This window comes from Pseudomonas sp. YNh, assembly GCF_037993085.1.
In the GTDB taxonomy this organism is placed as follows: Bacteria; Pseudomonadota; Gammaproteobacteria; order Pseudomonadales; family Pseudomonadaceae; genus Aquipseudomonas; species Aquipseudomonas putida.
Genome location: NZ_JBBMRJ010000040.1, coordinates 1 through 41,187 on the forward strand (window position 1 = coordinate 1; position 41,187 = coordinate 41,187).

Annotated in this window: 39 protein-coding genes and 2 pseudogenes; 31 read left to right on the forward strand and 10 right to left on the reverse strand. The window is 58.9% G+C overall.

What is annotated here, in order from left to right; genetic code table 11:
• The first annotated feature begins 620 nt into the window (after positions 1 to 620).
• A complete protein-coding gene (locus tag WF331_RS26730; protein ID WP_028699718.1) occupies positions 621 to 896 on the forward strand; it encodes a hypothetical protein in 276 nt (91 codons plus the stop codon).
• A 222-nt stretch (positions 897 to 1,118) separates the two neighbouring features.
• The gene (locus WF331_RS26735) at positions 1,119 to 1,436 is read left to right on the forward strand and encodes a hypothetical protein (RefSeq protein WP_028699719.1); all 318 of its coding nucleotides are present in this window, start codon (positions 1,119 to 1,121) and stop codon (positions 1,434 to 1,436) included.
• A gap of 824 nt (positions 1,437 to 2,260) precedes the next feature.
• On the opposite strand, the gene WF331_RS26740 is transcribed toward WF331_RS26735, so the two are convergent.
• The 3 genes and pseudogenes from WF331_RS26740 to tnpB form a co-directional block, all read right to left on the reverse strand.
• On the reverse strand, positions 2,261 to 2,737 hold the full coding sequence (locus tag WF331_RS26740) for a hypothetical protein (protein ID WP_102690081.1): 477 nt from the start codon (positions 2,735 to 2,737) through the stop codon (positions 2,261 to 2,263).
• Between the two features lie 97 nt (positions 2,738 to 2,834).
• Positions 2,835 to 4,362, reverse strand: a pseudogene (gene tnpC, locus WF331_RS26745) (IS66 family transposase).
• Positions 4,363 to 4,380: 18 nt separating this feature from the next.
• Positions 4,381 to 4,740, reverse strand: coding sequence for an IS66 family insertion sequence element accessory protein TnpB (gene tnpB / locus WF331_RS26750; protein WP_028699721.1), 360 nt, complete (start codon positions 4,738 to 4,740; stop codon positions 4,381 to 4,383).
• A gap of 297 nt (positions 4,741 to 5,037) precedes the next feature.
• Here tnpB and WF331_RS26755 point away from each other — a divergent pair, with 297 nt between their 5' ends.
• The gene (locus WF331_RS26755) at positions 5,038 to 6,588 is read left to right on the forward strand and encodes an EAL domain-containing protein (RefSeq protein WP_340623484.1); all 1,551 of its coding nucleotides are present in this window, start codon (positions 5,038 to 5,040) and stop codon (positions 6,586 to 6,588) included.
• Positions 6,581 to 6,787, forward strand: coding sequence for a hypothetical protein (locus tag WF331_RS26760; RefSeq protein ID WP_102690083.1), 207 nt, complete (start codon positions 6,581 to 6,583; stop codon positions 6,785 to 6,787). Before WF331_RS26755 ends, WF331_RS26760 begins: the two co-directional genes overlap by 8 nt.
• Before the next feature lie 395 nt (positions 6,788 to 7,182).
• Here the strand turns inward: WF331_RS26760 and WF331_RS26765 are convergent, their stop codons facing one another.
• The gene (locus tag WF331_RS26765) at positions 7,183 to 7,695 is read right to left on the reverse strand and encodes a recombinase family protein (RefSeq protein ID WP_075045752.1); all 513 of its coding nucleotides are present in this window, start codon (positions 7,693 to 7,695) and stop codon (positions 7,183 to 7,185) included.
• Here WF331_RS26765 and WF331_RS26770 point away from each other — a divergent pair.
• Positions 7,676 to 7,801 (forward strand): annotated as a pseudogene (locus WF331_RS26770) (IS30 family transposase); the annotation flags it as partial. The gene WF331_RS26765 and the pseudogene WF331_RS26770 sit on opposite strands and share 20 nt — an antisense overlap.
• Before the next feature lie 87 nt (positions 7,802 to 7,888).
• Here the strand turns inward: WF331_RS26770 and WF331_RS26775 are convergent.
• From WF331_RS26775 to WF331_RS26785, 3 genes are read right to left on the reverse strand one after another with little or no spacing between them, the layout of a single operon-like run.
• Positions 7,889 to 9,478, reverse strand: a complete 1,590-nt coding sequence (locus tag WF331_RS26775) for an aldehyde dehydrogenase (NADP(+)) (protein ID WP_102689535.1) — start codon at positions 9,476 to 9,478, stop codon at positions 7,889 to 7,891.
• 20 nt (positions 9,479 to 9,498) lie between these two features.
• Positions 9,499 to 10,842, reverse strand: coding sequence for an MFS transporter (locus WF331_RS26780; RefSeq protein WP_070087314.1), 1,344 nt, complete (start codon positions 10,840 to 10,842; stop codon positions 9,499 to 9,501).
• A gap of 45 nt (positions 10,843 to 10,887) precedes the next feature.
• Positions 10,888 to 12,030, reverse strand: coding sequence for an iron-containing alcohol dehydrogenase (locus tag WF331_RS26785; RefSeq protein ID WP_047595526.1), 1,143 nt, complete (start codon positions 12,028 to 12,030; stop codon positions 10,888 to 10,890).
• Positions 12,031 to 12,185: 155 nt separating this feature from the next.
• Here WF331_RS26785 and WF331_RS26790 point away from each other — a divergent pair, with 155 nt between their 5' ends.
• The 10 genes from WF331_RS26790 (at position 12,186) to WF331_RS26835 (ending at position 20,735) form a co-directional block, all read left to right on the forward strand.
• Complete coding sequence (locus tag WF331_RS26790) at positions 12,186 to 13,184, forward strand: LysR family transcriptional regulator (RefSeq protein ID WP_063423925.1); 999 nt, start codon at positions 12,186 to 12,188, stop codon at positions 13,182 to 13,184.
• 168 nt (positions 13,185 to 13,352) lie between these two features.
• Positions 13,353 to 14,090, forward strand: a complete 738-nt coding sequence (locus WF331_RS26795; RefSeq protein ID WP_063423924.1) for a hypothetical protein — start codon at positions 13,353 to 13,355, stop codon at positions 14,088 to 14,090.
• A gap of 113 nt (positions 14,091 to 14,203) precedes the next feature.
• Positions 14,204 to 14,419: an AlpA family transcriptional regulator gene (locus tag WF331_RS26800; RefSeq protein WP_179052395.1), complete on the forward strand. Its 216-nt coding sequence runs from the start codon at positions 14,204 to 14,206 to the stop codon at positions 14,417 to 14,419.
• Positions 14,420 to 14,423: 4 nt separating this feature from the next.
• Positions 14,424 to 15,311, forward strand: coding sequence for a ParA family protein (locus WF331_RS26805; RefSeq protein ID WP_340623485.1), 888 nt, complete (start codon positions 14,424 to 14,426; stop codon positions 15,309 to 15,311).
• A gap of 91 nt (positions 15,312 to 15,402) precedes the next feature.
• Positions 15,403 to 16,974, forward strand: a complete 1,572-nt coding sequence (locus tag WF331_RS26810) for a ParB family protein (RefSeq protein WP_047595523.1) — start codon at positions 15,403 to 15,405, stop codon at positions 16,972 to 16,974.
• Positions 16,975 to 16,990: 16 nt separating this feature from the next.
• A complete protein-coding gene (locus tag WF331_RS26815; protein WP_013972314.1) occupies positions 16,991 to 17,542 on the forward strand; it encodes a DUF2857 domain-containing protein in 552 nt (183 codons plus the stop codon).
• Complete coding sequence (locus WF331_RS26820; RefSeq protein ID WP_013972313.1) at positions 17,536 to 18,729, forward strand: STY4528 family pathogenicity island replication protein; 1,194 nt, start codon at positions 17,536 to 17,538, stop codon at positions 18,727 to 18,729. Before WF331_RS26815 ends, WF331_RS26820 begins: the two co-directional genes overlap by 7 nt.
• A gap of 325 nt (positions 18,730 to 19,054) precedes the next feature.
• Positions 19,055 to 19,810, forward strand: coding sequence for a PFL_4669 family integrating conjugative element protein (locus tag WF331_RS26825; RefSeq protein ID WP_102689537.1), 756 nt, complete (start codon positions 19,055 to 19,057; stop codon positions 19,808 to 19,810).
• A complete protein-coding gene (locus WF331_RS26830; protein ID WP_102689538.1) occupies positions 19,807 to 20,310 on the forward strand; it encodes a DUF3158 family protein in 504 nt (167 codons plus the stop codon). The genes WF331_RS26825 and WF331_RS26830 overlap by 4 nt, the downstream gene beginning before the upstream one ends.
• Positions 20,307 to 20,735 (forward strand): single-stranded DNA-binding protein, encoded by a 429-nt coding sequence (locus WF331_RS26835; protein WP_102689539.1) that lies wholly within the window; start codon positions 20,307 to 20,309, stop codon positions 20,733 to 20,735. Before WF331_RS26830 ends, WF331_RS26835 begins: the two co-directional genes overlap by 4 nt.
• Positions 20,736 to 20,779: 44 nt before the next feature.
• Here WF331_RS26835 and WF331_RS26840 read toward each other — a convergent pair whose 3' ends face one another.
• Positions 20,780 to 21,022, reverse strand: coding sequence for a hypothetical protein (locus WF331_RS26840; RefSeq protein WP_232862532.1), 243 nt, complete (start codon positions 21,020 to 21,022; stop codon positions 20,780 to 20,782).
• A gap of 140 nt (positions 21,023 to 21,162) precedes the next feature.
• Here WF331_RS26840 and WF331_RS26845 point away from each other — a divergent pair, with 140 nt between their 5' ends.
• From WF331_RS26845 to WF331_RS26905, 13 genes are all read left to right on the forward strand, one after another.
• Positions 21,163 to 21,504 carry a helix-turn-helix domain-containing protein gene (locus tag WF331_RS26845; RefSeq protein ID WP_102689540.1) on the forward strand — a complete coding sequence of 114 codons (342 nt, stop codon included), beginning with the start codon at positions 21,163 to 21,165 and terminating at the stop codon, positions 21,502 to 21,504.
• 111 nt (positions 21,505 to 21,615) lie between these two features.
• Positions 21,616 to 23,595, forward strand: coding sequence for a DNA topoisomerase III (locus tag WF331_RS26850; RefSeq protein ID WP_102689541.1), 1,980 nt, complete (start codon positions 21,616 to 21,618; stop codon positions 23,593 to 23,595).
• 741 nt (positions 23,596 to 24,336) lie between these two features.
• Positions 24,337 to 24,849 carry an STY4534 family ICE replication protein gene (locus WF331_RS26855; RefSeq protein ID WP_070087317.1) on the forward strand — a complete coding sequence of 171 codons (513 nt, stop codon included), beginning with the start codon at positions 24,337 to 24,339 and terminating at the stop codon, positions 24,847 to 24,849.
• Positions 24,850 to 24,910: 61 nt separating this feature from the next.
• The gene (locus WF331_RS26860; RefSeq protein WP_070087318.1) at positions 24,911 to 25,168 is read left to right on the forward strand and encodes a hypothetical protein; all 258 of its coding nucleotides are present in this window, start codon (positions 24,911 to 24,913) and stop codon (positions 25,166 to 25,168) included.
• Between the two features lie 61 nt (positions 25,169 to 25,229).
• A complete protein-coding gene (locus WF331_RS26865; RefSeq protein ID WP_340623486.1) occupies positions 25,230 to 25,724 on the forward strand; it encodes a JAB domain-containing protein in 495 nt (164 codons plus the stop codon).
• Positions 25,725 to 25,782: 58 nt separating this feature from the next.
• The gene (locus WF331_RS26870) at positions 25,783 to 26,499 is read left to right on the forward strand and encodes a DUF5983 family protein (protein WP_070087320.1); all 717 of its coding nucleotides are present in this window, start codon (positions 25,783 to 25,785) and stop codon (positions 26,497 to 26,499) included.
• 211 nt (positions 26,500 to 26,710) lie between these two features.
• Positions 26,711 to 27,148, forward strand: a complete 438-nt coding sequence (gene pilL2 / locus WF331_RS26875; RefSeq protein WP_232862535.1) for a PFGI-1 class ICE element type IV pilus protein PilL2 — start codon at positions 26,711 to 26,713, stop codon at positions 27,146 to 27,148.
• The gene (locus WF331_RS26880; protein WP_102689543.1) at positions 27,145 to 27,813 is read left to right on the forward strand and encodes a hypothetical protein; all 669 of its coding nucleotides are present in this window, start codon (positions 27,145 to 27,147) and stop codon (positions 27,811 to 27,813) included. The genes pilL2 and WF331_RS26880 overlap by 4 nt, the downstream gene beginning before the upstream one ends.
• Positions 27,814 to 27,823: 10 nt before the next feature.
• A complete protein-coding gene (locus WF331_RS26885) occupies positions 27,824 to 28,540 on the forward strand; it encodes a TIGR03759 family integrating conjugative element protein (RefSeq protein ID WP_102689544.1) in 717 nt (238 codons plus the stop codon).
• Positions 28,522 to 29,076 carry a transglycosylase gene (locus tag WF331_RS26890; protein ID WP_102689545.1) on the forward strand — a complete coding sequence of 185 codons (555 nt, stop codon included), beginning with the start codon at positions 28,522 to 28,524 and terminating at the stop codon, positions 29,074 to 29,076. Before WF331_RS26885 ends, WF331_RS26890 begins: the two co-directional genes overlap by 19 nt.
• A complete protein-coding gene (locus WF331_RS26895; protein WP_196996655.1) occupies positions 29,073 to 29,534 on the forward strand; it encodes an integrating conjugative element protein in 462 nt (153 codons plus the stop codon). The genes WF331_RS26890 and WF331_RS26895 overlap by 4 nt, the downstream gene beginning before the upstream one ends.
• Positions 29,535 to 29,543: 9 nt before the next feature.
• On the forward strand, positions 29,544 to 31,670 hold the full coding sequence (traD, locus tag WF331_RS26900; RefSeq protein WP_177010236.1) for a type IV conjugative transfer system coupling protein TraD: 2,127 nt from the start codon (positions 29,544 to 29,546) through the stop codon (positions 31,668 to 31,670).
• 35 nt (positions 31,671 to 31,705) lie between these two features.
• Positions 31,706 to 32,434 (forward strand): TIGR03747 family integrating conjugative element membrane protein, encoded by a 729-nt coding sequence (locus WF331_RS26905; RefSeq protein ID WP_102689547.1) that lies wholly within the window; start codon positions 31,706 to 31,708, stop codon positions 32,432 to 32,434.
• Between the two features lie 245 nt (positions 32,435 to 32,679).
• Here WF331_RS26905 and WF331_RS26910 read toward each other — a convergent pair whose 3' ends face one another.
• Complete coding sequence (locus WF331_RS26910; RefSeq protein WP_102689548.1) at positions 32,680 to 33,342, reverse strand: response regulator; 663 nt, start codon at positions 33,340 to 33,342, stop codon at positions 32,680 to 32,682.
• A complete protein-coding gene (locus WF331_RS26915; protein ID WP_102689549.1) occupies positions 33,339 to 34,733 on the reverse strand; it encodes an ATP-binding protein in 1,395 nt (464 codons plus the stop codon). Before WF331_RS26915 ends, WF331_RS26910 begins: the two co-directional genes overlap by 4 nt.
• A 151-nt stretch (positions 34,734 to 34,884) precedes the next feature.
• Here WF331_RS26915 and WF331_RS26920 point away from each other — a divergent pair, with 151 nt between their 5' ends.
• The 3 genes from WF331_RS26920 to WF331_RS26930 are packed head-to-tail and all read left to right on the forward strand — an operon-like array spanning position 34,885 to position 40,587.
• Entirely contained in the window at positions 34,885 to 36,069 is a 1,185-nt protein-coding gene (locus tag WF331_RS26920; RefSeq protein WP_102689550.1) for an efflux RND transporter periplasmic adaptor subunit, read from the forward strand.
• Between the two features lie 10 nt (positions 36,070 to 36,079).
• Complete coding sequence (locus tag WF331_RS26925) at positions 36,080 to 39,211, forward strand: efflux RND transporter permease subunit (RefSeq protein ID WP_340623487.1); 3,132 nt, start codon at positions 36,080 to 36,082, stop codon at positions 39,209 to 39,211.
• A complete protein-coding gene (locus WF331_RS26930; RefSeq protein WP_196171620.1) occupies positions 39,211 to 40,587 on the forward strand; it encodes an efflux transporter outer membrane subunit in 1,377 nt (458 codons plus the stop codon). Before WF331_RS26925 ends, WF331_RS26930 begins: the two co-directional genes overlap by 1 nt.
• Positions 40,588 to 41,187 lie beyond the last annotated feature (600 nt).

Genomic DNA, 41,187 nt, shown 5'->3' on the forward strand with positions numbered 1-41,187 from the left:
CGGTCTTTTCGGCGTCCCCAAGCCGCCCATTTCCGGCTGATGGGCAACTTGTTCGGAGTTTCCCTAACGCCACGCTTGCGGGTGTTTATCGACTGGCTGGATGCGCAGTGCAGAAACCCAAACATTTGAATACAACCTCAGGCGTGGTGATCAGTCAGTACGGTGCGATCTACTGAAAGCCTGCTGCTTTCGGTGCGAATGATCCTGTGTGACTGGATAGGAAGTCGAATCAAGGCTTGCCACCTGAAATCACATCCAGCGAGCCCGCAATCTTAATCTGCTGGTGCGAGTATCGGTGCTCGCTAGTCGTTTCACATCTGAAGCAGGTAGAGGTTTGTGCGAACATCGTGAAATCTCAAAAAGCAGTAGGATGGGATAGCGTAGGAACTGTGAAATACAATGACTGTTATAAAATATCAGACGTATCAACTTATTGCGGGACGAACGGAAGCGGAGTTATTGCGCTGAAATTCAGTAGAGATAACGCAAATGGCAGCACAACACCTTAAAGCTCTTGACCAAACCGCCTAGCAAGGCGGTTTTTATTAGACCAAAGTATTATTGCCTTGGGAAAAGAATTATTTCTAGTGTCGTGAAACACCAAAAGCAGGAAGCAAAGGATGCGACAGAAAATTATCGAAATCCATAGCATTTCATCGGTTCAGGACTGGTATTTCGACTTGGACAGTGGAAATGACCCGAACGATTATGAGGGAATTGTCTGCTTGGCGTTAGTCACCACTATGGATCTCGACGATGAAGACCATAGGATAGAAAAGAAAATTGTCCCGGTAGAATCACAAGACTTTTATGCTTTTCGAGTCGGAGAGATTTACCAACTAAAATGTGAGGCTCTGGTCAGAGGAAATCACATTCGAATGCGCAATCCAAAATGATACGCGCTTTGCGCCGTGTTGGTTTGAATACCAATGGCGCATTCCAGAGCAAAATTTTAAGTGCATATGTGAACAGCCTTTGCCAAGATGTTCCCTCACGGGCTATTATCCCTGATATAGTTAAATTCCAACTTTTGTCTCACCAAGACTTTCGTGCGATGGCAAATAAATTGACAGCCTTGTAGGTTGTGTATATGCTTGGGAAAAGAGGAGTGCGTGGCAATGGATAAAGCAAAGGATTATGAAGGCGCAGTCATTCAGATCAACAATTCAATTCGTGAATTAGAAAAGATAATTCTATCCGACCGAATCGAAGGGGTTAAAGTCTTAGAGTTTTTCCTTTCTTTCAATCCTGCAATATTTAATCAAGACGATTTGAGCATTAAAATGGATGCATGGCGATTTCTTGATGGGCATTGCAAAGCTCATGCACGCCTGATTGTTGAACAAAGCATATCCTTTGATATACCCATCTGGAAAACCTATCGGGAGAAAATCCAAAAGGTGATTGACCTTAGAAGAGAAGTTTTCTCGGTCTAAGCAAAATTATTGGATTAGGAGGGAGAAGGATTCGCCAAGATGCTCCCCTTACGGGGTTGTTTAACCAAAGGCAAAAGCATCATCCTCTCCAGTGTAGAACATCCCTCGGGCCATTTCTGGTGGGATTTCTATTTGCTGTTCAGTTCGTAGCAGGGACTGCTGAAAATCAGCCAGTAGTTTAGGCGTAACCAAAACCTTACCTATTGTTATATTCGACCTCCTATGATTATCCCAATGCCATTCTACCAATTTATTCAACGAAAACTCATGCTTTTTGAAACTGAGAGTAGATTCTTCGTTTTCACCACCGAACTACATACGCTGAAGAGTATTTAGGTTTTTACTAAACTGACGACCATGAACAAATTTATCAAATACTACGGCAAGGGCAGGAAGACATCAACCTGATAGTAAAAGAGGCATGCACTTACACGGTCCAATTTGAGATCACCAAGATAGTGCTGATTGGTTATACCACTATAAGAGAGACTTTTACGCTCCCATTCACCAGCGTAACACTCCCAAAAACTATCATTTTCAATACGATAAAAATCAAAGCCCTGCTTTATAGTCAGCCTGGTCTGCATTTCGCTTTTTAGTCCATTGTTAAGGGTGAGATTGTAGATTTTAAATGTCATGTAATGCCTAATATTGTTGTTTTTATATCGTAAAACTTAAACTTAAAAAATCAAGAGCAAGACAATGATTTAATGGTCTTTCGGCGCTGGAAATTGCAAGAGCAAAACCATGTCTAAAAGGCAGATTCAAATAATACTTAAAACCCCCTCACCGCAGCATCCCCTTAGATAACAGAACGAAGTAGTTCACCCTACTTGTAACCCCCAAGTTTGCTGCCTTTGTAAGTTCTTACACTTGCAATAAGTCGCTTTGCCTATTCCTAACTTTTCCCATGACTTAGTTCGGGCATCACTATTCTTCTGTTCACTCGCTCCACGCTGCCTGCGCTCCCATATTTTCCTTTCTTTTCCTCGGCGTGCTCTTTCCACTGGATCAATGATAGTAATCATGTGTTGTTGTTCCTCCGGCGTGATATTGAAAGCACGTATCAGCGTTGAATTACGGGGAGTGTAGAGTGGCTTATAGCTTTCCCCATTAAACTCGACCTTCTCACCTCTGCAATGCTGACAGACCTTCTCAAACACGGTTCCAAGCGCCGCTTCTTCCCAATCACCATTGGGGAAGAACCTCTCTGCTACGGCTTTGGCCTCAACCCAAAAGTTCATACTGTTGACCTGGAAGCTCATACCCATGAAATTGAGTGACCAGAACAGGAACAGCATGCGCTGTCCTTCCTGAACGCCACCACGGAGGCTCGCCAAGGTGCGAAGGTCTGTAACCGATCCATGAACCCCACCTACCGCAAGGTGGAAGCCAAGGTTACCGTGGCATCTCTGGCGAACAGTTCCATGGCAGCAGCGCTTCGTAGTCTGCTACTGACGACGCATGCGGCAGTCGCTCAAGTACGTGGCGCAGCCACGTATAGGACTCTTGGCCGTTGATCTTGGCGGTTTCGACCAAGCTGTAGATCTGCGCGCTGGCCGTGGCTCCCTTGGGCGTGTCACTGAACAGCCAAGCCTTGCGCCCGATCACAAACGGCTTTATGGCCCGCTCTGCCAGGTTGTTGTCGATCGGCAGGTGGCCCGCCTCGACGTAGCGTTCCAGGCGGTTCCAATTGTTTGCCAGATAATGCAACGCCTTGCCCAGTACGCTTTGCGGTGTCACTTGCGAGTGCGTCTTGTCGAGCCAACTTTTCAACTGCTCAAGGATCGGCAGGCTTCGTTCCTGACGACCGATAAATCGATGTTCATCGCTGGCATCCTTGAGGTCGCGTTCGATGCCATACAGTTTGTTGATCATCGTCAGCTCAACATCGGCGCGACCGGTCTTGCCCTTGGGCTGCACCTTCTGCGCTTCGACGAATTTACGCCGGGCATGCGCCATGCACGCCAGTCGTTCAACACCCGGCTGTAGCGCCAACGCGTTGTAGCCAGCGTAATCATCGGTCATCACGTAGCCGCGATAGCCCTCCAGCAGGCGCAGCGACACCTCCTGCGCGCGACTGGTGGTGTAATCGAACAGCACGACTTGTCGATCAGGCGGGCCACTGGCCTGCACCCACATCCAGGATTGACTGGTCGGATCACGATCCGGCTCTTTGAGCACCTGCACTCTAGTTTCGTCGCAATGGATCACCGGGCTTTCCAGCAAGCGGTCACGCATCAGGTTCAGCAATGGCTGAACGTGTTCGCTGCACTGACCCAGCGGGCCAGGGTTTGCCGGGGAATCTCGATACCATGTCGGCTCAGCACCGTCTCGAAGCGGTGCAACGGTAGGCCATCGACGTACTTGGTGGTCAGCAACATGGCCAGCACGCTGGGACTGGCCATGCTCTTTTCGATCAATTGCGCCGGCTTGCCAGCGGTGACCGGCGCAGTTTCGCAACCACGGCAGCCATAGACTTTGCGTACGTGTTTGAGCACACGGATCTGCATCGGCACGATGTCGAGCTGTTCGCTGGTTTGCTCGCCAATCACGTGTTTGCGGCAACCACAGGCGCAAGTCAGTTCGTGATCGGGCAAGTCATGAATGACTTCAATACGTGGTAGGTCAGCCGACAGGGGTTTGCGTTTGCCACGCGGCTCGGTCGGGGCAACAACGTCTTCGTCAGCATCATCAGCGGCAGGTACCCACTGGCTTTCAGGTTCGTTAAACAACGCCAGTTGGGGTGTGTTGGACTCGACGGTTTGCTCGACTTGCGATTGAACAGTCGGTCGCGCAGCAGCTTGACCTGTTCTTTAAGATCGACGATCTGGCCTTTATCGACCGTGCGCTCGGCCAACAACTGCGCAAGCAGTTGTTTGAGCGCGGCAGGGTCGTCAGGAAGGTCATCGGGCACTGAAATCATGGCCCGGATTATACCGGCTCAAGCGACGAAACGGGGTGTCAAAACCTGATGCGGACGGTTGCGCCAGAGATCGAAACCGTCGAGTAGCCAATTCAGTTCCTGGACGGTCAGAATGATAGCTTCGTCGGTGGCGTCGGGGGAGGTTTTGAAACGCTCGGCTTCGAGGCGCTTGAGCCAAAGGCAGAAGCCGTTGCGCTCCCAGTACAACACCTTAATGCGGTTGCGGGCTTTATTGAGGAAGACGAAAAGTACCGGGTCGAACACGGCGACTTTGATATCCAGTTCGACCAGGGCAGTGAGCCCGTCGATGGACTTTCGAAAGTCCACGGACTTGGGATAGAGGTAGACTTTTTCGACTTTGCTGTCGGGACGCATCATGGTGGGCTGGCTCCAGAAAGAAATCGGGAGCGCAGCATCGTGAATCAGGTGGACGCTTGGAATGTGGGGATGATGGATCCCTTACATTTGTCCAGCGCCTCGGACTTGTCCGAGGCTTTGGTTTTTAGCCGGATTTGTCCGGCTGGCCCTGACTTGTTAGGGCCAGCATTTGGCGCTGGATTTGTCCAGCGCCGTCACGCATAGCGTGATGGTTGAAAATGCTCATATAGCCCCTATGCAACCCCACAGAGATATGGCATAAGGCGGAAATAGGGAATCATGGGTGGTGCGGTGCGCATGAAAAAGCTCGAAAAAAGCACTCTGTGCTATTTAGCTGGATGCCTGACAGTTGGAGTGCTGTTCTCATTTGGAGTGACACAGCTTTTATGGTTGGCTAGTGCAGATAACAGGATAGAGTCCCACGCTAAGGTTATTCTCAATCATGCCGAAATGGTCGCAGGAAACCTTACAGCTGCACTTGATGAGCTAAACAATACCTCTGACGAGTCTTGCGGGCTAACTGACCTAGACACGTTAAAACGAGTTTTATATGAATATCGCTTTGTAAAAGATGCAGGGCGAATAAAAAACAACACTATTACTTGCTCCGCTATGTGGGGCGTAATCCCTGCTTTCAGGTTGGCTGGTGAGGGTAGACTTACGAAAAACAATGTTAGGCTGTGGAGTGCAGCTTCAAGCTATTTTCCCGGCGCAATAAAAATTGATGTTTCAGCAAAAGAAAACTCATTTGTGGTTACGTCACCCACCGCATTTGCACCTTTTGAATCACCGCCAGCAGAATTAAATGCATTTATTGTCTCTCGTGACGGCAAAACCATCATGCGCACGTTCGGCGATTTTCAGCAAGGAAATATCCTAAGCAGCGCATCTGCAAGAGTGTGCTCTGAAAAATACGACATTTGTGTTAGCTCGAACATTCAAGCAAATATTTTCAAGGCCAGCAAACCTACTCTTTTCCTGTTTGTCGCATTAACTGGCTGTTCTTTGGGCTTGTTGGCTTTCTATGCTGCCCACCAATATCGTAGAGTTAGAAACTCACTTTCATATCGTTTAAAATACGCTATTAGAAATGGGCTAATATCAACTACATATCAGCCAATTGTTCATGGCAAGACCGGCAAGGTTTCCGGGTTCGAAGTTTTGGCGCGCTGGCACGATAAGAAATTCGGATCAGTCCCTCCAAATGTCTTCATCCAAAAAGCGGAAACTCTTGGTTTGCAAGAGAAGCTGAACAAGCTGATTGTTAATAGGGCTTTGGAAGAGTGTTCGAGAGGCCTGGCTTGCCATCCGGGAGTATATTTGAGTTTTAACATGGAAACCAAGGACCTGCTGGATGGCGGTCTAATTCGACACATATCAGATACAGCAAGAAGTCACGGCGTATCAGCTAGCCAGATTGCAATTGAAATTCTTGAAGGGGCAACGGCTGAAATTAGCCAGGTCGAACAAAAAATTGAGTCCATTCGAGCTTCTGGTTATAAAGTATTAATTGACGATTTCGGCTCAGGATATTCAAGTCTATCCTATCTGGCCGGGCTCAATGTTGATATTATAAAAATTGACAAGTCGTTCTCAAAAGCTGCTGGAACAGACTCTCCGGCAGCAGTAGTGCTGCAAAAGATTCATGAAATAGCAAAAGCTTTAAACGCAAAAATAATTTTTGAGGGCGTGGAGACGGAAGCTCAGAAAAAAGCAATTCTTGATTTCTGTCCTGATGCACTTGTTCAAGGATGGCTATTCAGCAAGGCATTGCCAATTAGCGAACTTACTGAAAAAGTCAGATCGCAAAGAGCTAGGGGTGAAGCGATGAATTTTGCACATGAATAAATTTTATATTAGCCCTAAAAGGTGCCCAATCTTTGATTGGGTGCGTTTTAGGGCTGGTAGCGATTTAGAGATGGGGCTTCTTTTCGGCAGTGTATCCATTCGGGGTGAAACTGATGCGGTCAATGTGCTCATCAGCCAAGTGAACATCCATGATGAAATGTTTTTCTTAATAGGCGTTATAGTAATTCTTACGTTTTGACCGATTAGGAAATTATTTACTCGCATTCGCCCATGCTCGTTCAAAAGGAGCTTGTAAATTCCCATAACGTTAAGCATGGATTTACTGGCCAGATGCAGCGAACTAATTCTTAGGCTAATCTCATTATGCTTTGCTTTAAGCTGATCCAAGTCGTGAGCTACTTCCTCAATTTTGCTTAGAATGTATTTTTTGGCCGTTTCCGAGGCATTAGTAAGAATGTCGAAATTGCTTGCTAACGATTTTTCCTGTTGAAGAATTTTTCCAGCTAGCTCTTGCTTTTCATTTTCCAGCGACTTAATACCCTTAGGCTTTGGTATTATTCTGTGAAATGGGATAAGGGATTGGTAGGCAAGGAATATTTCCTCTATTCGTGCATATCTATATCTGACGCCTTTTCATGGTGATGCATACGTGCAGCGCCCAGCCAATGAGGCCGAGCACACCAAGTCAACATACTCTCTTTTTTGTGCGTGGTAACGGAAGCCCGAGCCACAGGCACAAAAAACAATCCCTCGTAAGATGTTTTTGAATTCTGCGACCTTTCGCCCTGCAAGTTTTGGGTCTTGTCGCTCACTCAATTTTGCGCCGACTCTATAAAACTCTGACTCTGAAATTACTGCCGGATAATAGCCTTTAATCTCTTTTTTGACCTGAATCGGCTTACCTGATTCGTCCCACTCCATAGCGATAAAAGACCCGTAAATTGCGGGCTGTCGAAGAACCTTCCCAACAATGCTTTCAGTATATTTCTTGGGGAAGTTCATCTTGTTTAATTCTTGGGCAGTTGCTCTTGCACCCATTTCAAAACAGAGTTCTGCGGCACGTTTCACGGCTTCTGCATGTTCGTTAAGGATGAATCCCTCATCAACATAGCTGATCCAGAAAGGGGTCGCACTGCAACTGAACATGCGTCCGCGTAAGCGCTTCGACTTCAAATGCCCAATCGAAGTTATGGGCGAGGTGATGCACAAGGCCATGGTTATGCGGCATGATGCTCCAGCTTCAATTCAATGACCGTGTTGCACTCAGCTTCTGCAACCGCCATTTGATCAATTGGATGCCAGCAGCCACGGCTGCGTGTGGCTGCTGGCATTTGTTGCTCTAGCCTTTCGGAGCAGTGGTTTTTCCGTCTACCAGGCGCCAGATATTCAAAGGGTTGTTTTGCTTCAATGCCTCAGGGAGGAGGACATTTGGCAAATTTTGATAGCAAACAGGACGAAGGAAGCGGTCGATTGCAGTCGAACCAACCGACGTTGTGCGGCTGTCAGAGGTAGCAGGGAAAGCACCGCCGTGTACCATGGAGTCACATACCTCCACGCCAGTTGGGAAGCCGTTGACCAATACGCGGCCAGCCTTCTTCTCCATGGCTTGCACCAAACCTTGAGCAATCGCCAAGTCCTCATCTTCAAGATGAAGTGTCGCCGTCAGCTGACCCTCGATGGATTTGGCGAACGCGAGCATTTCGTTGACGTTCTGGCAACGGATGACGATAGCTGCCGGGCCAAACACCTCCTCCAAGAGCTGTGCATTGGCTGCCACGCTTTCGAAGGTCGTTTGATAGAGATGCCCCTGTGCCTGTGTGGCTCCAAGATCAGGCTGGCCTGAAGCAACGGCCTGAACGCAGGACTGACTGGTGATGCGATCAATCCCTTGCGAATAGGCAGAATGAATGCCAGGAGTCAGCATGGTTTGCGCAGCCTTGTCGCCCAGATGAGCTCCGGCCTTGTCCAGGAAGGCTTCCAGGTCAGGGCCATCGACTGCAAGCACGATGCCTGGGTTGGTGCAGAACTGGCCTGCGCCCATTACCAGAGCGTCGATGAAGCCGGTGGCGATGGACTCTGCCCGAGCAGACAGTGCACCTGGCAGGAGGAATACCGGGTTGATGCTGCTCATTTCGGCGTAGACGGGGATGGGTTCAGGCCGCGCTGCCGCTGCCCGCATCAATGCCAGGCCACCGCTACGTGATCCGGTGAAACCTACGGCTTTGATAGCCGGGTGCGATACCAACTGCTGTCCTACATCGTTGCCATCACCGACAATCAGCGAGAACGTTCCCTCAGGCAATTCAAGGCGCTTCGAAGCTTCCTGGATCACTCGCCCTACGAGCTCGGAGGTTCCCAGGTGAGCGCGGTGTGCTTTCACGACAACAGGGCAACCTGCGGCCAGTGCGGAAGCGGTATCGCCACCTGCGACAGAGAAAGCGAGCGGGAAATTACTTGCACCGAGGACGGTGACAGGCCCCAGCGCAATTTTGCACATGCGCAGGTCGGGGCGTGGAAGCGGCTGACGATCTGGCAGAGCCGAGTCGAGTGTCGCATCCTGCCAACGGCCTTGGCGAAGAACAGATGCGAAAAGCCGCAGCTGACCGACGGTGCGTCCCCGCTCGCCTTCAAGTCGAGCCATGGGCAGCCCGGTTTCGAGGTGAGCACGCTCAGTCAATGTAGAGCCCAGGCCTACGATCCCTTCCGCAATCTCTTCGAGAAAACGGGCACGCAATTCAGGTGCAGCGGAGCGGAACGAGTCGAACGCCTGTTCGGCCAGCTCGCAGGCCTCGTTAACCAGAGCTGCGCTTGCGCAGTTGAACACAGGGCTTGGAATAGACTGTTGGTTATTAGGATTGATCGCAAGGAGTTCACGGCCTTCGCCGCGCACCGCTCGATAACCGATTAGTTGTTCACCTGTGAGTTGCATATATCTACTCCGAAAACTTGTTACTTGTCAGTGGAAATGGGCTGCTTCAGAAGAAGCACGTAAGCCATTGCTGCCACCGATGCCACGGCAGCACTGATCAAAAATGCGGAAGCGAATGAGCCGGATTGCTGGATGCTGAAGCCAGTGACAATGGGTGCCACCGATCCCGCCAGGTAACCGCCGAAGTTCTGGATAGAGCCGAAGGAAGCAACCCGTCGACTATCCACGACTGTGTTAGCGATCATCCAAGCAGTTGAGCTGGCCATGTTGACGCTGAACAATGCACCGCACAGCAACACCACGCTGAGGATGAAGCCACTGCCGAACGACAGAGGGATGGTGAATGCAGCAGCTGAGAACAGTGCGCAGACAACTACGAACTTCCGGCTACCCAGTACGGTGGCCCCATTCTTCACCAGTCGGTCACAGAAACGGCCAGCGACGATGGTGCCCAAGGCGCCAAATACATAGGCCAAGGAAACGATCCAGGCAGTTTGATACAGGCTGAGACCGTGCTCACGCTCGAAATAACCTGGCAACCAGGTGAGGTGCAGCCATAGCATGTAGATCACGCCCATGAACCCCAGGACTGCACCCCAAGTGCTTTTGTGCTGGAACAGCTCAGCCCACGCGCTCAACTGAGCTTTCACGCTGGGCCTTGCTGTAATTGCTGCCTGCCTCTGTGCTTGCGTAGCCAGTAGACGTTCGCGTTCCTCTGCAGGAAGCTCAGCCAAAAAACGCTCTTTGCTCTTGTAGAAGGCGAACCAGCAGGCAGCGATCAAGATTCCAAAAACGCCGGTGGCAATGAACATGCCACGCCATCCCCAATTGACCATCAGTAGGGTCAAGAGTGGTGGCGCGATGCAAGGCCCTATGCATGTCGACGACAACACGATCCCAGTGGGCGTCCCACGCTTCTCAGCTTCGAACCACTCTGAAAGTGCCTTAGCAGCTGAAGGAAACATTGGTGCTTCACCGATACCCAGCACGATCCGCAAACCGATGAACGCAGAGAATGTGTTGATCAAGCCAGAAGCAGTTTGAGCAACAGACCAGCCAAGAAGCGCTGCGCCCAGTGAAATCTTGCTGCCCAGGCGATCAATGATCACACCCAGTGGAAGCTGAGCCAGGGCATATGCCAACGAGAACGCTGACAGGAGGATGCCCATCTGGGAAGGCGTAATCCCCATATCCCGCTGGATAGAGGTGTTTGCAATCGACAGAGCGCTCCGATCCACATAGTTGATGATGCCGATCACCAGCAGCAGGCTGACGGTGATGACCTGGTACTTCTTGAAGGGGTTTGAGCTCGCCACCGTTTCAGGCTTACGGTTGAGCTCCGCTTCCGCATATTTGGTGTTCATAGGCGTTCACTTTCTTGTTATTGGATGAGGGCAGGATTTCGAGGCTTACATGGAGGCCTCGAGAATCCACTGGTAATCCTCTGCAGAAGCTTCACGCGGGTTTGTGCGATGGCTGTGATCTGCGAGAGCGCCTTTGATGATTTTGGGGAACATGTCTTCAGTGACTTCCAGCTCCCGCAGGCCGGTTGGCAGGCCGAGTGCTCGGGTCATGTCCCGGATCGCATCTTCGATTTGGCTTTCGTCAGCCAACCCCATCGCTTGAGCAATACGCGCTGTCTTGTGCTCGTTGACCATGGTCGCTGCCTTGCGGTTGAACTGGATCACAGCCGGCAGGAAGATTGCGTTGAGAGTGCCGTGGTGCAGGCGAGGATTGATGCCGCCCAGCGAGTGGCTCAGGCTATGAACGCAACCCAGACCTTTCTGGAACGCGAGAGCGCCTTGCAGGGAAGCACTCATCATGTTGGTGCGACCTTCCAGATTTTTCGGATCTTGGGTAGCGGTTTCGATGAAGCGCCAGGCACGCCACAGGCCGTCCAATGCAATACCGTCCGCAGGTGGGTTGAACGACGGAGCCATGAAGGTTTCGAGGCAGTGGGCAATCGCATCCATCCCGGTAGCAGCAGTCAAAACTGCAGGCAGGCCAAGAGTCAGTTCCGGGTCACAGATTGCAGATTTTGGAACAACGTGGGGGGAAATCACGCCAACCTTACGGCCATCGTCCAAGATGAGAATGGCGCCACGACCAACTTCGCTGCCGGTGCCGGCAGTGGTCGGCACTGCGATCACAGGGGCCGTTGCTGGAGTGATGCGAGCCAGGCCACCTTCGATGACAGCGAAGCTTTTCAGCGGGCCTTCGTGCTTGGCGCATACGGCTACACCTTTGGCAAGGTCAATAGCGGAACCGCCGCCGATGGCGATGATGCCGTCGCAACCGCATTCCTTGAACATGGCCACTGCTTCACGAACAGCATTTTCGTTTGGGTTGGGTGGCGTGCCGTCATAGATCGGCAGCTGAACAGTGGAGTCGGTGAATTTGCTCAGAGCTACATCGACGATACCTGCCGCACGGACACCACGGTCAGTGACGATCAAAGGGCGGGTAATACCAATGCGCTGACACTCTGCAGGCAGGAGCGAAATAGCTCCGACTTCAAACTGGATCTGGGTGATGTAATTGATCAGGGACATGGGGTCTCCTCGAGCCTACTGGCTTTGTTATTTTGGGCCGATCTCAGGCCAATCCGCCGCACCGAGTGCGACATCGTGCCGCGCCAGTATAGAAATCTGAATTCAGCCGTGGTATTGAGAACAATCCATACAGGTATAACTAGGATTCATACCAAATGACCCCGTCCCTCAACTCGATCATGTCCAGGCTCCACGCTAGACACCTGCGATTGCTCATCGAGCTGGACGAGCACCGCTCTCTTCTCGGAGCCGCAAATAGCGTGGGGCTGACACAACCTGGGGCAAGCAAGGCCCTTCAGGAGATCGAGACGACTTTTGGTACGACGCTTTTTAATCGCAACAACCGTGGGCTTGAACCAACGGCTGCCGGCTATTGCGCCATCAGGTACGCCAGGGTGGTGCAGACTGATATCTCGAACCTGCGGCACGATTTGGATGCGATCCTGAGAGGGGTCGGGGGACGCCTTGCGGTGGGGGCGATCATGGGGGCAGTGCCGCTGTTGATGAAGGCGGTCTCCCAGCTGACTGCTATACAGCCGGAAATGTCATTCGAGATCATTGAGGACACCAGCCAATCGCTCTTAACCCAGATCGAGAGCGGGCGTCTGGACATGGCCCTGTGCCGGACGAGTGTGAGCAGTTCGCCGCATCTTTTCTCGAGTGCGTTTGTTCAGGACGAGACTCTGGCGGTCATCGCCAACATCGACCACCCCCTCCAGGCCGCTGGAGCACTTCGCTTGGAGGAGTTGGCTGAAAGTCGGTGGATCGTCTACCGGGCCAACATGCCTATGCGGGTGCAGCTTGAGCGAGAGTTCCATGATGCGGGCATCCGCTTCCCTCTGCACCTGGTGGAGACCACGTCGATTCTGGCAACGCTGTCACTGCTGCAGAACCAGCCCGAATTCGTTGCGCTTGTGTCAATCGATGTGGCCAAGCAGTGCGTCCAGCACAACCGCGTATGCATCTTGCCCTTGGCCATCAAGTCCGTAAGCGACCCCTACGAGTTGGTAACACGCAGAGGTAGCCAGGCCACACCGGCTATGGAGCAACTAAGGGGGTTGCTGATACAAGTCGAGCTCGACGATGCAGGCCGCCCTAAAGCGCTTCAATCAGAAGGTGGTCGGGCACTGCGACCGAACCACAATCCCCACTGATCTACGTCAAAACTCGTCGCAGCCTGAAGAGTTACGGCGAACTATAATGAAAATACTTTGTCACGTTATTGGATCCGAAACTGCTTTCGGAGTCTAGCTCGCTCGAATGAGATTCAAAATAATGATCCCATCGGCGATTAGGACGACTTCAGCTGGAGGCTGTTCTCCATGGACGCGATCAAAAGCTGCTATCACCCCATCGATGCGGCAATTCTTTGGTGCGATCTGGCCGATCACACCGCAGAAATCTTACAGGTCGAAATAGCCCACTCAGGTGAGCTACTCAAGCATTTTCCGCAGTGGCCCTGTCTCCACTTCTATGTGGAGCGCATCTACGACGCCATTGCCGCGGGTGAGCTACCGGCAACTTTCCTCGGCGGGCCCATTACGCTCAACGACCACGCCGAGCGAGTGTATTGGTCCATACGCCGTCCGGATCTGCGGGCCTGGTTTGCGCTAAACCATCCGGAGGAAAAACCCGAATTCCTGTTCCCCAAAAATATCGACCACCTCGAATGCGTGAGTTTGAACGCCTTTTTGGCTGTGCAAGCTGAACGGGACTTCTACGCGCGTGAGTTTGAGAAAATGCATCAGGCCTACGATTCTGTTGTCGAAGAGATGACGGTCTACAAGCGCCATGAAAACGAGCTAACGGCGCAGCTTGATGCAGCGGAGCCAGCCCCTGAAGCCTCCGCCAGCGTCCACTACACGATCATCGGCGCCCTACTGGCAATCACCGTAGGCAAGTCGAAATCCGGCCAAGTGCAGTCGATCTATAAAAATCAGACTGCGGTAGTCCAGGCTATTTTGTCTCAATTTCCCGGCCTACATGGTTTGAGCAAACACACCCTTGATCGGAAATTTGCGTTGGCTCGCCGCCATTTGGCCCAAGCGGAGCAGGCCTAACTCCGAATAGCCAGGCAATGACGGCCATTGCCTGGCAATGATTTTTCACCCCCACGGACCTTCAATGACTGTCACATCCCACTGCGCGCCACATGGCGCTAAGGAGTGACACCATGCAACCGGCCAGCCCTGCTCCTGTCTCTGTTGATCGCCACATCATGCGCCGCGATGAGGTGGAACAAAAAACCGGCTTCAAACGCTCACATATCTACAACCTGATGAAGGCCGGACTATTCCCGCAATGCCGGCGCATCGGCACGCGCGCGGTCGGTTGGGACTCGCTGGAGATTGAGCAGTGGGTTCAGGATCGCCTGTCTGTTCGGGAGTAGTGCCATGAAAGTCCTTTCGCTGATCTCGACCAAGGGCGGCGCCGGCAAGACCACGGTTGCCGCCAACCTCGGTGGCTTGCTTGCCGACGCCGGCTTGAAGGTGCTGCTGCTCGACCTGGACAGTCAACCGACGTTGTCCAGCTACTATGCCCTGTGCGAGTCACGTGAAGCGGGCAGCTACGAACTGATCTCGCAGCGGCTCACGGTTGCCGAACAGATCATTTCCGTCACCGCTATCCCGCGGCTTGAACTGATCGTTTCCAACGACCGCGCCGGCCACCTGGGCACCGTATTGCTGCACGCGCCCGATGGCCGACTGCGCCTGCGCAACCTGCTGCCATCGTTTGCCGATCAGTACGATGTGCTGATCGTCGACACCCAGGGCGCGCGCAGCGTGGTGGTGGAAATGGCCATCCTCGCCTCCGATTGCGCCTTGTGCCCATTGCCACCGGAAATGCTCGCGGCACGCGAACTGCGCCGCGGCACGCTCGGCCTGTTCGAGGAGCTGGAACCCTACCGTTACCTCGGCGTGGACTTGCCCCCGGTGAAACTGCTGCTCAATCAGGTGAACGCCAATCGGCGCGACACCCGCCTGATCATGCAGAGCCTGCGCAACACCTTTGCCGCCGACCCGCATGTCAGCGTCTGCAACACGGTGATTCCCGATCGCGTCGCGTACCTCAATGCCGCGTCATTGAGATTGCCGGTGCATCGGATCGAGTCGAAAGCCGCCCCTCGATCGCGCAGTCGCTGCGCGGCCGATGTCATGCGGGCACTGGCCAATGAACTGTTCCCGGAGTGGGAGCAGCGACTGGCCCAGCCCAGGGGCCGTGCGCGCTCTTATCCCGACAGCATTGCCTCAGAGGAATGCGTCACCGGCCGACCCGCCTAGTGCCCTGCCCTTCCCCCCGCTGCCCCACCCACGCAGACAACTGGGAAGGCCAGGGCGGGGCCGCCTGCACTGACAGATCAGGGGCAAACCCATGAAACCACCAACCTCCGAAGACATTACACGCCAGCTCCAGCACGGGCACTTCCCACAGCGGGCAACACAGGTATCGCCCACCGATCCCGACTGCGACACGCCGATGGTGGTGACCCTCGAGCAGCTGCGGCCCTACGAGCACAATCCACGCTTCATCCGTAATCCGCTGTACGAGGAACTGAAGGCCTCCATCCGCGACCGCGGCCTGGACCAGCCCCCCTCTATCACGCGCCGGCCCGGCGAGCCGCAGTTCATCATCCGAAATGGCGGCAATACACGGCTGAGTATCCTCGGCGAACTGTGGCAAGAAACCCGTGACGACCGTTTTTTCCGCATCCATTGCCTGTTTCGCCCCTGGCAGTCGGAGCTCCATACGCTGCTGGGCCATCTGGCCGAAAGTGACCTGCACGGCCAACTGACTTTCATCGAGCGGGCCCTGGCCGTGGCCAAGTTCCGCGACATGCTTCTGGTAGACGGTGGTAGCCTGAGTCAACGTGAACTGGCGGCGCAACTATCGGCCGGCGGCTACCCAATCTCGCAATCGCACATCAGCCGGATGCTGGACACCCTGGAGCACCTGCTGCCGGCGATCCCGCAAACCTTGTACGCCGGCTTGGGCAGACCTTCGATCGAGCGGACCCTTAACCTGCGTCGACGTGCCGAATCGGTGTGGAATCGGTACGTTGCGACACGGTTGGATTTCACCGCATTGTGGTTGGAGGTGCTGTCTACGTTCGACTGCACAGCCGCCGAGCTGGACACCGCCGAGCTGCAGGACGAACTGCTCGCGCACATGGCGAAATCCTTGGACCAGTCACCACGCCTGCTGGCGTTGGAGCTGTTCCAGGATAGCGGCCAGGCATCACGTCAGCCACTGACGCCCGACCGGTCGCTGCCCTCGCCGCTGGGCGTGGGCCAAGACACCGATACCACTTCCGGTAGTGAGCCTGAAGCCCCCACGGGGCTCCACTCACCGGAGCTGGTCTGCCCTCCGCAACCTGCTGATAGGCAACCCGAACAGGCAGACCTGAAGCAGCCTCCTGCCGTCACCCGTGAACAGGTACGCACTCCAACTGCGCCACCGCCCGCTCAGTCTGCCAATCTCGGCAGTGCTGGGCGCCTGTGCTTGCCCGATTCACTGGATACCCTCTGGCCGATACCGCCGGCTCTGGAAGACCTGGTGCAACTGCGCCAGGCCTGCGCGCAGTTGGCCAGCGAACTGGCCGGCTACGCCAATGCGCCACACATGGTCTGCGCCACGGAGGAAGGCCTGGGTTTCTCGTTGGCGCCCGATACAGCAGCGCCTTCGACACCGCACCGCACCGGGATTCAGCTGCTGTTGGGCGCGCTGCTGCGCGTGCAGGATGACGTTGCTTGGGAGCAACGTCAGCAGCTCCCGGCGGCGCTGTTCGGCCAACTGCTACTGGGTGCCTACGACCTGCCACTGATCGAGCGCCCACAGCTCGCGATCGGGATTGAGCGGCTCCCCGATCCTCAATTGGCGCAACTGTTTTCACTTATCCGGCTCTCTCGACGCTTGATCGAACTCACGCTGTCGTCCACCCGCTGACACTCGGAGGTGCCGCATGAGCACGTCGTTCAATCTGCTGAACCACGCCATGTTGAACCAGGTCCTGCATGAGCTGCGCCATGGTCGGCTGCAACGCTGCAAGGCCTTGGGCCTCGGCGACGAGGACATCGAGGTGCTGCAGTCGCTGCCGCCTACGACCTTGTCCCACCTGGCGCACTCCACGATCGCCTGGGTCGAAATCAAGGTCGACACCACGGTGCTGCGGCGCCTGATCGCCCAGGCCGAACGCGACGAGCTGAACGAGCGGCTGATCAACCGTGCCCTCAAGCTCGGGGCAAGTTCAAACATCATGTACCGCTGCTTCGGCCTCGACCATTCCGAGACGGCGTTGCGCCGACGCATCCTGAAGATCGAGACCCATCGCGGCCGCCCCGTCCAGCTCAGCGAGACTCAGGAGCATGCGGTGTGGAACCGCTGGCGCCAGTTGCGGGCTGAAGATCCGGACAGTGAACCGCTGGATGCAATGATGATGCTGGCCGAGGAACAGCAGATCAGCCTGACCCTGATCTGGCAGCAGATCGAGCTTTACGGAGGTATCCCATGCTGAATTTCTACACCGTGGACTGGGCCGATGTGGTGCGCCAGAGCATGGTCACGCTCAAGCGCTGTCTGGAGCAGGCCGAACAAGCCAAGGCTGCCCGTGCACTGGCAGAGGGGCCGGGCTTCGTGTACCACGGCAGCCACGAACCGTTACCGCGGGGATTGCTGCAGGATCGCCGGCTCACGCCCGTGGAGCGCAATCTCTGGTTAGTGCTGCGCTGGTTGATCACCGAGCGGCAAATGCGTACCCCACGTTATCAGGACCTGCAGCCATACCTGGCGACCAGCCCCTGTGGCGCGCAGGCTTCACGCGAGACCATCGCCCGCGCGCTGAATGTGCTGCGTGCTACCCGCTGGCTCAGCCTGAGCGAACGGTATCGCGATGAGCAGGGTTGCCTGCGCGGCTGCGTGTACGTGCTGCACGACGCGCCGCTGTCACCCGCACAAGCCATCGACCAAGATGCCGGCTACCTGCCCCTGATCAGCCAAAACCTGTCCCACGCCACCAAAGGCGTGCGCGATCTCGCTCAGCATCTTCTCCAAGAGCTACGGGCGGATCCGGAGGTGGCTGACGAGGCCTTGGCCATGATGGCTTCGCTCCCCGCAACAGGCGCTCAACAGACCTTGCCGCTGCAGGCCGACAGCCATGTCGAGCATTCCGAACTAAGCGAGGCGCACTGCGTTCGGTCTGCCGCACCGTCCTCGACCAATTCCGAACCCAGCGTAAATTTCCCGGCTACGGCTGCCGTTCGGAATCCGACGCTCGACCGTACCGTACAAAAACAAAGCAAAAAAAGTACAGTACCGCCCAGCTCGGCCGATGGCAGCGCCGCTTGGCCAGAGGGTCTGCAGTTGAGTCCGAATGAACAGCGCCGGGCAGTCCAGGCGCTGTGCCAGCTCGAGCCCGAACAGCGACAAGCGGTGATCAATGAAGCAGCGGTTCGCTGTAGCCGCGGCGACATCCGCAAACCCATTGCCTACTTGTTGGGGCTGATCAAGCGAGCCTGCCAGGGCGAATTCACGCTTTGGGCCGCACGAAGAGATGTACCACCAGCACCGCGCAAGCGCATTCGCCCGCCTGAGCCGGCTGATGAGCGCTCACGGGAATCCGGAAGCCGGGTGGCCTCGCCGCTGGCCAAGGCGTACCTGGAACAGCTCAAGCTTCGCTGCGGTGTTGTGAGCGGAACAACGTAACTGCGCGTTGAGTCTTTCAGGTCTCCAACTATCAGCGGACCTCTATGGATTTGATCGCAGTGGCATCACTCCAGTGACGTCTTCCAGCCAGACACCATTGCTCGAGGAGTGTGATCTGCGTGATGGCTGTGAGGTCGCAACATTGACCAATGCCAGGATGAAGCAGTTAGCGGCGTTGGCACTCAGTGGATTTGATCACAGTGGCATCAATCGCAGGACCATCGAAAGTAGGGGGCAATGTGAGCCCATCGCGTTCACATTGATCACTGCCAGGGTGCCCGAGAGTGCAGATCGTCGGCGTTATTCCGACGGCGAGGATCTGGCAATGGTCGACCACTACCAGCTCAACCTGGGCTCACTGCGCAGCAGCATCACCCTCACCCTGCACACACATCACGCAGCACGTCTGTGGCAGGGCCGTGCCGGGCGCGAAGGCGTGTTTGGCATCATGGGCATGGCGGGCTACATCAGCGTCACCAACCTGCTCAAGCAGGCGAGCAGCCAGGACGACCCCTTCGCCGACTGGTTCATGCTACAACTCGAAGACAAGGTACTGCAGGCCAAGGCCGAGCTGCTGGCATTGACCGAGCAAGTCAAACTGGTCGAGCGCGACCTGCCCTCCCAGGTCAGCATCGGCGACAACCTGAACATCCACCCTGTCACCCTGCCCCTGTTCATCGGCAGCCAGTTGGGGTTTCTCGCCGTCTACCTGCTGACAGACTACGACAGCCTGGTACGTCGCGTGCTGCTGGCCCACCACACCGCGCTGATCGGCCGGGCCGACATGGAGTACTGGATCGATGGTGGCGCCCACCTGCTGCGCAGCCTGTTCAGCATGGCACAGCAGTTCCGACTGGCCGGGGTAAGCCGCGACGACATGGCCGCCAACAACGCCCGCGCCCGCGAGGCCATCGACAAGTTCGGCATCCCGCCCCAGGACATTCTCGAAGGCACACGACGCTCGCAATTTGCGCCGCCCATCGTGCGCACCGCCAAGGCCGCACTGCCCAGTGAGGCCGATCAACTTGCTGACGACGTGGAACCTTCGCCCGGCGACCCCGCCGAAGGCGGTGAAGCATGACACTGCCCGAAGCGATCGCCCATTGCCTGTCATCCGAGGCCTATCGCGAGTTTGAACACAGTGCCTCTCTAAAAGGCCTTTTAAAGCCTTTTAAGGGTAAGGGGGAGCTGGCCCAGTTCGCCGAGACAATCAAACAGCTGCGAGGCGAACTCGAGACGCTGATGGTCGCGATGCTGGCGATCATGGCGCAGCCACCCTTCTCGTTGCTCGAGTTGCGACTGAGCGTCCAGCACAGCTCCCAGGGCGCCTGCTTCCTACGCTGGCGCAGCCCGGACTTCAAGCGCATGGGCGTGGAGGTCTGGCAGCAGGCGATGGCACATCCGCTGCTGCAGCCAGAACTGCGCCAGGCGCTGTACCAGCTGGAAGCCAACCGGATCGTCCTCAACCTGCAGATGAGCAGCCTGAACTCGCTCTATCGCCAGGTACTCACCGGCGCCCTCAAACTCGCGTATGCCGATGACGTCCTTTTCGATACCACCACCGAGGAGAATCACCCATGAGCACGTTCTTTGTTGGCGAAGGCAACATCGGCAGTCCGCCTGAGTTTCAGGAATTCAACAACAACCCGGACGAGCCGAAGCGGCTGCTGCGGTTGAATGTCTATTTCGACAACCCAGTACCGCGCGAGGGCGGCTACGAAGACCGCGGCGGCTACTGGGCTCCGGTCGAGCTCTGGCACCGCGATGCCGAGCACTGGAGCACCCTGTACCAGAAAGGCATGCGCGTCTTGGTCATGGGCCGCACGGTCAAGGATGAGTGGGAAGACAGCGAGGACAACGCCCGGGTGACGTTCAAGGTGGAGGCGCGGCACATCGGCATCCTGCCCCACCGCCTGGCCAGCGTGTCCATGCGCGAGAAGGCCAGTGATAATGGTGGCAGCAACCGCAAGCCGGCCGGCAAGAAAACCACACGCAAATCGAGCTGAGCGGGTGGACGTCAGTGGAACCGTGCCTTTCAGCGCGGGACCGCTCAGTCACTGCGCCCCGCACGGCGGGCGACGCCCTGCAGGTCGTCCCCCTCGATCAACCCTTTGACCTCCGCCAGGTACTGGTCCAGGGCAAGGAACGCCCGCCAGTGCGCTGGCGCTTCCTTGATCCACGCGATCAACCTGGCCCTCGCCGCCTGATTGTCCGGTTCCTGATGGGTGGTCATGAACAACTCGCAGGCCTTGATCGCTAACGCATCCGCTTCATGCTGCTCAAGTTCGTCCAATCCGCTATCTCCGTGTGACGATCAGGTCACCGTACTCTCATTGGGTGATACGCCCCGTTAGGTTGATATTCAACCTTTTAGGGCGTTCATATCCTTGGGTGGCTGGTCAACCATACGGGTTGAATTGGAGAGCCACCCCGTTGCCAGTCAAAGAGCCTAGCCCACAACACATCGGCCGCCAGTTGGCCAAGTACCGCCGCGCGCAGAGCTTTACCCAGGCGCAAGTCGGTGAGCGCCTGGAGATCGGCACCGAAGCGGTGTCGCGCATGGAGCGTGGCAAGGTCGAACTGACCGTGCCCAAGCTGCTGCAGTTGGCGGACATGTACGGCTGTCCGGCCGATGAGCTGCTACTGGCCATCAGTCCTCGCCCACAGGACCAGGGGCAGAAGATTGCCTCGCTGATCAAGGAACTTGGCGAGACGGACAAGCAATTTGCCTTGGACCTTCTGCAGACCGTGACCGCGCACCTCGCGCAGCGGTAAATCGCTCGCCGCTGGCGGCTATACCGATATGATCTCGACCAGTTCAGCTTTTCCCTAGCACTCCCCAGTCACGCGACCACCCTGTCGGTACCTGACCGAGAGGGCCACGTCATGCGCCTCTACATTTGCGAAAAACCGTCCCAAGCCCGCGATATCGCCCGGGTGCTGCAAGCCCATCGTCGCGGCGATGGCTACCTGCAGGGCATCGGAGTGACCGTGACCTGGTGCGTGGGCCACCTGCTCGAGACTGCGCCACCGGAAACCTATAGCGACCAGTTCAAGCGCTGGTCGCTGGAGCACCTGCCGATTATCCCGCAGCACTGGCAACTGGTGGTGAAGCCCAAGGTCGCCGCGCAGTTGAAGGCCATCAGCCGGCTGCTGCAGGCCTGCGCCGAGGTTGTGATTGCCACCGACGCTGACCGCGAGGGCGAGATGATTGCTCGGGAGATCCTCGAGCGCTGCCAGTATCAGGGGCCTATCCTTCGCCTGTGGCTGTCCGCCCTCGACGACGCTTCGATCCGTCGGGCCCTGACGGCGTTGCGGCCGGGTGAACAAACCCTGCCGCTGTACCACTGTGCCCTCGCCCGATCCCGGGCAGATTGGCTGGTGGGCATCAACCTCAGCCGATTGTTCACCCTGCTCGGTCGCCGCGCCGGCTTCGACGGCACGCTGCCCGTGGGCCGTGTGCAAACGCCCACCCTGCGCCTGGTAGTGGAGCGTGATCGCGCCATCGCCAGTTTCGTCGCCCGGCCTTTCTGGACCGTGGACGTTGTGCTGCACGCTGACGGGGCGGAGTTTGAGGCGCGCTGGCAGCCACCCGCTGCGCACTGCGATGATGCCGGTCACTGCGTTGATCAAGCGGCGGCCGAGCAGGTTGCCCGGCGCCTGGCAGCTGCGCGTTCAGTACAAGTGGAGCGGGTCGACGTTGAACGCGTGACGGAAGGGCCGCCCTTGCCGTTCGACTTGGGCACGCTGCAGGAAGTCTGTTCGGCCAAACTCGGCCTGGGCGCGCAGGAAACCCTCAGTGTGGCGCAGGCACTGTACGAAACCCACAAGGCCACCACCTACCCTCGCAGCGACTGTGGCTACCTGCCAGAGAGCATGCTGGACGAGGTACCGCGCGTACTGAAGGCCTTGGCCGCAGCCGACCCGGCGCTTGGCCAGCGATTCAAGGAACTCGGTCCGACACGGCGCTCCCGCGCCTGGAATGGCAGCAAGGTCACCGCCCACCACGGTATCATCCCCACCGCCGTGGTGATCCCGCTCGATCAGTTGTCCGAGCGTGAGCGCGCCGTGTACACCCTGATCCGCGCCCGCTACCTGGCGCAGTTTCTGCCCCACCACGAATACCTGAAAACCCAGGTGCAGCTGCGCAGCCAGGCCGATCCGCTGCAGGCCCGTGGCAAACAGATCCAGGTGCGTGGCTGGAAGGCCGTGATCGATGAAGCCGATGCCAGTGAGCCAACCGAGCAAACGCAGCGGCTCCCCACCTTGCAGGAAGGTGCGTCGGTTGGTGTGCGCGACGCCAAGGTCAACACGCAGCGCACCCAGCCACCCAAACCCTACACCGAAGGTACACTGGTCAAAGCGATGAAAACCATCGCCAACCAGGTGGCCGACGTGCGCCTCAAGCAAACGTTGAAAGACAGCATTGGCATCGGCACCGAGGCCACCCGCGCCGCGATCATCCAGGGCCTGATCGATCACGGCTACTTGACCAAAAAAAAGCGCAGCCTGGCAGCCTCTGCCGCCGCCCACACGTTGATCGAAGCCGTTCCGCGTGAGGTGGCTGACCCGGTGATGACTGCGGTGTGGGAACAAGCGTTGGCGCGAATTGAGACTGGGCAGTTAAGTGTCGAGGCGTTTCTCGCCAAGCAGTCGGCCTGGCTCACCCAGGTGGTGCGCAGCCAAGCCTCGTTGAACCTGCAGCTACCCCGTTCGAAAAGTCCCGCCTGCCCCGTGTGCCGAAGCCCCATGCGCCAGCGCAAAGGCCGCACCGGTAACTTTTGGTCCTGTGTGCGCTACCCAGACTGCAAGGGTACTAAGCCAGTGAAGGCCAGCGCGGCGCTTGCCAAGCCGAAGCGTTCCTGACTGCTTGACGCTAGGGACCGTCACTGTTGTAGTGAACAGGCCCCTCGCCGTTTGGCGACCCCAGGCCGATTCGCTCCGGGCAGCTCGGCCAGACTCGTTGAGTTCGGAGCCTCTTTCACCGTACTGTATCGCTGTTCCGGATGTCCAAGGTTCCCGAGACGGATGACCCGTGCGACCTGTTGCAGGCTGTAGGGGTCATCCGCCTCGGCGACGATGCTCAGTGCCGGTGCCCGCCGGCGAAATAATGGGCGCCGTTTGTGCGCGGATGCGTGCCAGTTATCCCGACCCAGGCCACGACAAGGGTCGGTTGATCAGGGTGACGCGACAGCTGAAGTGAAGCGACGACTTCGCTGTCAATGGACCAGATCAAGGGTGGCCTTTCTGTTCCTAGCCCGACAACCGTTGGGCTATTTTTTCGCGCGTTTGAATCTACTGTGCACCACCCACATCCACACCTCTGAACCCAATCAAAACCGCTGTTGACGAGCGCTGCGCACCGTTCTATAGATGAACTGCACCACGCTGTCGATGACAGCACCAGGTAGCCGGGACCTGCAAGGCTACGCTCCCCCAGAGTGGTTCCTCCCAAAGTGCGACTAGCGTTCGGCGGCTCGCACGGTTATCGCTCCCCGCGATGATGAGCGCTCTTACACCACTGCTGTTGCACCTGACCTTCCCTTGCGGACTCACCCCCGCCAGGGCCGGTGAATATCCGCGTTTCTCGCAAACAGGAGATTCACCATGACCACGGCAAACACTGCTGCCCCCACCACTTACTTCAACCTGCACACCCAAGGCATTGGTTACTTGAACCGCGTGCGCGAAGTGCCGGTACGTCGCGGCCAACCTTTCATGGCCTGCGACATTGCCGCGTTGCACGGTGCGTCGGATGACGTCGAGTACACCCGCTTCGACTGCAAGGTCGCTGGCGGTGAAGCCGAACGGCTGATCCGCGAACACCTCGAGGATGTCCGTGCCGAACGCAAGGTGCTGATCGCGTTTCGCATTGGCGACCTCTGGGTCGATGCCTTCACCTACGAGAAAGGTGAGCGCAAAGGCCAACCCGGCGCCAGCCTCAAAGGTCGGCTGATCTTCATCGAGTGGATCAAGGTAAACGGTCAGCTCACCTACAAAGCGCCAGCTCGGCAGGATGCTTCCTCGCCTGATCAGCCGTCCGAAGCGGCTGGTGAGGATGCGCCGGACTCTTCACGCAGTGCCGATCAGGCTCCGAACCAGGCCACGCAGCCTGCCTGAGACTGATGCCCCACCACAGAGGCGCTCACATGAGCGCCTTTTCTCACCCCCGGAGGCTGCCATGGAGAGTTACTGGCTCTGTGAGGATTGCCTGCACGCCGTGGCCTACGACGACTTCAGCGCACTGTCGCTGTACTACAGCGAGGCCGAAGTCGATCAGCGAATCGCGCAGATGCGTAAGGCGCTGCAGGTGCTGTTGCCGCTCAGCGCTGATTTCGATCCGGACACTGGCGTTGGCATCGACCCCTTCTCCACTCACCCCTGCGAAGGCTGTCACTCCCCGTTGCACGGCACCCGGCATCGTTTCACCCGCCTGTGACCGCCTGCCCCTACCCACAGGGACCTCCTCTCGGAGCCCCCCTGCACACGAGGTTCTGCTCATGAAAACGCCATTGACCCTGGTCGAGCCCCTCGACCCCGTCCTGGCCCAGCGCGCCCACGAAGATGCGTTGATCAGCGAAGCCCTGCAGTTGCTGGACCAACGCTACTTTCAGCGCGGTGAAGTACTGATCACACCTGCCGACGCCGCGTCTTACCTGAAACTGCGGCTGGCGCCTTACCACCACGAGGTATTTGCCCTGCTGTACCTCGATTCCCAGCACCGCGTGCTGGACTTCGAAGTGTTGTTTTTCGGCAGCATCGATGGAGCCTCGGTGTACCCCCGTGAGGTGGTGGTCAAGGCACTGGCGCACAACGCCGCCGCGGTCATCCTCAGCCACAACCACCCTTCCGGCTGCCCTGAACCCAGCGGCGCCGACCGCGTGCTGACGGCGCGTCTGATCGAAATCTTGGCGCTGGTCGAGGTCCGCATTCTGGACCACATCATCGTCGGTGAAGGTCAGCCCCTCTCCCTGGCCGAATACGGCTGGATCTAACCCTCTCTCTCGCCACCGCCTACATGGGGTGGCGTGCTTTTTTCACTGGAGCGCCACCATGCTCACCTCAATCCCCAACCCCTTTGCCCGCGGCTTCCATGCATTCGCCTGCGAGCGCGTGGTCCAGATCCACTACGACGACCGGTGCCCGCCCTGCTATCGCCCCCTGCACACCGCCCAGCTGGACCTGGACGACGATCACATCAACTGCCAGGCGTGCGTATTCGATGACGACTGCGCCGTCATCACGGAAGGCAAGGATGTCTCTGGCTTCCTTCGCATGCAGTTGCCCGCGGACGGCGTGGTCAGCACGGTGCTGTACCAAGTCACCGCCGAGCGGCTGACTGGCTCGGTACACGTTGGCGACCTGCCCAGCCTGGAAGCGGCGGAGCACCTGATGCAGCAGCTGTCCTTTGCCACTGGCCAGTACAGCCGCAGCTGGGAGATCAGTTCATCCCACCTACCGGCTGACGAGTATGCCTACCTTGAGCAGCTTGCCCGCTGCGAACGATCGGCCGGCTTCTTTGAATGCTTCCGGTTGGTCAGTAACCGTTCCGTCGGCTGCAAGCTGTACTCGACACCCTGGCACCGCAGCGCCCAACTGGAGGGCCTCGGTTGCTCAGCGGCGGACGTCTGCATTCGCCTGTTGGATGAACAGGTGCCGCCGGTGTTGATGACCCTGTTGCTGCTGGCCGGCCAGGCCGACACGCGCTTCCTGGTGTTTGATCCCGATGCAGCCCCGCTGGCAGGACTGCCGGTGTTTACTGACGATTGACCCAAGGCGCCCTGCGGGGCGCCTTTTTTATGTGTTGGGCCTGATAAACCGGCCGGGCAACTTCGGTTTTTCAGTGGGTACACCTCGCACGCGTTGCCAAGGTGTCGGCACCTACTGTCGAGACCTGCTCATGTACACGCCCGCACTTCCTTACCTTGTCCTGATGCTCGCGCTGGCAGGGTGCAACACGTCGCCTGTCATCACCCCATCGGTGCCACCTGCTGTCTCAGTAGCAGCACCGACCACCCCGCCCAAGCCGCTCTCGGAATCACCGGCATGGGTCCGCCAGGACCGCTACACCCTGGTCAGCACGCGTCCGACGCTGGAGCAACGCCAGCCATTGTTCCAGCTCGTCATCGTGCAAGTTTCACCGGCGCTGCACGCGACGGTCGGTGATGCCCTGCTTCATGTGCTGCAGCGCTCGGGCTACTCACTCTGCGCCAACCGCGCCGAGGTCACCACCTTGTTCAGCCGCCCCCTGCCGGCCGTGCAGCACCAACTCGGGCCGATGGCGCTGCTGGACGCCTTGACCATCCTCGGCGGCCCGGCTTGGCGGCTCGTGATCGACCCGGTCGAACGCAGCGTGTGCTACGCCCTTCGCGCACCGGTGCCCGCTCCACCTCACCCGTCTCTGGAGATTGCGCCATGAAGGTCCATCACTTTCAGGCCCTGGTGCTCGGGGCCCTGTGCCTCGGCGCCGCCGTACTGGCCGCCGTGACCTACAACCACCAGCAACACCTGACCGCGCTCCTGGTCGCCGCTGATAGTGCGCCAGCCGATCCAGTCCCAGCGCTGCGTCGGGATCTCGATGCACTCAGCGCCGACCTTGCGACACTCCCGCCGCAAGTGAAAGCGTTGGACGAGCATCAGCGCCAACAGGACGCGACCTTCGCGACACTGAGCAAACAGCTGGATGAGGTGAGCGCTTCGCTCAAGGCCATTGAAGCGGTGCCTGTGGGTCCGAGCAGATCCGATCTGGCAGCGCTGGAGCAACGACTGGACAGCGCGGAAACCGCTGTGCGCCTCCTGGAGGCTCGACCGACTGCGTCATCCGTACAGTCCCAGCCTGTAACCCCCATCAAGCAGCTCACCAAAACCCAAGCGCCGACGCCACCGTTCACCTTGCTAGGTGTCGAGACTCGCGGCGACGTCCGGTTTGTCTCGGCCCTACCGGCCGGCGCGCACGCCCTGTCGACCGTCCGCCTGCTGCAGCCCGGCGACAGCCTGAACGGCTGGCAGCTCAAGACCCTTCGCCGGAATCAGGCCGTATTCCAGGTGCCTGGCCTCGGCGAACGTTCGCTGCCCCTGCCGTGACGAGGTGCATATGGTCCGGATCACCACTCTCTCGCTGCTCCTATTCCCCATCTACCTGGTACCGGGATCGGGATGGAGTGCACCCGCCACGGTTCAAACGGAGCAGCAGTCCAGCGAGCAGGCTCCACTGCAGCAAGCTCGCTCCGCAGCACAGGCCAAGGTCTGGGGGCTGACCGATGACGAATGGGCCAAGTTCGAGCGCCTGCAGAGGGGGCCCCGCCACTACTGGTCACCGCAGCTCGACCCACTGACCACCCTGGGCGTGGAAGCCGATTCGGACCAAGAGCGCCAGCGCTACGCCGAGCTGCAGGTGCGACTCGAAGCCAAACGTGCCGAGCGCGAACTGGCCTATGAAAAAGCCTACACCGCAGCTTGGGCGCGGCTGTTCCCGGGACTGCTGCCGGTGCAGGGGATGAGCGATGCAGCCTCCCCGTCGAGCAACTCGCGCTATGCCGTGTTTGTGGAGGACCCGTGCTCGACCTGTGAGGCCAGCGTCCGCCAATGGTTGAGCACGGGCGCCCATCTGGACGTCTACCTGGTGGGCAGCCAGGGCGACGATGCGCGCATTCGGCAATGGGCGCGCATCGTGGGCATTACCCCGATCCAGGTCAGTAGCGGCCAGATCACCCTCAATCACGACCGCGGCCGCTGGTTCGCCCTCGGCGCCAGCCGCCCCCTGCCTGCGCGCTTTCAACAGGTGGAAGGGACATGGCAACGCGTCGACTGATCCTCGCCTTGGTCCTGATGGGGGTGACTGCGGCCCAAGCAGGCGGCCTGCCTCCGCCGGCTTACCAGTTGGCCGCCGCCCAAGCTGGCATCCCGGCCTCGGTGCTGTTCGCCATTGCCCAGCAGGAGAGCGGCACGCCGCTGCGTGGGCGACTTATTCCCTGGCCGTGGACCTTGAATGTGGCCGGCACGCCGCAGCGTTTCGCCACCCGTGACCAGGCCTGCAGCGCTCTCACCGTGGCGCTCAACAGGCATGATCCCAAGCGCATCGACGTTGGCCTGGGGCAAACCAACCTGGGCTACCACCCGGAGCGTTACCCCACCGCCTGCGATGCCCTCGATCCGCGCGCCAACCTCGCCGTCACCGCCGACCTGTTGCGCGAGCACTACACCGACGTCGGTGACTGGGTCATTGCCGCAGGCCGCTACCACCGGCCTGCGGGTGGAGCCCCGGCGGCACGCTACAGCACGCAGTTCAGCCAGCACTGGCAGCGCCTTGAAGCCGCCACGTCCAGCCGTGGAGGACCACGCTTATGATCGACGTTCGCCGGGGCGCACTGATCTGCGGGCTGGTGGGGTTGTTGGCTGCCGGGGCATCGCTTGGGACAACGCCCCCGGCCATGGCCGCCGAGTCGACCGGGCCGGTCGAACGACGCGATCCTTGCACACTGAACTGGGTGCTGCCGGTGCACAGCGCGCGTCTCACGCCGGGTGAGGTGCCGCGCAGAGCCTTGGACCTGCCGGGCATGGTCCCGCTGTTCTTGGTTGGCGCGGACGCCGCCTCATTGGCGTGGCTGGCGCAGCACGCGCCGGCGCTCAAGCGGTTGGGTGCCAACGGCTTGGCCGTTGAGGTCGCCGATGCAGCTGCGCTGCAGCGTATCCAGTCGGTAGTACCTGAGTTGACCATCTGGCCAGTCAGTGGCGACGACATCGCCGAGCGGCTGGAGCTGGAGCACTACCCGGTGCTGATCACACCGACCGGTCTGGAACAGTGAGGTAGCGCCATGAGCGATCATGCGATGGAATCTCTGCTGCGCCCGGCAGTGGAGCTGTACACCGTAAGCATCTGCGCCGGTGCCGGCGCGCTGTGCCTGCATTCGCCCTGGGCCGTGGCGCTGTCGCCGGAGGTCGGCGCCGGTATGGCCCTGGCCTACACCGCCTTCGGTCTCAAGCGCCTCAACGAGGCTCGCATTGTTTTGCGTTATCGGCGCAACATCCGCCGTCTGCCCCGCTACTCGCTGACGAGCCGACAGATCCCGGTCAGCACCAAGCGCCTGTTCATGGGCCGTGGCTTTCGCTGGAGCCGGCTCCACACACAACGCTTGCTTGAAGCACAAGACCCCGCGCTGGCCCGCTACGTCAACCAGTCAGCGGCCTACCAATGGGCACGGCGCCTGGAGCACGTGCTGGAAAAAGCGCCGCCAGGGCTATCCCTCCTGCCTCGCGTGACCGCCTGGGACAGCCCTCTCAACCCGGTACGGCCGCTGCCGCCCGTGGGCGGCTCACCGCTGCTGCATGGCGTCGAGCCCAACGAGCAGGAGGCGTCCTTGCCACTGGGCGAACGCGTGGGCCACACCCTGGTGCTGGGCACTACCCGGGTCGGCAAGACGCGCCTGGCCGAAGTCTACATCACCCAAGACATTCACCGACCGAGCCAGGAAGTGGTGATTGTCTTTGACCCCAAAGGCGATGCCGACCTGCTCAAGCGCATGTACGTGGAAGCGCGACGCGCTGGCCGTCAGCACGAGTTCTACGTCTTTCACCTGGGCTGGCCGGAGATTTCCGCCCGCTACAACGCCATCGGCCGCTTCGGCCGCATTTCCGAAGTCGCCACCCGCATCGCCGGCCAACTCAGCGGCGAAGGCAACTCGGCCGCGTTTCGCGAGTTCGCCTGGCGCTTCGTCAACATCATCGCCCGGGCGTTGATCGAACTCGGCCGACGCCCTGACTACCTGCAGATTCAGCGGCACGTGGTGAACATCGATGCGCTGTTCATCGAATACGCCCAGCACTTTTTCGCCCGACATGATCCGCAGGCCTGGGAGACAATCGTGGATCTTGAAGCTCGCCTCAACGAGAAGAACGTGCCCCGGCACATGGTCGGCCGCGAGAAACGTGTGGTCGCCATCGAGCAGTACCTCACCGCCAAGCGCTTGTTCGACCCGGTCATGGACGGCCTTCGTTCGGCTGTGCGCTACGACCGCACGTACTTCGACAAGATCGTCGCCTCGCTGCTGCCGCTGCTGGAAAAGCTCACCAGTGGTAAGACAGCCCAGTTGCTGGCCCCCAACTATGCCGACCTGGACGATCCACGACCCATCTTCGACTGGCTGCAGGTGATCCGCAAACGCGGCATCGTCTACGTCGGCCTGGATGCACTGTCCGATGCAGAGGTCGCCGCAGCGGTCGGCAACTCGATGTTTGCCGACCTGGTCTCGGTGGCCGGGCACATCTACAAACACGGCATCGACCATGGCCTGCCGAACTCCTACAGCGCGACTGACCAGGTGCCCATCAATTTGCACGCCGACGAATTCAATGAGCTCATGGGCGACGAGTTCATTCCACTGATCAACAAAGGCGGCGGCGCCGGTATCCAGGTCACCGCCTACACGCAGACGTTGAGCGACATCGAGGCACGTATCGGCAGCCGAGCCAAAGCCGGCCAAGTCATCGGCAACTTCAACACCCTGCAGATGCTGCGCGTACGGGAAACTGCGACCGCCGAGCTGCTGACCAATCAGCTGCCGAAGGTCAACGTGCAGACCCGTACTCTGGTCTCCGGCGCGACCGACACGGCCGATCCCGATGCTAGAACTGACTTCACCTCTTCTTCGCAGGACCGGGTGACCACCACCTCCGTGCCACTGATCGAGCCCGCACACATAATCGCCCTGCCGAAGGGTCAGATGTACTCGTTCCAGGAAGGCGGGCAACTTTGGAAAGTGCGAATGCCGCTGCCCAAACCCGCCAGCGACGATGCAATGCCAGAGGATCTGCAGGCGCTGGCTGCGCGCATGCGCGAGTCCTACAACGCTAATGCGGGAAGTTGGTGGAGCAGCGCCGGCGGTGCGCCGACGGCCGACTTCGATCCCGAGATGTCACCACCCGGGTGTAAATCCGGCCCGTGAGCACCTGGCAGCCAGCGAACACTTAGGAGCCTTTAATGCGTACTGCTCTAAACAACCCGCCTCAACCACAACGACGACCGGGTCTGATCCTCGGCACGCTTGAGTTTTGCCTACGATTACTCGGTCTGCTGTTCGCCTCCTTGATGTTCTCCATCCTGCTGGAGTGCGCGGGCATGCTCTGGTTCTGGCCCGAGCAGGGCTGGCATCACAGTCATACCATGTGGCTGAGTGAGCTCGGCTGGCTCAGCAGTCACTTCAAGCATTCATTGCTCGTGCAAGAACCAGCTCAAGCGACTTTCAAGATACTCGAACACCTCAACGATAGGGTCGTTGTGCGCTCTGGATGGGGGACATCCGATGCCCAGCTGAAGCTGCTTGGTCGTGAGACGTCAGTGCACGGGCAGCTCGCACAAGTCTACGTTGTGATGCAGGCCTACCTGCTGGCGGCCTTGTTTACGGTCTTTACTTTCGTCGTGCGACTGGTCGTTCTCACCTTGGCCACACCGCTGTTCTTGCTTGCCGTGATCACCGGCGCGGTCGATGGCTTAATGCGTCGCGACCTGCGCAAGTTCGGGGCGGGCCGGGAGAGCAGCTTTGTGTACCATCGAGCGAAGCGGACGCTGCTGCCGCTTATGGTAAGCCCTTGGGTGATCTACCTCTCTCTTCCCTTATCGATGAATCCCATTTGGGTGCTACTGCCATGCGCTGCGGTGCTTGGATGGATGGTGGCAATCACGGCTGCGACTTTCAAAAAATACCTTTGACTGTCCGTTGTCGACCCAAAGTAGCAGTTTCAAGAAATGTTGCTGGCAATTTCAATAAAACGCTCCGCATCTGTTAATTTTAGAATGACCAATATTGTTCAATTACCGCCCTCGTACCTACTCCGGTCTGACATAACAACCAAACCGCTCGGGATTTTACCTACCAAGCCAATGAGCAGTTGATTTCGGTAACCACGTGCCCGACCCGTTGAGCCTAGCACTGGCGCTCCGCTGACGGCCGGGTTCTAATCAAGCTCTAGGCTGTAACCCACCCCATATACAGACCTGAGTGGGTCATGTCCTGGAACTACTCCTGACAGTTTGCGCCGTAAATTCTTAACGTGACTGTCTACGGTTCGGTCTGCGACCACGCGATGGTCCTGGTAGATGTGGTTCATCAGCTGGTCGCGAGACAGCACTTGCCCGGGCCGGGCCGCCAACGCGGCAAGCATGCGGAACTCTACCGGCGTCAGATCCAGCGCCACGCCCTTGTAGCGGGCCTGGAACATGCGGGCATCGAGCTCCAGGCCCATGCCTGGCCCCTGCTGCCCGCTGCGGCGCAGCACGGCCTTGACCCGCGCCACCAGCTCCCGGGGCGAAAACGGCTTGCATATGTAGTCGTCGGCGCCCAGCTCTAGCCCTAGCAGGCGGTCTATTTCATCGACCCTGGCGGTCATCATGATCAGCGGCATCTGAGTGAAGCTGCGCAGCTCGCGGCAGATGTCCAGGCCATCGCGGCCAGGCAGCATCAAGTCGAGCAGGACGAGTTCGTACTGGCCTTGACGGATGGCCGGGATCACCGCCAGGCCATCTGCCAGGTGGTCGACGCGATAACCACCTGCGCGCAGATAATCACCTACCAGTACGGCGAGCTTGGGTTCATCCTCCACCAGCAGAATCTGGCTCATGCTTGTTCTCCCGCCAGTGGCAGGGTCAGCACCAGCAGCAGCCCGCCCATGGCCGAGGCCTTGGCGGTCAGCTGACCGCCGTGCACTTCGGCAATACCCCGGCAAATCGCCAGCCCCAACCCGGTGCCGCCGCTGGCCCGGTTGCGCGAGCGTTCGGCGCGGTAGAAGCGTTCGAACAGTCGCGCGAGCGAGGCGCTGTCGACTCCCGGGGCAGTATCTTCACATTGCACAAGCACCTGGTCACCTTCCTGGAATGCACGCAAAACGGTAAACCCACCTGCATCGGTATAGCGACGGCTGTTTTCCAGCAGATTGTGCAGCAACTGGCCCAGGCGTCCCTCGTCGCCCATTACCCACAGTGGCTGCTCAGGCAACTCCAGCCGCAGTTGCAGGCCGCGCTCGGCAAAACTGGCCTGGAAGGCTTCGGTCACCACCGGTAACAGCACGCACAAGTCGATGCGTTCACGTCGATAGGTTGGTCCACCTACTTCAGCCAGTGACAGGTCAAACAGGTCATCGACCAGCTTGCTCAGCGACCCGACCTCGCCTTGCAGCGAGCGCAGACCGTTACCATCGACCGGGCGAATGCCATCTTCCATGGCTTCAAGTTCAGCACGCATCACCGCCAGCGGCGTGCGCAGCTCGTGGGAAATATCGGCCATGAAGTCGCGGCGCAGGCGCTCGTTGCTCGCCAGCGTGGCGGCCATGCGGTTGAAGTCGCCGGCCAATTGCCCTGCTTCGTCTGCCGAACGCACCGGCAGCTGGATTTCATAATCACCCGCAGCCAGGCGATGGGTAGCCCTGGCCACTTCACGGATCGGGCGGAGCAAGGCACGGCTAAGCCACCAGACGATAACACCTGTGGCCAACAGACAGGCCAGACCTATCAGCAGGCTGGAGCGCAGCTGGTTCAGCTGGAAGCGGCGGTCTCCCACGCTGGTTACCGACTGCAGCGGCGCAAGGGCCATCCAGCCAACCACCTGTTCTTGATGCCTGATCGGGCGCAGCAGCATTTCATTGCTAGGCCCCTGGTAGCCGATGATCGGCCGCCGCTGGGCATCGAGCAGGGCAAAGCGCACGAATGCGCCGGTCAGGTCGGAGACCGTCAGCAAGCTGGGGTCGAACGTCTTGTCCGGCTGGGTATCGTCCGGGCGCAGCAGTTCGAACCACTGGTCCTTGTCGAGACGGATGAAATCCCAGCTGCCATTACGTGCATAGGCCTGCTCGACCCGCGGCACGATGCGATCCATGCGCTCCTCGGCTTGCTGATTGAGGTAGCCGAGAAAGCCATATTTCAAGCTCAGGTAGGCGGCGAAAACCATCCCCAACACGGCGAAAGTGCAGACCACGAGCATCGCGAAGAAAAACTTGTGCGAAAGGCTGACTTTCATGGCTCCGCCAGTGAATTGGAATTGCCACCATTGAAGCTTGCCAACTCCAGTGCCGCAAGGCGCACAGGCCAATCTCCACCGTTTCTGCACATTTGCTGCACAATTCCCGCGCACGCTTGGGCCATCTAAATCAATTGGGTCGGAGCCTGCGATGCATACGTTATTCCACTCCCTGTTCTTTACACGCTCACCTTTGTCCCGGGCGCTCCTGCTGGGCGCCGGCCTGCTTGTCCTTGGGGGGTGCGGTGAGACCGAGACCGCTGCCCCTCCCGCTCCCGTACAGGAGGTGGCGGTGCATGAAGTGACCACCGCAGCCCAGGCCCTGACCACCACCCTGCCCGGTCGCGCCAGCGCCCACCTGATTGCCGAGATCCGCCCCCAGGTGGGTGGCATCATCCAAAAGCGCCTGTTCAACGAGGGCGACACGGTCAAGGCCGGCCAGGCGCTGTACCAGATTGACCCACAGACCTACCAGGCCACCTTGGCCCAGGCCAAGGCCACCGTCAGTTCAGCCAGAGCCACCCTGCGGGCTGCCGAACTCAAAGCCAAGCGTGATGCTCAACTGGTGAAGCTCGACGCCATCAGTGCCGAAGACAACGAAAGCGCCCAGTCGGCCCTGCTCGAGGCCCGTGCCAGCCTGCAGTCTGCCTTGGCAGAACAGCGCACTGCGCAGATCAACCTCGACTACACCCGCATCAACGCGCCGATCGATGGCCGCACCGCCACCTCGACGGTCACCCCTGGCGCACTGGTCACTGCCGAGCAGACCACGGCCCTCACCACCGTGCAGCAGCTGGACCCGATCTACGTCGATTTCACCCAGCCGAGCAGCACCTTGCTGCGCCTCAAGCGCGAACTGGCCGAAGGCAAGCTGGCACGCAGCGGACAGGCGGATGCCGCTCGTGTGACCCTGGAACTTGAAGACGGCAGCACCTACGCACACGCCGGCACCCTCACCTTCAATGGCGTGAGCGTTGACGAAAGCACCGGCAGTGTGACGTTCCGCGCAGTGGTGCCCAATCCCGACGGCCTGCTGATGCCGGGCATGTACATCAAGGCAACGCTGCAGGAAGGCGTACAGAACGACGCCATTTTGGTACCACAGCAGGCCGTCAGCCGTGACGAGCGCGGTGGCGCCACCGCCCTGGTAGTGGTCGATGGCAAGGTAGAGCAGCGTGAGCTGACCTTGGCCCGCGCGGTGGACAACCGCTGGTGGGTCAGTCAGGGCCTGGCAGCAGGCGACAAGGTCATCATCGAGGGTCTGCAAAAGGTGCGTGTTGGCCAACAGGTGCAGGTGCAGAACAAACCCCTGACCGCCCACAACGACAGCAACTGAGGCCCACTCCATGGCACGCTTTTTCATCGATCGGCCAATCTTCGCCTGGGTCATCGCCATCCTGATCATGCTCGGGGGTGGCCTGGCCATCTTCGAACTGCCGCTGGCCCAGTATCCCAACATCGCCCCGCCGCAGATCAGCCTCAACGCCACCTACACCGGCGCGTCGGCCAAGACCATGGAAGACTCGGTGACTCAGGTCATCGAACAGCAGATGACCGGCCTCGACGGCCTCACCTACATATCCTCCACCAGCAGCTCGTCCGGCAGCGCCAAAATCACCCTGACCTTCGAGACCGGCACGGATGTAAACACTGCGCAAATGCAGGTCCAGACCAAGCTGGAGCAGGCCAAGGCGCGCCTGCCCGATACCGTGCAGCAGCAGGGTATCCAGATCAACAATTCGGCCAGCGACTTCCTTATCATCGTATCTCTGGTGTCGGACAATCCTGATGTGACCGCCACCGACATCAGTGACTTCATCTCCAGTACCCTGTATGACCAGATCAGCCGGGTCAGCGGCGTCGGCGACGTGACCACCCTCGGTTCGAGCTACGCCATGCGCATCTGGCTCGACCCGGACAAGCTCAAGCAATTCGCGCTGATGCCCTCGGACGTCAGCAGCGCGCTGGAAGCGCAGAACGTCGACACCTCGGCCGGCCAGTTGGGCGCCCTGCCTGCCCGAGCCGGCCAGCAGCTCAACGCCACCATCAACGCCCGCAGCAAGCTGCAGACCGCCGCGCAGTTCCGCGACCTGGTACTGAAGTACAACAGTGCCGGCGCAGTGGTCACCCTGGCCGACGTGGCCCGGGTAGAGCTGGGCAGCGAACGCTACGATGTGGTCGCCGAGCACAATGGCCGGCCTTCCGGCGGCCTTGCGGTGAGCCTGGCCACCGGTGCGAACGCACTGGACGTTTCTGAAGCGGTGCAAGCCAAGTTGGCCGAACTGGAACAGTTCTTCCCTAGCAAGCTGCAACTGCGTAGCGAGGTGGCCTACAACACCGCGCCGTTCGTGAAGATTTCCATCGAGGAGGTGGTCAAGACCCTGTTCGAAGCCATCGCCCTGGTGGTGCTGATCATGTACCTGTTCATGCAGAACCTGCGCGCCACGCTGATCCCCGCTATTGCCGTACCGGTGGTACTGCTTGGCACCTTCGGCGTATTGGCGATGCTCGGCTACTCGATCAACACGTTGACCATGTTCGGCATGGTGCTGGCGATCGGCTTGTTGGTTGATGATGCCATCGTGGTGGTGGAGAACGTCGAGCGCATCATGGCCGAAAAAGGCCTGTCGCCGCGTGAGGCGACCCGCCAGTCGATGGGCGAGATCAGCGGCGCGCTGATCGGTATTGCCGTAGTGCTCTCGGCAGTATTCATCCCGATGGCCTTCTTCGGCGGCTCAACCGGGATTATCTACCGTCAGTTTTCGGTAACTCTGGTAGCGGCCATGGCCTTGTCTGTCCTGGTGGCGATGACCCTGACACCGGCCCTCTGCGCTACCCTGCTCAAGCCGGTGACGGCCCACGGTACACCGCAGCGTGGCTTCTTCGGCTGGTTCAACCGCACTTTCGACCGCACCTCGAAGCGCTATCAGCGCGGTGTCGGCAAGGTACTCGCGCGCCCGCTGCGCGGCCTGCTGGTGTACGTACTGCTGCTCGGCGGCGTGGCGCTGATGTTCCAGAAGCTGCCCACCGCGTTCCTGCCCGAAGAAGATCAGGGCATGCTGATGATGCAGATGACCCTGCCGGTGGGCGGCACCGACGAACGCCTGCAGGCGGTCAGTCGGCAGGTGCAGGACTACATGCTTCAACAACCGGAGGTGGCGTCGATCCTGACCGTGCGTGGCCTGGGTAACGGTGGTAACGCCCAGAACTCGGGGCGCGGCTTCATCAAGCTCAAGGACTGGAGCGAGCGCCAAGGCGACGAGCACAGCGCCACATCGGTGGCACGCCGGGCCAACATGGCGCTGTCGAAGATCCTCGATGCCAATGTCTTCGTCATCGCCCCTCCGGCCATTCAGGGCCTGGGCCAAAGTTCCGGCTTCGACGTGCAGTTGCAGGACTTGGCTGGCCTCGGTCACGCCGAGCTGCTCAAGGCCCGCGATCAGTTCATTACCTTGGCGGCCAAGGACGCGCGCCTGGCCAACGTGCGTGCTCAGGGGCTGGAGGACACGCCCCAGCTCAACGTTCACATCAACGACCCCAAGGCCGGTGCCATGGGTGTTTCCGCCAGCGATATCAACGACACCCTGAGCACCGTGATGGGCGGCAGCTACGTCAACGACTTCGTCGACGCCGGGCGGGTGAAGAAAGTCTACCTGCAGGGCGAGGCCGACAAGCGCATGCTGGCAGAGGATATCGGCGCCTGGTATGTGCGCAACGACAGCGATGCCATGGTGCCGTTGTCGGCGTTTACCAGCACCTCATGGAGCACCGCCTCGCCGCTGCTGGAGCGCTTCAATGGCTTCGGTTCCTACGAACTGGTAGGTGAGCCGGCCAGTGGCGTGAGCTCCGGCGACGCCATGGCAGCGGTCGAGCAGATCATGGCGCAATTGCCTGACGGTATCGGTTACGCCTGGACCGGCCAGTCTTACCAGGAGCGCATGGCGGGTAACCAGGCCCCCTTGCTTTACGCCATCTCGATCCTGTTCGTGTTCCTGTGCCTGGCGGCGCTGTACGAAAGCTGGTCGGTCCCCTTTGCGGTCATGCTGGTAGTGCCGGTGGGTATCCTTGGCGCGCTGTTGCTGACGGGCCTGCGCGGCCTGGCCAACGATGTCTACTTCCAGGTCGGGTTGCTGACCACGGTGGGTCTGGCAGCGAAGAACGCCATCCTGATTGTCGAGTTCGCCAAAGAAGGATACGAGCGTAGCCAGGACCTCATCACTGCCACCCTGGAAGCGGCGCGCATCCGCCTTAGGCCGGTACTGATGACCTCGCTTGCGTTCATCCTGGGTGTGCTGCCGCTGGCCCTGAGTAGCGGAGCCGGGGCCGGTGGACGACAGGCGATCGGCACCGGCGTGCTGGGTGGCATGCTCGCCGCTACCGTGCTCGGCCTGTTCTTCATCCCGTTGTTCTATGTACTGGTACAGCGCTTGGCCGGCCGACGCGCCAGCACTGTCGATACTGTTGCAGGAGAAGTCTGATGCGTCTGTCCCCTCTTTTGCTGGCGCTGGCCCTCACTGGCTGCGTCAACCTCGCTCCTGACTACCAGCGCCCCGCGGCGCCTGTAGCGCAGCAATGGCCAAGCGACAGCAGCGCGGGCATAACAAGCGCCGATATCAGCTGGAAATCGCTGTTCACCGATGCCCGCCTACGCGACACCGTGGCGCTGGCGTTGACCAACAACCGCGACCTGCGCGTGGCCGCCTTGAATGTCGAATACCAGCGGGCGCAGTACCGCATCCAGCGCGCCGAGCTGTTTCCGGCAGTTTCGGCAACTGCCGACGGTACCCGCCAGCGCAGCGTGACCAATGGCAGCTCTGCGGTCAGCAGCCAATACAGCGTCGGTCTCGGCGTCAGCAGCTATGAGCTGGACCTGTTTGGCCGCCTAGGCAACCTCAAGGACGCTGCGCTGGAGCAGTACCTTTCGCTGGAGCAAACGCGCCGCAGCACGCAGCTCAGCCTGGTAGCCGAAGTCGCGACGGCCTGGATGACCCTGGCCGCCGACCAGCAACTGCTGAAGCTGGCCAATGACACCTATGCCAGCCAGCAGAAAACCTACACTCTGGTGCAGCAGAGCCATGGGCTGGGCGGCGAGTCCGGGGTGAGCCTGGCGCAAGCGCGCAGTACAGTCGAGTCCGCTCGGGCCGATGCGGCCAATTATGCCAGCCAGGTCGAGCAAGACCGCAATGCGCTCGAACTGCTGGTGGGCCAACGCCTGAGCGACGCGCTGCTGCCAGGCGACCAGCCATTCGATACCACACTGCTGGTGAGCGTGCCGCAGGGCCTGCCCTCGAGCCTGCTGCAACGTCGCCCGGACGTATTGGCTGCTGAACATACCCTGAAGGCGGCCAATGCTGATATCGGTGCGGCTCGGGCTGCGTTTTTCCCGAGCATTACCCTTACCGCCAGTGGCGGCAGCGCCAGCAGCGAGCTGTCCGGGTTGTTCAAAGGCGGCAGCGGCGCCTGGAGCTTCGCCCCCTCGATCAACCTGCCGATTTTCAACGCAGGCAGCAATAGAGCCAGCCTGGATGCAGCCAAGGTCAACAGCGAAATCGAAGTGGCGACCTACGAGAAGACGATCCAGACCGCGTTCAGCGAAGTGGCCGATGCGCTGTCAGTGCGTGGTCATATCAATGAGCGCCTTGATGCCCAGCGCAGCCTGACCGACGCTACCGACACCGCTTATCAGCTCTCGTTGGCCCTGTACAAGCAAGGCTCGGAGAGCTTTCTGGACGTGCTCGACGCCCAGCGCTCGTTGTACTCGGCGCAGCAGTCGCTGATCAACCTGAAGCTGACAGAACAGACCAACCGGGTGACCTTATACAAAACACTTGGTGGCGAATGGGGCAAACGGTGAAAAATCCACTTGATTTAAGCACGCTAATGCCCCCAACTGCTCTCAACATCGTTCAGAATTAGAGCAGTGTGTAGGCAGCTAATTTTCAGCCGCCCCATCCGCGTCTGCGCACAGTAAGCATACATGGTGGTCGGATCAGTTTGGGGACTAAGAGCTACTCCCTCAGCGCATCGAGGGCACGGGTGGACAATGTGGGCTTTAGTTTCGTGAGCCGCAAAGCAAGAAAAAGCTGCGCTCGTCATTCAACTATCAAGCTCTGCAACTGCGCTCCAATGTGACACCAAGTCTGCTCGACCTCGGTTCTTCGAGAGGATATTTAACGCCAACCCGGATGTACCCGAGCGCATAGGTGAAGGATACTCTCTTGCCCTAAGCGGAAGTATTTAGTTCGAGTCACGGAATTAGCTTATTTGGATTTCCCGACATAGAAGCCTGACGGTTATTAACCACTTCAAACGTGACAATTAGCGTACGGACGGCCCATAGCTCTGCCTAAATGACAGCTATGGGTCAAATCCACGAGCGGCAGCTATCGACCCAGGCTGTGTGAAAACGCAGTAAATACATCGAAAACTCAGAGTCGAGCTGACTGCCTGTGGA

What these genes read in the sequence shown, in the direction of transcription:
- WF331_RS26730 (WP_028699718.1), top strand. Translation starts at nt 621, where the DNA reads ATGCGACAGAAAATTATCGAAATCCATAGCATTTCATCGGTTCAGGAC.
- WF331_RS26735 (WP_028699719.1), top strand. Translation starts at nt 1,119, where the DNA reads ATGGATAAAGCAAAGGATTATGAAGGCGCAGTCATTCAGATCAACAAT.
- WF331_RS26740 (WP_102690081.1), bottom strand. Translation starts at nt 2,737, where the DNA reads ATGCTGTTCCTGTTCTGGTCACTCAATTTCATGGGTATGAGCTTCCAG.
- tnpB (WP_028699721.1), bottom strand. Translation starts at nt 4,740, where the DNA reads ATGATGCGTCCCGACAGCAAAGTCGAAAAAGTCTACCTCTATCCCAAG.
- WF331_RS26755 (WP_340623484.1), top strand. Translation starts at nt 5,038, where the DNA reads ATGAAAAAGCTCGAAAAAAGCACTCTGTGCTATTTAGCTGGATGCCTG.
- WF331_RS26760 (WP_102690083.1), top strand. Translation starts at nt 6,581, where the DNA reads ATGAATAAATTTTATATTAGCCCTAAAAGGTGCCCAATCTTTGATTGG.
- WF331_RS26765 (WP_075045752.1), bottom strand. Translation starts at nt 7,695, where the DNA reads ATGTTCAGTTGCAGTGCGACCCCTTTCTGGATCAGCTATGTTGATGAG.
- WF331_RS26775 (WP_102689535.1), bottom strand. Translation starts at nt 9,478, where the DNA reads ATGCAACTCACAGGTGAACAACTAATCGGTTATCGAGCGGTGCGCGGC.
- WF331_RS26780 (WP_070087314.1), bottom strand. Translation starts at nt 10,842, where the DNA reads ATGAACACCAAATATGCGGAAGCGGAGCTCAACCGTAAGCCTGAAACG.
- WF331_RS26785 (WP_047595526.1), bottom strand. Translation starts at nt 12,030, where the DNA reads ATGTCCCTGATCAATTACATCACCCAGATCCAGTTTGAAGTCGGAGCT.
- WF331_RS26790 (WP_063423925.1), top strand. Translation starts at nt 12,186, where the DNA reads ATGACCCCGTCCCTCAACTCGATCATGTCCAGGCTCCACGCTAGACAC.
- WF331_RS26795 (WP_063423924.1), top strand. Translation starts at nt 13,353, where the DNA reads ATGGACGCGATCAAAAGCTGCTATCACCCCATCGATGCGGCAATTCTT.
- WF331_RS26800 (WP_179052395.1), top strand. Translation starts at nt 14,204, where the DNA reads ATGCAACCGGCCAGCCCTGCTCCTGTCTCTGTTGATCGCCACATCATG.
- WF331_RS26805 (WP_340623485.1), top strand. Translation starts at nt 14,424, where the DNA reads ATGAAAGTCCTTTCGCTGATCTCGACCAAGGGCGGCGCCGGCAAGACC.
- WF331_RS26810 (WP_047595523.1), top strand. Translation starts at nt 15,403, where the DNA reads ATGAAACCACCAACCTCCGAAGACATTACACGCCAGCTCCAGCACGGG.
- WF331_RS26815 (WP_013972314.1), top strand. Translation starts at nt 16,991, where the DNA reads ATGAGCACGTCGTTCAATCTGCTGAACCACGCCATGTTGAACCAGGTC.
- WF331_RS26820 (WP_013972313.1), top strand. Translation starts at nt 17,536, where the DNA reads ATGCTGAATTTCTACACCGTGGACTGGGCCGATGTGGTGCGCCAGAGC.
- WF331_RS26825 (WP_102689537.1), top strand. Translation starts at nt 19,055, where the DNA reads ATGGTCGACCACTACCAGCTCAACCTGGGCTCACTGCGCAGCAGCATC.
- WF331_RS26830 (WP_102689538.1), top strand. Translation starts at nt 19,807, where the DNA reads ATGACACTGCCCGAAGCGATCGCCCATTGCCTGTCATCCGAGGCCTAT.
- WF331_RS26835 (WP_102689539.1), top strand. Translation starts at nt 20,307, where the DNA reads ATGAGCACGTTCTTTGTTGGCGAAGGCAACATCGGCAGTCCGCCTGAG.
- WF331_RS26850 (WP_102689541.1), top strand. Translation starts at nt 21,616, where the DNA reads ATGCGCCTCTACATTTGCGAAAAACCGTCCCAAGCCCGCGATATCGCC.
- WF331_RS26855 (WP_070087317.1), top strand. Translation starts at nt 24,337, where the DNA reads ATGACCACGGCAAACACTGCTGCCCCCACCACTTACTTCAACCTGCAC.
- WF331_RS26860 (WP_070087318.1), top strand. Translation starts at nt 24,911, where the DNA reads ATGGAGAGTTACTGGCTCTGTGAGGATTGCCTGCACGCCGTGGCCTAC.
- WF331_RS26865 (WP_340623486.1), top strand. Translation starts at nt 25,230, where the DNA reads ATGAAAACGCCATTGACCCTGGTCGAGCCCCTCGACCCCGTCCTGGCC.
- WF331_RS26870 (WP_070087320.1), top strand. Translation starts at nt 25,783, where the DNA reads ATGCTCACCTCAATCCCCAACCCCTTTGCCCGCGGCTTCCATGCATTC.
- WF331_RS26880 (WP_102689543.1), top strand. Translation starts at nt 27,145, where the DNA reads ATGAAGGTCCATCACTTTCAGGCCCTGGTGCTCGGGGCCCTGTGCCTC.
- WF331_RS26885 (WP_102689544.1), top strand. Translation starts at nt 27,824, where the DNA reads ATGGTCCGGATCACCACTCTCTCGCTGCTCCTATTCCCCATCTACCTG.
- WF331_RS26890 (WP_102689545.1), top strand. Translation starts at nt 28,522, where the DNA reads ATGGCAACGCGTCGACTGATCCTCGCCTTGGTCCTGATGGGGGTGACT.
- WF331_RS26895 (WP_196996655.1), top strand. Translation starts at nt 29,073, where the DNA reads ATGATCGACGTTCGCCGGGGCGCACTGATCTGCGGGCTGGTGGGGTTG.
- traD (WP_177010236.1), top strand. Translation starts at nt 29,544, where the DNA reads ATGAGCGATCATGCGATGGAATCTCTGCTGCGCCCGGCAGTGGAGCTG.
- WF331_RS26905 (WP_102689547.1), top strand. Translation starts at nt 31,706, where the DNA reads ATGCGTACTGCTCTAAACAACCCGCCTCAACCACAACGACGACCGGGT.
- WF331_RS26910 (WP_102689548.1), bottom strand. Translation starts at nt 33,342, where the DNA reads ATGAGCCAGATTCTGCTGGTGGAGGATGAACCCAAGCTCGCCGTACTG.
- WF331_RS26915 (WP_102689549.1), bottom strand. Translation starts at nt 34,733, where the DNA reads ATGAAAGTCAGCCTTTCGCACAAGTTTTTCTTCGCGATGCTCGTGGTC.
- WF331_RS26920 (WP_102689550.1), top strand. Translation starts at nt 34,885, where the DNA reads ATGCATACGTTATTCCACTCCCTGTTCTTTACACGCTCACCTTTGTCC.
- WF331_RS26925 (WP_340623487.1), top strand. Translation starts at nt 36,080, where the DNA reads ATGGCACGCTTTTTCATCGATCGGCCAATCTTCGCCTGGGTCATCGCC.
- WF331_RS26930 (WP_196171620.1), top strand. Translation starts at nt 39,211, where the DNA reads ATGCGTCTGTCCCCTCTTTTGCTGGCGCTGGCCCTCACTGGCTGCGTC.